The organism is Nonomuraea turcica (genome assembly GCF_030718205.1).
In the GTDB taxonomy this organism is placed as follows: domain Bacteria; phylum Actinomycetota; class Actinomycetes; order Streptosporangiales; family Streptosporangiaceae; genus Nonomuraea.
The window spans coordinates 171235-226029 of the sequence record NZ_JAUZQF010000016.1 but is presented as its reverse complement, the minus strand read 5'-3'; the positions used below and the strand labels follow the sequence as shown (position 1 = coordinate 226029).

Genomic DNA, 54795 nt, shown 5'->3' with positions numbered 1-54795 from the left:
CCATCGCCGGGGGCGGCAGTCTGGTGCGCCAGGTTCTCAAAGCCGGACTGCTGGACGAGCTGGAACTCCATATCGTCCCGGTCGTGCTGGGCACCGGGATGCGGCTGCTCGACGCCGATCTCGACCTCGCCGACAAGGAGGCCATCGAACTGACGACGACCCGGGTCGTGCACGCCCCGAACGTCACGCACGTGCGTTATACGGTCAACGGTCGCGCGGCGCTCGTGCTCGACGACCGGGGAAGCGGCACAGGTGAGCCGTCACCTGGGGGTCGGGACGCCGTGTAACCGCGTTGCGGTCCGGCGGGATGGCGAGGCGATCCAGGAGCAGTCTCGGCGGCAACGGCGCGCCCAACAGCCCTGCCCCTCTTGACTGCGCGTGTAAGGTTCTCAAAGTGCCTGATCAGCATTCGCGACAGAGGTGATTCGCATGTCCTATCCCTCCCACGATCGCTATGATCGCCGCCCCGGATCGGCCAGGCCGACGGTCAATCCGGCGCGCGTGTGGGGAGGCGGCGTGGCCGCCGCCGTGGTGGCCGCTCTGATCGTGGTGGTCGGAGTCATGATCAGCAAGAGGCTCCTGGGCATCCGGGTTCTCACCCCCGATGGGGCTTCCGCGTACGGCACCGCGGCGACCACGGGATATGCGATCTCGGCCGCGGCTGCCGCGCTCGTCGCCACGCTGCTGCTCTACATCCTCATGCTGTCGACGCCGGAGCCGACCAGGTTCTTCGGCTGGATCGCCGGGCTCTTCACCGTCCTCATCACGATCCTGCCGTTCATGTACTCTGCCGACCTCATCGAGCAGATCGCCACGGCCGTCATCAACGTCGTCATCGGCATCGCCATCGTCTCGCTCCTGGCGTCGATCGGGCGCACGGCCCTCGAGGAAGCACCGGATCCGGAGCCGTATCCGTACGAGCAGCCCCGTGGGTATGACGTTCGGGGATACGAGCCGCCTCGCGGGCACGACGGCCGGGGGTATGAGCGGTCCCGCGAGCATGAGCGGCGGGGGTACGAGCGTCGGGACTTCGACCCGTACGACTGAGCCGGCCGGCCAATGTCCGCTCTGCGGGCGAACCGCGCCGACCGGCGCGGTTCACCAGCGCTCGTGCAGCCAGCGCAGCGAAGCCCGGGCGAGAGCGATCATCATGTCCAGCAGATGGCGATCCGCTGTCGGCCCCGCCGTGACGGCGGTCTTGAACAGGAACCCGGCATGCAGCACCAGCAGATCGTCGATCTGCCCGGGAGCCAGGTGACGGGTGAGCGGATGGGCGTCGGCGAGCGGTTGCGGATCCACACCGCTCAAGCGGGTGCTCGACAGCAGCGTGACCACGTCGCAGTACGGGGCTCCCACCCATGCATGCGGCCAGTCGATCACGACCACGCGGTCGGTGCTCACCAGGACGTTGAACGGATACAGGTCACCGTGGAGCAGGGTCTCCCCGGCAAACGGTGACACCGCGGTCTCCTCCACCGCGACCAGGTCATCGAGACGGTCCACCGCCCATGGCGCCAGCGCCGCCAAGGCGTCGCGTTCGTCGTGAGTCGTCAACGCCTGCCATCCGCCGAGCCGCGGCCGGGCCGGCAACGCCTGATCGATCGGGGACGGCGTGAGCAGCGCTGCCAAGTCGCCGACCGTCTCCAGAACTTGCTGCAGCTCGTCGCCGCGCCATGGCTGGGCGGGGAGGCGGCCGTCGATCTCCTCGAAGGCCAGGGCGATCCAGTCGCCGTCGTCGTACGTGCCCAGGAGGCGCGGCACCGGCGCCTGCGCGGGAAGCTGCGCTGAGATCGCCGCCTCCCGGCGGTGAAACCCTGCCACCGCGGGCGCACGCGCGGCCTTGACGAAGGCGCCCCCGCCGTCGGCCAGCCGTACGCGAGCGGCCAACCCTTCGGAAAAGCCGCCGGGTTGGCTGATCGTGGTGATCACCTTGGTGCCGAGCAGTCGCTCAATGCCCGCACGCGCCTCGGCAGGCAGCTCATCCCACATCAACCGTCGGCCCCCGGTGGCGCGTGGCATGGTCACGCCGGACTGATCGTGATCTTTGCTGGTTGGAGAAGGCACATCTCCGCAGTATCACGACACCGGTCTTGGCCGTGCACGCGTCACCCGGATGGCGCTAACGTCACCCTCAGCGAGTGACCCAGGTGGTGACGTCGACGTCGCGCGGGTTGACGAGTTCGGAGAGCACGACCGAGGACGTGGTCTCGCCCAGGGTGCCCAGCTCCTCCAGCACCGTTTCGAGGTGGCGGGCGTCGCGGACGGCGATCGTGAGCTCGTAGCAGTTTTGGCCGGTCACATGGACGCAGGACAAGACGCACGCCGTTGTCAGCAGGCGTTCGCGGAGCCGATGCACGTCCTGCCTCGAACGGTAGTGGGGGCGCAGCGCGACACGCGCCTGGAGGCCGAGGCCGAGCCGGGCGAGATCAAGATGTGTGGTGTAGCCCTGGATCACGCCGCTCTCCTCGAGCTGGCGCAGCCTCTCGGCCACCGCGGACCGGCTCAGGGACACGCGGCGGCCCAGCTCGGCGAGGCTGGTCCGGGCGTCGAGGGTCAGCTCGCGGATGATGTCCATGTCGATGGAATCGGGGGCCGGCGTTTCGTCGGCGGGCACGGCTCAATGCCTCCAGAACGGTGGTCAAAGGGGCTGAATGGCGTCATTTTTGCATGTCATGCGGGAGGTTGGGAGTAATAGCGTTTCGGTCCATGAAAGCGACTGTTCTGCGGGGCGTGGGTGACATCGAGCTGGTCGAACTGCCTGATCCGGTGCTACGCGAGCCCACTGACGCGCTGGTGCGGGTGCGGCTGGCGGCTGTGTGCGGGTCCGATCTGTGGCCGTACCGGGGCCAGGAGTCCTTCACACCCGGCGATCGTATGGGGCACGAGTGGATCGGGACCGTGGAGGAGACCGGTCCGGAGGTCGTAGGCCTGCGGAAGGGTGATCTGGTGGTCGCGCCGTTCGCGTTCGCGGACGGCAGGTGCCCGGCGTGCCGGGAGGATGTGCCCACCTCCTGCCGGCGGGGCGGGTTCTGGGGCGGCGCCAACGATGGCGGGCAGGCCGAGGCGGTACGGGTGCCGTTCGCCGACGCGACCCTGGTCCCCGTCCGGGCCGACGTCGACGATGACCTGGCGCGGCGGCTGTTGCCGCTGACGGACGTCATGGCGACCGGTCACCACGCCACCGTCCTGGCAGGGGTCGTGCGCGGCGGGACGATCGTCGTGATCGGCGACGGCGCGGTGGGCCTGTGCGCGGTGCTGGCCGCCCGGCGGGCCGGGGCCGAACGGATCATCTCCGTCGGCCGTCATCCCAACCGCGCCTCGCTGGCCCGGCGCTTCGGCGCCACCGACACCTACCACGCCGACGATCCGCAGACCGCCCCGCTGATCGTCGAGCGAACCGCAGGCGGCGCCGCCTCCGTGGCCGAGTGCGTCGGCGCCCAGTCCGCGCTTGACCTCGCGCTGGCCGTGGCCCGTCCCGGCGGCACCATCGGCTCCGTCGGGGTGCCCAACGGCATCACGGGGGTGAACCTCTACCGGTTCTTCCGGGCCAACGTCGGACTGCGCGCGGGGGTCGCCCCGGCACGGGTCTATCTCGACGCGCTCATCGCCGACGTGCTCGCCGATCGTCTCGACCCGTCACCCGTCTTCACCGCGGAGACGACCCTGGCCGACATCGCCGATGCTTACCGGGCCATGGACGCGCGTAAGGCGATCAAGGTCGTGGTCCGCCCGTGAAGACGCGTCAGAAGTGCTCCTTGGCGATGACCCCGTGCACGCCCGTCGTGCGGTCCACGACCTGCGACACCTCGAAGTTGACGGCGGCCGACAGGTAGGCGTAGGCGACGGCGCGGTCCATGCCCTGGTCGTGTTCGAGGAAGTCCAGCGCGTTGACGACCGCCCGCCGCATGGCGATGTCGAGGTCGTTCACCTGCCCGCGCTGAGAGCCGTCGGGGTCGGACAGGCCGATCGGCACCCACGCCTCCGGGGTCTCGGCGAACGGGTAATGGAAGGCGACCGACGGAGCGTCGTTCGAGCCGGGCTTGCACACCGTGAGCCGGAACGTCGCACGCAGCGAGCCCTCCATCGCGGTCAGCGCGGCCTCACCGCCGCCCATCGCATGGTGCGGGTCACCGGTGTAGAAGAGCGCCCCCTCGGCGAACACCGGCAAGTAGAAGGTCGCGCCCACGCCGAGCAGGTTGATGTCGATGTTGCCGCCGCCGAGAGTAGGCGGGATCGAGTTGAGCGCCGGGTCCGTCGGCCGGTCCGCGGAGGCGAAGGCGACGCCCATCATGCCCATGAACGGGCGCAGGGGGAAGGTCACCTCGCCGGAGGTCCCGCGCTTCATGACGCCGCTCGCCACACCTTTCCGTCCGCGGCGGACCGGCGTGAACACCGACACGTTGCCGTAGCGGGTCGGATCACCCGTCGGCCGCCCGTCCGTCGCCACGGGCGGCATGACCTCGTCCACCGTGATCCCGTCCGGCGCCCCGCCGCCCGCCGTACGGGCCAGCGCGCCCTTGCCGTGCCGGCTGGACACGACGCCGTACGGGACGCGGGGCAGGACCGAGAGCATCTCGATCTTGAGTACGTCGCCGCGCTCCGCGCCGTCCACATAGACCGGCCCCGTCACGACGTGCGGCCCGTCGACGTCGAAGTCGCGCGTCGTCCGTGAGTAGTCGCGGGCGATCGCGATCGCGTCCTGGAGCACGTTCGCCTGGGGTACGCCGTGCTTGCCGAAGTAGGCGACGGGGTCGCGGCCCTGGTCCTCGAGGATGCCCTCGTGCGAGACCGAGTCGATGGTGACCGTCTCGCCCGATTTCATCCGGAGGACGGGCTGGCTGCCCACCGACGGCACGTACCCCCATCGGACCTGCTCCACCGCCGACGGCAGGTAGTGCTTGCCGTGGATCGGGCCTTTGCGGGGCTGGAGTATGTCCCGGGGCAGCGTCGCAGGCGGTGTGGCGGAAGCGGCACGCGCGCCGAGCAACGTTCCGCCCGTTCCGGTCACGACCGCGGCGGCACGCAGGAAGTTCCTCCGTCCCAGCCTCGCGATCAGGGCTTCGCGCACGTCGGTCGGGTTCTTCGGCACTCTCATGCCCCAAGGGTGAAGTACGCCTGTTACATCCCCATATGCACCAGGTTTCGGAGGAGGCGGAGACCGACTAGAGGACGTCCGGGGAGAGGCGGAAGACGCGGAGCTCGCGGCCGGAGCGGTCGGTGTAGCCCTGGTAGAGCGGCCAGAAGCGGATGAGGGTCTCCCATGCCTGCTCGCGTTCGGCGTCGGTCAGCAGGGCGGCCGTCACCGGGATCACGCGGCCCTGGAACCGTACTGTGGCCTGCGGGGTCTTGAGGAGGTTGCCGCTCCAGGCGGGGTGATGCTCCCTGCCGAAGTTGCTGCCGACGACGAGGAACGTGCCGCCGTCCTCGGGCAGGCAGGCCAACGGGGTCTCGCGGAGCTGCCCCGACTTGCTGCCGGTGGTGGTGAGCAGAAGGTGGGGGATCATCTGGTCGCCCATGAGGGCGCGGCCGCCGGTCATCCGGTTGACGAGGCGGTCCAGCGGGGGCACGATCTTGGGCGCGATCAGGGCGAAGCCCCTGGTGCCCGCCAGCCACTGGAAGAACGGGCGCAGCGCGGTGCTGACGCGTGCCTTGACCCCGCCGCTGGGCTGCTGCTGCTCGACCACGGTGACCTCACGTCCCGATCCGGTGGGGGCTGGTGACGGGGCAAGGATAGTGCCCAAGCAAGCGATTGGTCTACAGGCTCTTGCCGGTCTCCTGCGCCGTCTGCTCCAGGCGGCTCCAGTACGACTGCCACCACGCCTGATCCGCGGCCGGCAGGTTGCCGTTGTCCGCGCGTAGTCCGGCGGCGCCGTCGATCAGCTCTCTGACGATGTCGGCGTGGCCGGCGTGGCGGTTGGTCTCGGCGATCACATGGATCACGATCCGGTGCAGCGTGACCTCGCGGCGTTCGGCCGGCCACCAGGCGACTCGACCGATCGCGTCCAGAGGCAGCTCATTGATCGTGGCGTCCGCGTGCGCCCAGGCCCGGTGGTACAGGGCGGTGATCTGCTCGCGGGACTCCTCGGCCGTCGCCCACATGTCCGCGTTGGGCTCCGCGTCGTCCTCGTGCCAGGGCAGCGGCTCGCCGGACGGGCGGCCGAAGGTGTCGCTGAAGTAGCCGAACTCGACACTGGCCACGTGTTTGACCAGGCCGAGGAGGTTGGTGCCCGTCGGGGTCATGGGGCGGCGGATGTCGTACTCGGAGAGGCCGTCGAGTTTCCAGAGCAGGGCCTCGCGGGCGGTCTGCAGATAGCGGTGGAGGTCGGCTTTGGGGTCCGATACGGTCATGCCGATCATTGTGTCATTTCGGGGGTTGGGTTTCGTGCGAACGCGACGGGGTGCCCGGGTCGTGCTGCTCGATCGCGATGAGCGGGTCCTGCTGGTTCAGCACAGGAACGACGGCGCCATCGTGGTGCCGGGCTCGCCCGTGCGGGATCTGTTCTGGATCCCGCCGGGTGGGGGTGTGGAGGACGGCGAGGACTTCCTCGACGCCGCGCGGCGGGAGTTGGCGGAGGAAACCGGGTTGACGGAGGTCGAGTGGGGCCCGTGCCTGTGGATTCGCGACGTTCACGCGACGTGGGACGGGCGGCCGGTGCATGCGCGGGAACAGTACTTCCTCGCCCGGTATCGGGGCGGGGAGGATGTCTGCCGCGCTCGTCTGGATCCCAGCGAGCAGGATGTGATCACTGAGCTTCGATGGTGGTCCCCGGGGGAGCTGAACGTCGCCGATGGTGAGACGTTGCGGCCTCCAGGACTGTCCGACCTCCTCGCCGAGGTGCTGGCCGGACGGTTGCCGGACGAGCCTCGTGTGTTGAGTGCTTGAGCGTCGCGTTCCCAGGCGCTATCGGCGGGGCCACATCGCGTTGAGGCGGTCCGCCGTCGCCTGGTACGCATCCTCGACCGCCGGCGTGAGCACGACGTCGGCGCCAGGGCCGGCGGCGGCCAGGCGCTCGCGCAGCACGATGGACTCGGCCGTGTCGGCCAGGTCCAGCAGACCGCTGATGCCGGCCGCGGCGGCGACGATGTCCGTGCTCGAGCCGTTGGCGCCGCCGGCCTCCAGGGCGTCGCGTACTACGCCGGGGCTCGCCACGCCCCTGCCCAGCGCGGCGGCGGCGGCCGACAGCGTCGCGACGTCGATCGGGTCGACGTCCACTAGGCGCAGCGGGACGTGCTCGGTCCGGCCGCCCGGCGCGTACAGCCGGCCCGCCAGCCTGGCGGCCGCTGCGCGCTGTCCCTGTGTGGGTGCGAGCGCTCGCCACAGCCTGCGCAGTGCGGTCAGCGCGGCGCCGTTCGCCAGAGGGCCGGGCAGGGTGGCGCCGTCGTCCTCGGCGGCCTTCAACGTCAGGAGCAGTCGCTCCAACTCCTCGATCGCGCGGGCCAGGTCCTCGCCCAGGTCGGGCACCAGAACCACCCGCGGGCCCAGGCCCGTCATACGTCGCTCCGCGCACGCGGAGGAGGGGCGTCGCCGGGCAACGGCGCGAGGGCAGGCAGGGCGTTGCCGGGTAACGGGGCGAGGGCAGGCGGAGTGTCGTCGGATAGCGGCGCGGGGGCAGGCGGGGCGTTGTCGGGCCGAGATGTGAGGGCAGGGCGGGTGTCGCTGGGCCGGGGTGCGGGGGGCGGCTGGGGGGCGCTGGGCGCGGGTGCGGCGAGTCCGGTGGCTAAGTGCGTGCGAGCCTCGACGGCAGCGCCGACCGGGGCGTGCGCCGGGGACAGCGGGTGCTGAAGGGGGGTCACATTCGCGAGGGTACGCCGCGCTTCGGGAGTTCGCCGGTTTCTGTGATGGTTTGTGCATATTGCTCGCTTTGAGGACCCGAGCGAAGCCGGCCGCGGCCCGGGTCAGGGGCCGTGCGCCTGACCCCGGCCGGAATGCTCGGCGTCGTATGCCGCCACGGCTCGCTTGCCCGCCGTCATCCGCCACGCCTGCTCCAGCAGCGCGCCGATCTCCGCCCAGTCGGGCTCGACCTCGAGCAGCTCGACGCCGACCCACGACTTGACGTAGGCGGGGCGGAAGTAGCGTGCCGGGTCGGCGGCCATCAGCGTCTCCAGCTCGCCCGGCGGCGCCTTCACGGCGAGCGTCAGCCGACCGTCGCCGTGGTGGTCGATGAGCAACCACGCGATCCGCTTGCGCCCCACCATGAACCCGACGTGCCCGAAGGAATCCTCGTCGACAACCCCGGGCAGCCCACCGGCCAGCTTGGCCAGCCGTCCGCGCACCCGCTCGACGTCCGCATCCGTACAACCGCCTGCCATACCAGGCACCCTAGAACCCGGCACCGACAGTTCGCGCCCCGGCGCCCAGCGCGATCGGCCAGACCACGAGCAGGTATGACTCGCCGGGCCGGTTCGACGGCCGCTCGCCCTTGCGAGAACGGCCGTAAACGCGCAGGCCGTAGCGGCCGACGCCCTGGTAGGTCAGGTTAGGCGGCTCCTCGCCGTGGTCGTCCGACATGCCCTCGACCCGCATGATCCCGGTGGTCGTGACGAACTCGATCTCCTCGGTCTGCTCCCAGCTCGAGGGGGGCATGCGAGCCCCGGACTGCTCCCACCGCACGTGCACCCCCACCACTGACCGGTCCCTGAGCGTCCTGATGACGACCGCGTCGGGCGCGGCGGCGACCAGGCCCTCGGGCAACGCCGGCTCGGCGGCAGGAGGCTGGTAGGGGTTGGTGATGCGTAACCTATGCAACGATGCCCTGGCCACCCCTCGTACGGGAGTGGGCGGCAGGGGAGGCTGGATCTCCCGGGCGGGGCGTCCCGGCTGGTGCTCCGGCCGAGCGTGCTCCCTGGCCCAGCGCCGGATCTCGCTGCTCTTGTCCGGCAGGCCCAGCTCTTCGGCGACGCCCACGCCGAGCTTGGCGCAGGCCTCCGGCCCCACCTCGATGGGCCAGACCGTGACCAGGTAGAACTCGAACGGCACGTCCGGCACGGCGGCGGGATGGAGGTCGCGGCTACGGGCGTGCACGCGCATGCCGTAGCGACCCGGCCCCAGCGGGGTGAGGTTGGGGAGCGCCTCAGGCGCCCCCATCATCATGCCGGACACCCGCATCTCGCCGGTGAAGGTGATCAGCTCCACCTCCTCCACCTCGTCCCATCCCTCGGCCGTGACGGCAGGAGGCGCGTCGGTGAGCTGGACGGTGACGTCCACGGCTCCGGTATGGATGCCGGTCAGGATCACGGCAGCACCGGGGGCCGACGCCGTCAGGCCGTTGGGGACGCCGGAGACGCCGGTGGGGTGGTCCGCGCCCGATCCGTCCGTCACGAGCATCTGGTGGTAGCTCACGTGGACGTCCGCCCGGGCGGACGTGGGAGATGGCGTGCTCATTCAGGACCCTTCTCTCGGCGACCACAGGAAATTAGTGCTGGCACTCTTTATCGCCACGACCCTATTCTCCGCATTGTGAAACTCCTGAAGAGTGCGGCGCTGGCGTGCGTCCTGACGGCGTCCATTGCGGTCGCGGCCCCCACCGCGGCGGCCGCGTATCCGGTGAAAGACCCCAAACTCACCAAAAACTCTCTCTATGACATGGGCGCGCTGCCCATGACCACGTGCGAGGAGCCGCCGATCAAGCGCAACAATCGCAAGCTCGCCCGCGCCTATCTGAACGCGGTCATCGCCTGTTTGGAAGACACGTGGGAGCAACACCTGTGGAACGCCGGCATGCGTTACGAGAAGGTCAAGGTCCGGCACATGGATCGGATTCCCAAGAACTACTGCGGCTTCGACGTAGGAAAAGAGGATTCCCAGGCGTGGTACTGCGGCCGTAATGGCACGCTGGTCTTCCAGCTCGGCAAGGGATGGCTCGACGACCCCTACGACTTGTGGCTGTTCGATACGGCGGCCTCCATGTACGGCTACCACGTCCAGAAACAGGTCGGCATCGCCACCGCCATCGACAAATTACGCCACGGCAAGAAGGCGGAATACTACGAGCAGGAGCGCCGCGAGAGCCTGCAGACCGAATGTCTCGGTGGCGCCTTCATAAAGAGCGTGTGGCCGATCGGCAACAGGACGACGGACGACTGGGACGAATTGCTGGACCTCTTCGTGGGTGACGAGCCCGGCGACGAGCGTTGGTACGGCAAGGCGTCCACCATCAAGATGTGGATCAAGCGGGGGTTCGCCACGGGCGATCCTGGCGCCTGCAACACCTGGACCGCCCCGTCGTCCGAGGTGGCCTGACCCTCAGCCGCCTCGCGGGAGGAGCCGACATGCGTGCACTGGTGGTGTGTGCCCTCGCCGTCCTCATGGCGGTCGCGGCCTGCGGCGACGACCCGCCGTCCAATCCCACGTTACGCACCGAGTTGCTGCAGATGTTGAAGGTCGACCAGGAGGTCCGGACCCTGGAGGCGACCGAGGAGGACTGGAACCGGGTGGAGAAGGCCAACACCGACCGCATGCGCCAGATCCTCGACGCGCACGGCTGGCCGGGCCACTCGATGGTGGCAAGGACGGCGCGCACGCCGCCTGGGCGCTGATCCAGCACGCCGACCGCGACCTCGACCTGCAGCGCCGCGGCCTGGAGCTGATGCGCCAGGCCGTGGAGAAGGACGAGGCGGATCCCTCCGACCTGGCCTATCTCGTGGATCGGGTGCGGGTGGCGGAGAAGAAGCCGCAGGTGTACGGCACGCAGTGGGAGACCGATCCGCAGGGAAACTGGCGCCCCCGCACCCCGATCGAGAACGAGGCGGAGGTGGACGAGCGGCGCGCGGACGTCGGGCTGAAGCCCATCAAGGAATACGTGGAGGAGCTCAAGTCGCTCGAGTGACGGCTAATATATAAGCACTGTTACATCGGTGAGAGGAGCCGTCCGCTTGTATCCCCCGATTGAGCCCTACGACCACGGCATGCTCGACGTCGGCGACGGCAACCTCGTCTACTGGGAGGTCTGCGGCAACCCCGAGGGCAAGCCCGCGCTCGTCGTGCACGGCGGGCCGGGCTCGGGCTGCTCGGTCGGCGTGCGGAAGACGTTCGACCCGGAGCGTTATCGGATCGTCCTGTTCGACCAGCGCAACTGCGGCCGCAGCCGGCCGCACGCCAGCGACCCGGCGACCGACCTGAGCGCCAACACCACGCACCACCTGATCGCCGACATGGAGGTGCTGCGCGAGCACCTCGGCATCGGCAAATGGCTGCTGTACGGCGGCTCGTGGGGCTCGACGCTGATCCTGGCCTACGCGCAGGCGCATCCCGAGCGTGTGTCGGAGATCGTCATCCCCGCTGTGACGACCACGCGCCGCTTCGAGATCGACTGGCTCTACCGAGGCGTCGGCAGGTTCTTCCCCGAGGAATGGGAGCGGTTCCGGCAGGGCGTGCCGGAGGCCGACCGCGACGGCGACACCTTCGCGTTGCTGGCGGCGTACTCGCGGCTCCTGGCCGACCCGGACCCCGCCGTCCGTGCGAAGGCCGCCCGCGACTGGGTCACCTGGGAGGACACGGTGATCTCCCTGGAGACCAACGGCAAGCCGAACGCCTACAGCGACCGGCCCGACGAGGCCGTCACGGCCATGACGCGGATCTGCTCGCATTACTTCTCCAACGGCGCCTGGCTGGAGGAGGGCGTGTTGCTGCGCGAGGCCGGGCGGCTGGCCGGGATCCCCGGCGTGCTCATCCACGGCCGCCTGGACCTGGGCGGGCCGGTCGACACGGCGTGGCACCTGGCCCAGGCGTGGCCCGACGCCCGGCTGGTCGTGGTGGACGACTCCGGACACACCGGCAGCGAGACGATGCGGAAAGAGATCTTCGCGGCGCTGGACGCCTTCGCCTCCCGGTGAAAGGCGGAACCCCGCGGCTCGCGATCATCTGAGGCGCCCGGAAGGCCTGTGCCGATCAGTGTCTTGAAAATGTCGCATATTGCGTCTCGAAATTAAGGCCCGGAAAGGTGCCGGTAGAGCGTCGCGCGGGACACGCCGAGCGTGCGGGCGATCTCGGCGGCGGTGTGCCGGCCGGAGGCGTGCATGCGACGCGCCGTCTCGACCGCCTCCGGGCTCAGCGCGCCCGGCCGGCCGCGCCGGCGTCCCACCGGCCGCGGTGCGGCGCGGCTCGGGGCCGGCTCTTCCAGCAGCCGTTCCACCCCTGACAGCACGGCGGGTCGCAGCAGGTCGGCGGGCAGGTCCGCGAACATCACGACGGGGTCGCTGAGCATGGCGAACGCCTGCACCGCCCGGATCCGCGCCACGTGATCCGCGAGCGGCCCGGCGATGAGATGCTCGGCCAGGACCGCGGCGTCTCGAAAACGCTCGAAGACAGGCTCCTCGGAGGCCAGCGCCAGGTCCCTCAGTTGCAGCCTGAGCAGGTAACGGTGGGCCAGCCACACATCCAGCAGGCCCTCGATGACGGCCCACCGCCGCCGGGGCTCGTCGCCGGCCGGCAGGCGGCCGGCCGCGTCCAGCGCCGCCTGCATGTCGGCCAGCATCGGCTCGGCCAGCGCCGCGATGATGGCGCCCTTGCTGGGGAAATGGTAGAGAACCGCGGTCTTGGTCAGCTCCAGGCGCTCGGCGATCTCGCGGATCGAGGTGGCGTGGTAGCCGCGCGCGGCGAACAGGTCGAGCGCCACCTGGAGGATGCGCGAGCGGGTGTCGTCCGTCACGCCGCCGATTCTACGCGTTGCCTGACCCGGGGTCTGGAGCCTAGAGTAGGCCACTGACCGATGGTCAGGGAGGCATGATGAACGGGCGAATTCTGATCGCAGGGGCGAGCATCGCGGGGACGACGCTGGCGCACTGGCTGGCCAGGCACGGGCTGCGGCCCACCCTGGTCGAGCGAGCCCCGGAGCTGCGCATGGGCGGGAACGGCGTCGACCTGCGGGACGAGGCGATGGCGGTGGCCGAGCGGATGGGGATCATGCCACGGGTCCGGGAGGCGGCGGCGGACGTGCGGGGCATCAAGTTCGTCGACGCCGACGACCGGGCCGTGGCCCGCATCGACATGCGACGCCTGCAGAGCGGGGGCGGCGAGGTCGAGATCATGCGCGGCGACCTGGTGAGGCTGCTCCACAAGGCGGGGGGATCGGGTGTCGAGCACCTCTTCGGCACCGCTGTCCAGGGCATCGAGCAGGACGACGACGGGGTGACGGTGTCCTTCGACAGGGGCGTGAGCAGGCGGTTCGACCTGGTGGTAGGCGCGGATGGGCTGCACTCCACGGTGCGGCGGCTGGCCTTCGGGCCCGAGAGCGGGTTCGTCCGGCACATGGGGCACTACTTCGCCTTCGCCAAGACGGACGCGGTGCTGGGGGAGGACCGTCACGTGACGATGTACAACCTGCCGGGGAAGATGGCGGGCATTTACCGATCGGGCAACCACGCGCAGGCCATGGCGTACTTCATGTTCCGGTCGGGGCCGCTGGCCTACGACCACCGCGACGTCGGGGAGCACAAGCGGCTGGTGCGGGAGGCGTTCGGGCACGAGACCTCGTGGCGGGTGCGCGAGCTGCTGGCCACGGCGCTCGACGATCCCGATTTCTACTTCGACGCGTTGAGCCAGGTACGCATGCCGTCGTGGTCGTCGGGACGGGTGGCGCTCGTCGGCGATGCCGCCCACTGCGCGGCGCCGGCCTCGGGGGCGGGAGCGGAGCTGGCGATCGTGGGGGCGTACCGGCTCGCGGAGGCGCTCGCGAACGCGCCCGATCACACGGCGGCATTCCGGCACTACCAGGAAGGGCACAGAGGGCTGGTCAGGAGCAAGCAACGGATCGGGCCCAACGTGCGGATGATGGTGCCGAAAAACCGCCTCGGGATGTGGACCAGAAACGTGCTGGTCCGCTCGCCGCTCGTCGGCGGAAGCACGTGACGGGCCCCGTCAGAGCGGGGCCAGGCGGGCGGCGAGCAGGGCGGCGAAGACGATCAGGGACAGCCCGCAGGCCGCCTCCAGAAGGCGTACCGCCAGGGGCGGCAGCGCTCTGCGGAGCAGGGCGATGAGGCCCGCGGAGACGAAGCACCAGGCCAGAGAGGAGGTCATGAAACCGGTGAAGAAGACGGCGAGGCCGCTCACGCCCGCATCCCGCCCCAGGACGGAGCTGACCGCGCCGGCCGCCCCCGACCAATAGACGACGTTCCAGGGGTTGCCGAGCGACATGGCCGCGCCGACCGAGAGCGCACCCCGTCGTGACGGGGTGCTGGCGGCCGCCTCGGGAGGTGGGAAGGCGGCCTCCCGCAGGGCCGTCACCCCGAGCCAGCCCAGCAGCAGGCACCCGGCCAGCGTCAGCGGGACGCGCAGAGCAGGCACGGCGAACAGCGCGCCCACGCCGGCCAAACCGAGCAGCGCCCACACGGCGTCACCCGCCAGCGATCCGACCTGCACGGCGAACGCCGGACCGAAGCCGCCTCGCACGCCCCGCCGCAGCGACTCGCTGAAGACCGCGCCCGGAGCCGCGTTGAACAACAACCCCACCCAGAAGGCCAGCAGGAAGATCTCGGACATGACGTTCAATCTGGCGGTAACGGCCCCGGGGCGTCTTGTCAGATGTTGACGCGACGGTAGCGGCCGGGGGTGACGGCGTACGCGGCCGTGAAGTGCCGGTGGAAATGTGCCTGGTCGGCGAACCCCAAAGCGTGGGCCACATCGGCGACCGGCTCGCCGCGCCGCAGCCGCCGACGCCCCTCGGCCAGCCGCGCCTGCAGGTGCCACGCGTACGGCGGGCAGCCGGTGGCCCGGGTGAACGAGCGGATGAGGTGTTCGCGGGACATCCCGGCGTCCTCGGCGAGACCGGCCAGGGACGGCGGGTTGGACAGATCGCCGCGGAGCCGGTCGAGCACGGCGGCGATCCTGCCGTCGCCGGTCCCGCCGCCGGTGCGGTCGCTGGTGCCGTCCGGGCCGCGCCGGCGGGTGGCACTCGTTCCGGTGAGGTCCAGCAGGCGCAGCAGGAGCACCGTGAGGCGCTCCTCGATCAGCGCCGGGTCGCCGCCCGGCAGGTCACTGGCCGCCCGCAGCAGCTCAGCACGCAGGGGAGCGGAGCGGACGAGCGGGCGCTCGAAGTCCACCGGCGCGCCGCCGGTCAGGGCGTTGAGCACGGCAGGCGGCACGTACCAGCTCACGCACGCGAACGCCGTCCCGTCCGGTGTCCGCGTCGTGCAGGACTGGACCTGGCCGGGGTTGTAGACGGTCACCTCGTCCAGGTCCACGTCGAACGAGGCACGGTCCAGACGCACGGCCTCGCGGCCACACAGGTTGGTGCTGATGACGTACTCGTCGTGGCTGTGCCGTGGGAACCCGCCAGAGGCCGGCCTGACCACGGCCAGCTGCGTGCCGTTCACGTCCCTGACCTGCTGCATATCGGAAAGATTAGGTCATAGGGGAGAAACCTCCGCCTGGCTGCCCTCGCGCCGCGCCGAGCGCCGAGCGGCGAGCGCGGCGACGCCGCCCAGGAGCAGCGCGGCGATCACCAGCAGCGCGCTGACCCACAGCGGCGACCGGTAGCCGAACCCGGCGCCGATGACGATGCCGCCGAGCCAGGGACCCGCCGTGGCGCCCACGTTGAGCGCGGCCGTGGCGGACGCCCCGCCCAGGGTGGGGGCGCCGGTCGCCGCGTACAGTGCCTGCGAGATCAGCGTGGAGCCGACGGCGAACGACAGCGTTCCCTGGACGAAGACGAGCACGAATGCGACTGCCGGGAACCCGGCGGTCAGCGCGAAAGCGGCCCAGCCGAGCGACAGGGCCGGCCCGCCGATGGCCAGGAGCCGCACGGGCCGCACGTCGGCGATCCGGCCGCTGATGGTGACCCCGGCGAACGAACCCAGCCCGAACAGCGCCAGCATGGCGGGCATCCAGGCCGACTTGAGGCCGGTGACTCCGGTGAGCAATGGTGCGAGGTACGTGAACGTGCAGAAGGTCGCGCCGTTCACCAGGGCGCCGAGGACCAGCATCACCAGCAGCCGTGGCCGGCGCAGCGACCGCAACTCGGCACGCACGCTCGAACGGCGCACGCTCGAGCGGTGGGCCTCCCCAGGCGCTTCCGAAGCTCCGCCCGAATCTCCGCCCGCCTCCGCGCCGGCCGGAGGGCCGCCGGCGGGCACCGATTTCAGCACCGCGACGATGGCCGGGATCAGGGCGAAGGACACCGCCCAGAACGCCGACCGCCACCCCCACACCTCCCCGAGCACCGCACCCGCGGGTACGCCGGCGACGCACGCCATCGTGACCCCGCCGAGCAGGACGGACGTGGCCCGGCCTTTGGCGTTCGGCGCGACCATGCCGAGGGCGGTCGCCATGGCCACGGCCAGAAACCCGGCGTTGGCCAGCGCCGCGACGACCCGCGTGACAAGCAGCACGCCGTAGCTGGTCGTCACCGCGCCGACGACGTGGGCGAGCAGGAACGTGAGGAGGAACGCCAGCAACGCGTTCCGTCGCGGCCAGCGCAGGCCGAGCACCGCCACCAGCGGCGCTCCCACCACCATCCCGGCGGCGAACGCCGAGGTCAGCAGCCCCGCGGCCGGGATGGACACGTGCAGGTCCCGCGCGATCCCGGGCACCAGCCCGGACAACATGAACTCGGACGTCCCTTGGGCGAAGATCGCCAGCCCGAGCAGGTAAACAGCGAATGGCATGAGAAGACTCCGCGACCACATCGTGGATCGACGACAAGGAAGCGGGCAGGCCGGATGGACGTCGCCCTGCCGCGCTGGAAAGAACCCCGGAAAACGGTGATCCGAGTGGCGAAAGCGGTCGCGGACGGCGAGAGGCCCGGCCTCAAGGGCGGGCGCGCCAGCGGGGCGACAACGCGAGATCAGCCACCGGACGACCGGTGGCTAGCGTCTTGACGCCTCGGGGCTGGACATGTGGACACCGTAACACCCGGACCGGCCCGATACGGTCCTCCCATCACGCGGACGCGCTGCCCTCAACGCCGCCGTGGTGTCGTGTTCCCTCCAGGTGACTTGAACTCGCCACCCCTGCGACAGCTCCCGCCAGACCGGCCCGCGGACGGAAAAGCCGCAGCTAGCTGCCCCTTTTAAGGGCTTGCACGAGGAAGTGGCCCCGGCCGCCACGAATGTTAAATCTCGCTTCCCGCCCTTGCGACCGAACACGTGATCCACTCACGATGCTGCCCGGTGGGTTCACAAGATCCCACACCTTCCGAGGGCACTGTTCAAGGAGATCGTGTGTCCATTCCCCGTCCTTGGCGAGCTGTCCTGATCGGGACCACGCTCGCCGTGATGGCCATCCAGACCCCCGCGGTCGCGGCGACCGGCTCGATCATGCGCTACCTTGGAATGGTCGTTCCAAGATAGGAAATGCCGATGCCGGACGTGAAGCACTTCGATCCCGATGCCGTGCTGGAGCAGGTGGAGCGCCTGTTCTGGCAGCGCGGCGCAGCCTCCACGGGGATCGCGGAGGTCGTGGCGGCCACCGGGCTCAGCCGCTCCAGCCTCTACGCGACCTTCGGCGGCAAGCAGCAGCTCTACGTACAGGCGCTACGCCGCTACGTCGAGCGGCGCTCGCAGCCCGTCTTCCAGGCCCTGGCCGGCGACGGGCGCGGCCTGGAGTCCGTCGAGGGCTTCTTCGACCGGCTGATCCAGGACCGGTGCTCCGGCGAGCACGCCCGCTGGGGATGCATGATCTCCAACGCCCACGCGGGCGCGGAAGGCGGCGATCCGGAGGTGCGCGAGGTGCTGGACCAGCACCAGCACCGGCTGCGCACGGCGATGCGCGCGGCGCTGGACAGCGCGAGCCTGCGCCCGGGGCTGGACCTGGACGCCGCCGCCGAGATGCTCGCGCTGCTGGCCTACGGGGTCAATCTGCGCTCGCGGGCCGGCGCGGACGCGGCCGCCCTGCGGCGGGGCGTGTGCGCCGCACTCGACTCGCTGAGAGACCCCAAGGAGCAGAGATGACCAGACCGCAAGCCGTGATCTTCGATGTGAACGAGACGCTCACCGACATGGAGCCGCTGCGCGCCAGGTTCGAGGACGTCGGACTGCCCGGCCACCTGATGGACACGTGGTTCGCGAGCGTGCTGCGCGACGGTTTCGCGCTGGCCGTGGCCGGTGGATACGCCGAGTTCGCCGAGCTCGCCCGCGACGTGCTCAGGGGCATGGGCCTGGAGGACAAGGCCATTGGCCATGTGCTGAGCGGGTTCGCCGAGTTGAGGGTGCACCCCGACGTGCCGGAGGGGATGCGGAGCTTGCGCGAGGCAGGCATTCGGCTGTTCACGATGACCAACGGCGCCGCGGTCATGACCGAGGGCATCCTGCGCCGCGAAGTGCTGCTGGACCTGGTGGAGGCCAGGCTGGACGTGAGCGGGCCCCGGGTGTGGAAGCCCGCCCGCGCCGCCTACGACTACGCCGTCGGCCGCGCGGGCGTGCGCCCCGAGCAGGCGGCCCTGGTCGCGGTGCACCCCTGGGACATCGACGGCGCCCAGCGCGCCGGGCTGGTGGGGGCGTACCTGGAGCGGCGCGGCACGCCGTACCCGAGCGTGATGGGCGCCCCGGCGGTGTCCGCCCCGGATCTGCGGGCACTGGCCGCACTCTGGAGCTGACCTTCACGGCCTGCCGGGGAAGAACTCCGCGCCCTGGACGTACTCCATCGCCTTGGTGAACTCCGGGTCGCTCATGCGGCGCTCCCACTCCTCCGGCGAGACATCCTCGATGTGGGTCTGGATCCACCACAGGTTCCCGAACGGGTCCCCGACCCGGCCCACGAGGTCTCCGAAGGCGAGGTGCGTGACCTCCGTGACGGACGTGCCGCCCGCCTCGACGGCCCGGCGGTGGGCGGCACGGGCGTCGGGGACGTACAGGCGCAGGAAGCCCGGCGTCGGCGGCCAGTCCGGCTTCGCGTCGAACAACATCACGATCGCGTTCCCGATCCGCACCTCGGCGTGCCCGATGCGGCCCTGCTCGTCGGTGAAGCGGCCCAGCTCCACGGCGTCGAAGGCGCTCTTGATCCAGTCGATGAGCCCGGCCGTGTCGTGCGAGATGAGCCATGGCGTCACGGTGGTGTAGCCCTCGGGGATCGGCTTGACAGTCATGATTCCTCCCGGAAAGTGCGATGCCGCCACGCTAATTCCGAAGTAGGCCAGAACCTGTCCTATATGCGGCGGCATTCTGGTTCCATGAGCGAATCCCGCCTCCTCAGCCTCCTGTCGCTGCTCCAGACCCCGCGCGAATGGTCCGGCGGCGAGCTGGCCAAGCGGCTCGGCGTCAGCCGGCGCACGATCCGGCGTGACATCGAGCGCCTGCGCGACCTCGGTTACCCGGTCGAGGCCACCATGGGCGCCGACGGCGGCTACCGGCTGGTCGCGGGCAAGGCCATGCCGCCGCTGCTGCTGGACGACGAGGAGGCGGTGGCCATCGCCGTCGGCCTGGCCACCGCGGCCAGGCACCCGGTGCAGGGCATCGAGGAGGCGTCGGTACGGGCACTGGCCAAGCTGGAACAGGTGTTGCCGTCCCGGCTGCGCTATCGGGTGAGATCCCTGGGCGGCGCCACCGTCCCGCTGCCTGCCGTCGAGACACCCGAGGTCGATCCCCAGCAGCTGACCGCGCTGGCGACGGCCGTGGCCAACCGGGAGCGGGTGCGGTTCGAATACCGGGCCAATGACGGCGTCACCCGTTCACGACTGGTCGATCCGCACCGGCTGGTCGTGGCCGGGCGGCGCTGGTATCTGCTCGGGCACGACCACGAGCGCGACGACTGGCGGATCTACCGCATCGACCGCATCGCGGACCTGCGCGCGACCGGCGCCAGGATCGTGCCGCGCGAGCCGCCTGCCGAGGACGCCGCCGCGTACGTGCGGGACAAGCTCTACTCGACGGCCCCCACCTACGAGGCCGTCGTCACGCTGCACACGCCCCTCACGGAGGTGATCAGAGGCATGGGCGAGGTCACCCCGGTCGGCGAGCGGACCTGCCGGCTACGCATGCCCGGCGACACCCTGGACTGGCTGGCGTTCCGGCTGCTGGCGTTGGGTTGCGAGTTCGAGGTGCACGAGCCGCCCGAGCTCGTCCCGCACCTGCGCGCGCTGTCCGCGCGGCTCAGCCGAGCGGCCGGTCGGCCAGGAACTCCAGCGCCATAGGGCTCGCGACCGCGCGGAACTCCTCGAAGTACGCGTGCCGCGCCCCCTCGATCCACCGCAGCCCCGCCCCGGGGATGCGCCCGGCCAGCAGCGGAGCGTTGGCCGCCGGGTTGAACACGTCGTCGGTCCCGTGCACCACCAGCGTGGGAGCGGTGATGGACGGCAGCACGTCCCAGCTGTCGTGCCCCGCGCTGGCGGCCAGGTGGTGGCGGCGGGCGTAGGCGGGCATGCCGGGATCGCCGGTCGTGTGGTGCGGGCCGGGGTGTCGGCCAGCCACTGGGCCACCCGCCCGCCCATCGACGTCCCGTAGACGTGCGCCTGCCGCACCCCCAGCTCGTCCAGCACGGCCAGCACGTCGGCGCGAAGCCCCGGGTCGTGTACGGCTCGTCGGGTTTGTCACTGCCACCCGTGCCGCGGTAGTCGAAGGTGATCGTGCGGTAGGCGGCGGCGAAATCCTCGCGGATCGGGTCCCACCAGTGATGGTTGTTCGCCTGGCCCTGCAGCAGCACGAGCGGCGGCCCCTCGCCGCGGACCTGATAGGACAGCTTGACGCCGTCCACCGTGGTTGCGTATGACACGCCTACGATCCTGCCAGGGACGAAAAAAGTTCCCGCCGAGAGGTCCGGTCCGCCGTCCCGGCTCCGACGTCCCCCGTGAAAGACACCGAAGAGAGGACACCAGCCATGAAGTACATGATCCTTTCCTACGCTTCGCAGCGGGACTACGACTCCATGTCGGGCAAGGACGCCGACGGCCTGCCCGCCTGGACCGAGGAAGACCTGACGGCCATGGACGAGTTCATGACGACCGTCAACAAGGAGCTGGAGGAGTCGGGCGAACTGGTCGAGACCCGCGGTCTGGCCGCGCCGGTCCACACGCGCAGGGTCGGCGCGCGGGACGGTCAGCCGTTCGTCACTGACGGGCCGTACGCCGAGACGCAGGAGGTGCTGGCCGGCTACTGGGTCGTGGAGTGCGAGAGCATCGACCGGGCCACTGAGATCGCCGCCCGCCTGGGGCAGTGCCCCTACCCGGGCGACGTCTACGACAACGCCTACGCCGACATCCGGCCCATCATGGAGTCGGCCGACGACATGGGGTTCTGATCGACGACACGCGGACCGAGGACCTGCTGCGCGAGCTGGCGCCGCAGGTCCTCGGCGCGCTCGTCAGGCGTTACGGGCACTTTCCCACCGCCGAGGACGCCGTGCAGGAGGCGCTGCTCGCCGCCGCCGCCCAGTGGCCGGAGGAGGGCAGGCCGGACGACCCGCGTGCCTGGCTGATCACGGTGGCCTCGCGCAGGCTGACCGACCTGCTGCGCAGCGAGCAGGCGCGCCGGCGGCGCGAGGACGCCGTGGCGGCGTGGACGTTGCCCGGCGACTGGCTCGCCCCCGCCGCCGACCAGCCGGTCGATGCGACCGACGACACGCTCGTGCTGCTGTTCATGTGCTGCCACCCGTCGCTGACGCCGTCCTCCCAGATCGCGCTCACGCTTCGCGCGGTCGGCGGCCTCACGACCGCGGAGATCGCCCGGGCGTTCCTGGTGCCCGAGGGGACGATGACGCGCCGCATCACGCGGGCCAAGCAGCGCGTCAAGGACAGCGGCGTGCGCTTCCGCCTGCCCGGCGCGGCCGAGCGCGCCGAACGGCTCGCCGCGGTGCTGCACGTGCTCTATCTGATCTTCAACGAGGGGTACGCCAGCACGTCCGGTCCCGACCTCCAACGCGCCGAACTGGCCGCTGAGGCGATCCGGCTGGCCCGCATCGTCCACCGGTTGCTGCCCGAGGACGCCGAGGTGGCCGGGCTGCTCGCGCTCATGTTGCTCACCGACGCCCGCCGTCCCGCCCGCACCGGCCCTGATGGCGCACTGATCCCGATGACCGAGCAGGATCGCCGCCTGTGGAACGCCGCCCAGATCGAGGAGGGCGTCGCGCTCGTCACCGGGGCACTGACTCAGGGGCCGCCGGGACCGTACCAGCTGCAGGCGGCCATCGCGGCCGTGCACGACGAGGCGCCGAGCGCGGAGGAGACCGACTGGCCGCAGATCACGGCTCTCTACGAGCTGCTGATGCGGCTGTCCGGCAACCCCATGGTGGCGCTCAACCACGCCGTCGCCGTGGCCATGTCCCAGGGTCCGGCCGCCGGGCTCGCCCGGCTCGAACGGCTCGCCTCCGACGAGCGCATCGCCGGTGACCATCGCATGTACGCGGTCTGGGCGCATCTGCTGGAGATGAGCGGGGACCACGCGGCGGCGCGGGAGGCGTACGAAGAGGCGGCCGGGCGCGCCATGAGCCTGCCGCAGCAGCGCTACCTTCACGCCAGGGCCGCCCGGCTGAAGGACTCAGGATGACCGCGCCGCGAACGCCGTCAGGCTCTTCAGCTCGTGCCGCTTCACCTCGTCGAACACCTCCGACAGCCCTTCCTGGATCCGTGCCAGCTTGTCCTCGGGCAGGCGCAGACTGCGGGCGATTCTGGACGGGTCCCGGCCGCCGTGCCAGGCGACGACCACCCGGCCGCCGGGACGGGTGACGCGGCGCAGCTCCCGCAGGCCGTGCATCAGGTCCGGCCAGAGCGCCACGGTGTTGACCGTGACCACGCGGTCGAAGCTCTCGTCCGGGAAGCCGGTGTCGGACGCGGTGCCCAGCCGCAGGTCGGCGCCGCCCGCCCGGTGAGCCGCCTGCTCACGCATCTCGGGCGAGGGGTCGACGCCGCAGACCCGCCCGGCGCCGGTGCGGGCGAGCAGCCTGATGAGCGCGCCGGGGCCGTATCCCACCTCCAGAACGTGCTCACCCGGCCGCACGTCCAGCAGGGACACGACCTCCTCCTGCCGGTTGGTATAGAGCATGAACCACCCCGCCAGCCGGCCGAGCAGACCGGAGGGCGAGGCGAAGGGCGAGTTGACGGGTCCGCCCGTGACCCACGATCTGGTAGCCATACCTCCACCAAAGCGGTTCAAGTCGGCTTGAGGTCAAATGGTGACATGGACCTCATTCCCATTGGGGAGGCTGCCCGCCTCGTCGGGATGAATGCCTCCGCGCTGCGTTACTACGAGGAACGTGGCCTGGTCACCCCCGTCACCCGCACCGGGGGCCGCCGTATGTACGGCAGGCAAGAGCTGCGGTTTCTGGCCTTTCTGCGGACGATGCAGCAGCTCGGCATCTCGCTGGACACCGCCGGGGCCGTGCTGCACGCGCCGGGGGAGGAGTGGCGGACGGCCGCGGCCGAGCAGATCGACGTGCTGGAGGAGCTCATCCACCGGGCCAAGGCGGCGCAGTGGGTGTTGCGGCACTCCATCGAGTGCCCGGCCGAGCACCCTGCCCGGGAGTGCCAAACCTGGATCGGCATGGTGGACCAGCTGCTCGAGGGCTACACGCTCGACCAGCTCGCGGCAGACCACGTGACGGAGTGAGCCGCCGGAAAATTGTGCGGCGGGGCGGGGAATGTTCCGCCGCGGGGTGTGGTTACATAGATCGTGGCCGGTGTGTCCAGTGTCCCCGGGCCTCACCTATTGCCTTCGCGGACTACCGTTCGGCTGGAGCCGCGTTGTGCCTTTCGCCGAGAGGCGACCTGCACACCGGTACGCACTCGTTGAGCGCCCGCCCTCCTCGGAGGGCGGGCGCTCTCGTGTGTTCACGCCTTGGCGTGGTGCGGGTCCGTCACGCCTCCGGGGCAGGCCAACGCCTCCACGTCGAGGCCGGTCAGCCGGGCCCCCGCCTGGTAGGCGCTGTCCAGGAACTCCAGCACGCCGGTGACCGGATTCGCCATGGCTCGGACGTCGTCGTACCGCAGCACCGCCAGGTGGCTGCCGCGCGAGGCGATCCACTCGGCCTGCTCCGGCCGCAGCGGTTCCCGTTCCAGACCCTCGGGTTCCGGCGCGGTGTAGGAGTAGAACGCCGGCCACGGCCGCTCCCTGTCCCCGAACCAGAACCCCGAGCTGATCACCTCACAGCTGTACGCCTCCCGGGTCACCGGATCGACCTCCGGCGACACCCCCACGGCACGTCCGGTGAACCGCGTCACCGCGATGTCGAACGTGTGCCAGAAGTGGTGCACGGGACTGGTCTTGCCGGAGAAGTCCGCGGCGAATCGGTCGAGCAGCTGCGCCACCTGCGACAGGATCCGCCAATACCGGTTGATCAGTACCGGGTCGTAGCGCGCGTGCACCGTGTCCTCGGGGAACGGCATGTCGTCCCCCAGGTCGAACGGCACCGCCCGGATGTCCGGCCGGATCCCCAGCCCCGCCAAGGTGTCGAACAACCGCTGGTAGAACGACGCCACCGACTGCCCGATCAGGCTGAACTCCGCGCTGCGGCCGTCGAGCACGTCCACCACCAGGCGGTGCCGTACGAGGTCGAAGTCGATGCTGAACAGCGGCTGCTCGCCCAGCCCGCCCATCGGCCGCGTCGTCAGCCCGCGCCCCGTCGGATGGAACGGCACCTGCCACCAGTGGTTACGTCGATTGCTCGACGCCAGCCGGATCTTGCCGACGATCTGCGCGAACCGGTGAAAGGTGTCCTTGACCTCGGCCCACTCCGCGAGCGGCATGGCGGGGAAGAGTTCCATGACGGCATGGTAACTACTCCTGGTAATCGGACAGCTCCCAGGGGTCGTGTGCGCAGAAGACGGCGACCCCGTGGTCGTGGGCGAGCGCGCGCAGTCGTTCCTGGCTGGACATCCGGCGCTCGGCGTCGACCTGCGAGTCGAGCTGCACGATGTCCATCAGCGGATGGGACTGCGGATCTTTGGAGATTTCGCCGTGGTGGAAGTACGCGTCGCCGGCGTGCAGCAGCCACCGGTCACCGTCGTGGACCGCGACCCCGGCGTGCCCCTCCGTGTGCCCGTCGAGCGGCACGAGCAGGATCTCCTCCGGCAGGCCGGTGAGCGGCATGACTCCCTCCACGCCCAGCCAGCGGGTGCCCGTACCGGGATAGGTGACCCAGCGCGGCCCGTGCGCCCAGTGGCCGGGCCGGTAGCGACGGCTCGGCGCCTGCGTGAGCGCGGCCTTCAGCTCCACCTCCATGACGTGCACCTGGGCGCCGGGGAAGTCCGGCAGGCCGCCGCTGTGGTCCACGTCCAGGTGGGTGAGCACGATGTGGCGCACGTCGGCGGGGTCGTGGCCGAGCTCGGCGACCTGCCGCACGGCGGTCTCGGCAGGCGACAGGATCGGCTCGACGAGCTCCGTCCATTCGTGTTCAAGCAGCTCACCCGGACGGGTCACGTCGTCGGTGCCGAGCCCGGCCTCCACCAACACCAGCCCGGAGGCCGGGGTCTCGATGAGCAGGGCGTGGCATACGGCCCGCGCGGCCGGGCCGCCGTCGAGCGCGTGGATCTCGCGCATGGAGCCGAGATTCAAATGGTGAATTCGCATGTGGCTAGACTGCGACTTGAAGCGCGGTTCAAGTCAAGGAGCCAGATGGACACGTTGCTCGACATCGGCGAGGTGGCCAGGCGCAGCGGGCTGGCCGCCTCCGCGTTGCGGTTCTACGAGCGCAAGGGCCTCATCGAAGCCGACGGACGCAATGGGCTGCGGCGCGCTTACCGGCCGGAGACGCTGGAGCGCCTGGCGCTGATCACGTGCGCCCGCGACGCCGGGTTCACTCTCTCCGAGATCGCCGCGTTCCTGCAGGCCAGGCCGTCGGACACGCGGCTGCGCGAGCACCTGGCGGCCAAGGAACGTGAGGTGGACGCGCGGGTCGCGCAGCTGACCCGGCTGCGCGACAGCCTGCGCCACGCGGCGGTCTGCGAGCACGACCCGCTGGTCGAATGCCCCGAATTCAAGCGGGCGATCCGAAGGGTTCCAGAAGGTCGATCACCCAGAGCTGGTGCGCCGGCCCGAGCTGACGGTGCCGTCGGCGAGCACCATGAGCGCGGCCTCCCTACCGCTGAGGGTCGGCGAAGAAGGCCTGGAGGTGGCGGTTGACCGGCTCCAGGCAGTCCAGTTGCGGGGCGTGGCCGCAGCCGTCCAGGATCACGAGCTGCTCGTTGGGGAGCAGTTCGGCGAAGCGGTGGGCGCGTTCGACGGGCTGGATGGTGTCCTGGCTGCCCCACAGCACCAGGGTCGGGGTCTTGGTGGCGGGCAGGGCGCGTTCGGTCTGTGCCCAGTCCAGGCGGCGTTCCAGCAGGTAGGTGGCGCGGATGTTGTCGTGGAAGGTCATCGGCGCCCACCACTCGTCCAGCAGTTGCTCGGTCAGGCGCTGTTTGTTGACCATCATGCCCTCGGCCAGGCTGCGGACGGTGGATTTGCCGGTGGACAGCTTGACGGCGAGCTCGCCGATGACGGGGATCTTCAGGGATTCCCACATCATGGTGCCCGGCAGGTCCAGTCCGGTGGCGTCCAGCAGGGCGAGTTTGGTGACGCGGTCGGGGTGGCGCTGGGCGAAGGCCAGGGCCCAGCCGCCGCTCCAGGAGTTGCCCGCCAGGGCGGCCTGCCGTATGCCGAGGTCGTCCAGGAACGCGCCGACGGCGGAGACCATGGCGTCCAGGTCGAAGGCGAAGCCGGGGTCTTTCAGCTGGGTGTAGCCCTGGCCGGGAAGGTCGACCACGTACACGGTGTGGTCGCGGGCCAGCACGTTGAGCTGGTCCTTCCAGCCGATGACCGAGGTGCCGCCGGGGGAGAGCAGGATCACCGGGGTGCCGGATCCGGCCTGGATGTAGTGGAAGCGGGCGATAGGGGTGTCGGCGTAGCGCGAGCCGACCTGGGCCAGGTACGGCGAGCGGAAAGCGCGGCCGTCCTCGGCCGGCTGCCAGCCGTACGCGCCGAACAGCATCCCGGCCACCAGCAGCGCCATCGCAGCCGCCAACCAGCGAGGCCAGCGTCGCCTGCGCACCGATAGGGCTGCGTTGTCACGTCGAACCATGGTGATCCCTTGCCTTGGTCGGGAGGATGTTCACGAGCTCAGGACGGGACAGCGCGGGCCAGCGTGACAGGCGTGGTCAGTGATCCGGATTACATTCCGCGGGTGGCTGTCGTCCGCCCGCCTCTGCCCGGACATGCTGATCATGCCTAACAGCCGTAGACTTACCAAGCGGTAAGCATCATCGCCGCAGATTTGACCCGTGGTAAGTACGATGTCCGCGGCGAACCAGGTCCACAGGAGTTCCATGAGCGCCCCAGACGCCGCCGAGACCACCCCGCGGCGGATCCTCGCAGCCGCCCGCGCGCTGTTCGCCGCCCGTGGCTACCGCGCGACGTCCATGCAGGCCATCGCCGAGCGGGTGGGCATCACCAAGGCCGCTCTCTACTACCACTTCGCCGCCAAGGACGAGATCCTGCACCGCCTCACCCTGCCCCTGCTCGACGAACTCGAGGAGGTGCTCGGCGAGGCGGAGTCGCACGGCGACCCCGAAACAGTGCGGTGGCGGGCGATCGAGGGCTACGTCGATGTGCACCTGCGTCACCGCGAGACGTTGAGCATGCTGGTCAGGGACATGTCGCTGCTGGTCGAGGCGCCGCTGGAGGGGCGGTTCCGCGCCGCGATCGCGCTGGCCAACGACCTCGTCTCCGGGCCGGGCGGCGACCTCGGGCAGCGCGTGCGCGCCTCGCAGGTGGTCGCGGGCCTGGCCGACCCCGTCGTGCTCTTCCACGACGTGCCCGCCGACCGGCTCAGGCACCTCATCCTCGACGGCGCCAGGGCACTGCTCGGCGACCCTCCTGCACAGGATGCGGACGGACGGGTGGCCGGCCCGCCCACACGTGGGCGCCCGCGCGGACGGGGCGGCGGGCGCCCTGCCGCGCTGAGCGAGGAGCAGACCGCCCAGGCGCGCCGCCTGTACGACTCCGGGCAGGCCGTCGAGGAGATCGCCGCCGCCTTCGGGGTCTCCAGAGCGACGATCTACCGCAGTCTCAGAACCTGAGTTATGAGACGTTGATTTCGAAACAGCCAGTTCCAGAAGGGTGATCGTGATTGATCAGCCAGAGCTCGTGCGCCGCCCCGAGCTGACGTACTTGCGCGGGCGCAGGGCATGGGCGCGCAGGGCCGCCAGGGCGGCCAGTTGCCCCGGCCGGTCCATCCGCACCACCAGCTCGTCGCTGAACGCCAGCCCCAGCGCGGTCAGCTGAGAGACCAGATCCGCCACCGGCGTGGCGACGTCCCGCAGCCCTCTGGCCGGATGCCAGCCCTCGCCGCCGACCACCTCCGCGACCCGCTCGTGCAGCTTGGCCGGCGACATCAGCGTGCCGTCGGCGAGCAACATGAGCGCGGCCTCCCTGGCCGACACCTCGAACTCGTGCTCGCCCTTGGCCAGCAGCAGCTTGGTGACCGCCGACCACATGGCCTCAGGCGAGGTGAGCAGCCGCTGGCCATAGTCGGTGATGACCAGCCTCGTGCCGTCCCGGCTGATGGCGCCCAGCTCCCGCTCGGCCAGCTCGCGCAGCCTGAGCGCCTCCGGGGACGGCGCCAGCCGCAGCGGCAGCGTGCCCTCCCTGGCCGCCAGGGACAGCAGGCCGTGCAGGGCAGGCAAGGGCTGGGGGCTCACGGGCGCGTGCAGGCGCACCTCGAACGGCTGAGCCAGCTCCCGCCTGGCCGGGCCGCGGCCCAGCACCCAGCGGTTGAGGCGCTCGCCGTGCACCCGGTTGAGCCAGCTGTCCCCGCCCAGCTCGGTGCGCGGCTCGGTGAGCCAGCGGCGGGTCAGCGCGGACCGGTCCACCGTCTCGCCGGAGACGATGGCCAGCTCCAGGGCCGCGGCGCAGGCGACGTGCGCGCCCAGCTCCTCCGGCCCCATGATCATGCTCCACTGGAGCTCCGGCACGTCGGGCGGCAGTACGCCCGTGGCCTCGAGCGCCTGCTGGTAGGCGCTCGTGCCCGCGTCCTCGCCCTCGCGGGCGTAGGTGCGCAGGATCTGCAGGGTCGTCGGGGACACGCACAAGGCCGCGTAACGCTCCATCCCACCCAGCTGGAGCAGCCGCCCGAGCGAGCGTGCCAATCGCTCGTGGTCGCCGCCCACCTTCAGCGGCAACGTGTACCAGAGGAACTCGCAGACATCGAGCTGGGTCACCGTCTCCAGCGGCTCCCCACCCGTCAGCCAGCCGACGGCGGTCCTGGCGTCTTCGGCCAGCTCCGGGTGAGAGCGCTCCAACTCGGCGAGAAGGGCGGTGACATCCGGTGCACTCATGCCTGGAAGTTTGCCGTATCGACCCCTGGCCTGACGATGACCGAATCCGGTCCGTATTGGGTCTTGCACAGTGACTACCCTAAGAAAGCACTATACGACAGGCGGTAACCGGATCAGATCCATCGTTTTTCGAACAACATGCGGGCCTTCCACTCGGCGTACGGGATCAGCTCAGCAGTCAGGATCGGGTGCAGCCACCAGAAGTTGATCAAGGCTAGCAGGGCGTAGGCGCCCACGATGGCCGCCCCCCACGTACGCCGCGCCGTCACGACACCTTCGGCCGTCCGCGTGGACGGTCCTATCAGCAGCCCGGCGCACAACGTGATGGCCAGCACCATGAACGGCACCATCGGGATGGCGTAGAACAGGAACATCGTGCGGTTGTCGGCGAGGGCGAAGTAGAACCACGGCAGCCAGCCCATGGCGTAGGCCAGCAACACGGCCCCGGCCCGCCAGTCCCGCGAGGAGACGTACCAGGCGATCAACGCCACCAGTGCCGCCACCGCGCCGAACCAGATCACCGGCGTGCCGACGCCCAGCACCGCCTCCGAGCAGTCCTTGACGCCGCAGGCGTTCTGCTTGCCCTCGTAGTAGAAGGCGACCGGGCGCAGCAGCAGCGGCCACTGCCACGGCTCGGACATGTACGGATGCGTGGTCTCCAGGTCGCTGTGGAAGGAGAAGACCTGCCACTGGTATTGGATCCACGACCGCATCGAGTCGAAGAGGAAGAACAAGGGATTGTCCGCCGTGGTGGCCCGCTCCCAGTTACGCCCATAGCCGGTGTCCGTCGCGAACCAGCCGGTCCAGGTGGCCATGTACGCCACGAACGGCACGATCCCGAACGCCAGGACCCCCTGCGGCACGTCCTTGTTGAACGCGCCCGCGTACGGACGCCGCAACCCCACGGCCCGCCGTGCCCCGAAGTCCCACAGCAGCGACATGATCGTGAACGCCACCGCGAACGCCAGCCCCGACCACTTGACCGACATCGCGAAGGCCAGGCACACACCGGCGGCCAGGCGCCACGGCCTGGCCCCCAGCCACGGCCCCTGCGGCGAGACAGGCGAGTTCTCATACCAGGTGACCAGCCGCTCCCGCGCCTGGTCACGGTCCACCACGAGGCACGCGAACGCGGCCAGCACCCAGAACATCAGGAAGATGTCCAGCAGCGCCGTCCGCGACAACACGAAGTGCAGGCCGTCCAGCGCCAGCAGCAGCCCGGCGAAGCAGCCCAGCAGCGTCGAGCGGGTCATCCTGCGCGCCACCCTGGCCAGGATGAGGATGGACAGCGTGCCGATCACCGCCGCGCTGACCCGCCAGCCGATCGGGTTGAGCCCGAACAACCACTCGCCGACGCCGATCATCCACTTGCCGAGCGGCGGGTGCACCACGTAGGAGGCGCACTTGTCGAGTGTCTCCTGGGTGCACGACTGCCAGATGTTCGTGTTGCCGGCCAGGATCGCCTTGTCCGCGTCCTTGATCGAGACCCGCTCCACACCCCACGTGATCAGCGAGAACGCGTCTTTCATGTAGTACGTCTCGTCGAACACCACGGCCTTCGGATGGCCGAGGTTCATGAAACGCAGGATCCCGCCGAAGGCGGTGACCAGTAGCGGCCCGATCCACCCCCACAGCACGCTGCCGCGCATCGGAGGTATGACCCGATCGCGCACGGAGCGAGTCGGTGGCAGGCTCTCGCCGGCCTCCGATGTCTCGTAGGCCTGGTACGGGGAATCGGTCACCGCCATTCGGACATCGTACGGGGCTCAAGACGATAGGTAAGTCGAAACACGGTCTAATGGGGATGCCCTGCCACAATGGGCAGGTGGCAGGAGACGGCAGGTTGGTGCTGGCAGGGGCCCCCATAGGCCAGGCGGGTGACGTCTCTCCGCGGTTGCGCGAGGTGCTCGGGAGCGCCGACGTCGTGGCCGCCGAGGACACCAGGCGGCTACGCAGGCTCGCGGCCGAGCTGGGCGTCGAGATCGAGGGCCGGGTGGTGTCCTATTACGACCAGAACGAGGCCGCCCGGGCCCAGGAGCTCCTGGAGGTGCTCGAGCAGGGCCGCACGGTTGTGATCATCACGGACGCGGGCATGCCGGGCGTCTCGGACCCCGGCTACCGGCTGACCCGCCTCGCGGTCGAGGCGGGCATCACGGTCACCGCGCTGCCGGGGCCGAGCGCCGTCACCACTGCACTGGCCGTGTCAGGGCTGGCCAGCGACCGGTTCTGCTTCGAGGGGTTCCCGCCGCGCAAGTCCGGCGACCGGGCCCGCCGCCTGGCCGCGCTGGCCGGCGAGGAGCGGACGATGGTCTTCTTCGAGGCCCCGCACCGGCTGGCGGACTCGCTGGCGGCCATGGCCGAGGCGTTCGGGGCGGACCGCGAGGCCGCCGTGTGCCGCGAGCTGACCAAGACGTACGAGGAGGTGCGCCGGGGCGGGCTCGGCGAGCTGGCCGAGTGGGCGGCCGGGGGCGTCAAGGGCGAGATCACGGTCGTGGTGGCCGGCCACGTGCCCGTGGCGGGCGAGCCGGACCCGGAGGCGCTGGTCGCGGAGGTGGACCGCAGGGTGGCCGAGGGTGCGCACCGCAAGCTGGCCATCGCCGACGTGGCCAAAGAGGCCGGGATCCCCAAGCGAGAGCTGTATGACCTGGTTCACAAACGCCTATAGTGCGCATCGTGAGGAACAGGGGGGTTTCGCCACAGCGGCTTGTCCCGCCCTTTCCGGGGTCCGCGTTGCTGGGCTGGGTGGGGCCGCTCGTGGTCGCGTTGTTCGGCGGGATCCTGCGCTTCGTCAGGCTCGGCGAGCCCAAGGCCGTGGTCTTCGACGAGACCTACTACATCAAGGACGCGTACTCGCTGCTCAGGTACGGCGTCGAGCGGGCCACCCTGGGTGACGCCAAGGATCCCATCGCCGACCGGCGCCTGATCGCCGGCAACCTGGACATCTTCAAGCAGTGCCCAGAGCCGGCCGACTGTGCCTCGTTCGTGGCGCACCCGCCGCTGGGCAAGTGGATGATCGGCGTCGGCGAGTGGTTGTTCGGCATGAACCCGTTCGGCTGGCGCTTCGCCGCGGCCCTCGTGGGCACGCTGTCCATCCTCGTCCTGGCCAGGGTGGCGCGCAGGATGACCCGCTCGACGCTGCTGGGCTGCCTGGCCGGGCTGCTGCTGGCGCTGGACGGCCTGCACTTCGTGTTGTCGCGGACGGCGCTGCTGGACATCTTCCTGATGTTCTGGGTGCTGGCCGGGTTCGCGTGCCTGGTGGCCGACCGGGACTGGGCGCGGCGGCGGCTGGTGGACTGGTACGAGAGCGCGCCCATCACCGAGCTCGGCCCGCGCCTCGGGGTTCGGCCGTGGCGGCTGGCCGCAGGGGCATGCCTGGGCGCGGCCTGTGCGGTCAAATGGTCGGGGATCTTCTTCCTCATCGCGTTCGCGGCGCTCAGCCTCATGTGGGACATGGGGGCCAGGCGGGCACTGGGACTGCGGCGGCCGCACCGGGGGGCGCTGACGTACGACGCGCCCGGCGGGCTGGCCGCGATGGCTCTGCTGCCGGCGGCGGTGTTCCTGGCGAGCTGGACGGGCTGGTTCGCCACCGCCGACGGCTGGGGCCGCAACTGGGAGCCGGCCACCTCGGCGCGAAATCCGATCTTCTTCGTCATCGACTCGATGCGGTCATGGTTGAACTACCAGAGCCAGGTGCTCGGCTTCCACAGCGGCCTGGACGACTACCACTCCTACATGTCGGAGCCGTGGTCGTGGCCGCTGTTGTTGCGGCCTGTCTCGTTCCACTACCCGTCGAACCTGCCGCCGTCGGCCTGCGGCGCCGACAAGTGCTCCCAGGCCGTGCTCGGCGTCGGCACCCCCGCCCTCTGGTACGGCGCTCTGCTCGCCCTGCTCGGCCTCATCGCCTGGTACGTGTCCTCACGCGACTGGCGGGCCGGGGCCGTGCTGCTGGCGTTCGGGGCTGGCTGGCTGCCGTGGTTCTACTACGCCATCGCCGACAACCGCACGATGTACCTCTTCTACATGATCCCCGTGGTGCCGTTCATGGTGCTGGCGATCGTGCTGGTGGCGGGGCTGATCCTGGGCAAGGAGAGCGCGCCCCCGGCCCGGCGGGCGGCGGGGGCCGCGGTGGTCGGCGCGTTCGCGCTCATCGTGCTGATCAACTTCTGGTGGCTCTACCCGGTGTTGACCGCCGAGACCATCACACAGGCAGAGTGGTGGGCTCGGATGCTGATGCGCTCTTGGGTGACCGCCGCCCCCAAGTGACCCCCTTGCGCAGCGTGATCGCCGCCGCGATGCAGGCCAGGGGGACGGCCGGAAGCACGTAGCGGTAGTCGAACTCGGCCGTCGCCGCCGGGGCCAGCAGCAGTCCGACCGAGCCCAGCCACGGCAGCACCACAGGGCCGCCGAACTTCCGCCACCGCACGACCACGCCGTACAGGCCGATCATCAGGATGCCGCCGAGCATGATGCCGCGCAGGTAGAACACCTTCTGGTAGCCGCTCATGATGTCGGCCCACGGGTGCACGATCCGGGTCTCCGGCGGGCCCTGCTCGTAGCTGAAAGCGTCGGTGTCGGTGAACCCGCCCCCGTAGGAGGACCACTTCGGCAGCCGCTTGGGCCAGCCGTTCTCGTCGAGCGCCACGTACGGCTTGAACTCGTACATGTTGTACGTGTTCTCGTCCGGGAAGCGCGGCCGGGACCAGTGGAACGAGCGGAAGAAGTCACGCGCGACCACCTTCAGGTAGTCGCCGGGCTGCGACAGGATCGCCCGGGTGGCGAACTCGCTCGCCGCGTCGTTGGTGATCTCGCTCCACTTCTTGTTGACGCCCCACCGGTGCAGCACCTCGCCGGTGGCCTCGCCGTTGTGGCTGCCCTGGCCCCAGAGGTACCACTGCGCGTATTCCTTGCGCTGGTTGACCGGCTCGTTGATGCACAGCAGCAGCAGCTGGACCTCTTTGTACTTGTCGATGTTCATCTTGCCGCAGTCGGCGAAGATCGCCGTGCGCATGTAGAGGATGAGGCCGTCGCTGTTGGTCATCGCGAACTTGCCGTACGCCGTGGCGAACCAGCCCATGTAGGCCATCACCGGGATCGCGCAGGCCGTGATCAGCGCGGTGACCGGCCGCCAGCCCGTGCGCTTGACCAGCAGGTAGAGCACCACCAGGGCGAGCACGGGCAGGCCGATCGAGCGCGTCAGCCAGGTGAGCGCCAGCAGGAACCCGACGACCGCGCCCGACTTCCACGTCAGCCGCCGCTTCCACAGCACGAGCGTGATCACGCCGACGACGAGCAGCATGAACAGGGTGTCCGACATCACCAGCTGCTCCAGCTGGATCTGGTAGGCGTCGAACAGCACCGGGGCCGCCGCCAGCGTGGCGCCCCACTTGGGCAGCCGGAACTTGATCCGCAGCAGCGCGTAGATCAGGCAGGCCGTGGCCAGGCCCATCAGGTGCTGCGTGAACGTCACCAGCGCGAAGCTGTGGAACGGCTTCAACATCATCAGCCAGAAGCTGTAGCCGTCCGGCCTGATCGGGTGCGGCCGCGGATGCAGCGCCACCGAGACGTACTCGTAGGAGTCGTTGAACCACATGGCCGGGCCGTATCCGAGCATGGTGATGAGCCGCAGCACGGCGCCCACGCCGAAGGCCGCGGCGAACACCCGATGCCGGCGCAGGAAGGACAGCCAACGGGCTGCCCGGCCAGGAGCGGAGTGGTCCACAGGGGTAATCTCCGCGACGCTCACCATGATGTAAAGAATGCCAGTCGTTTTTGGGTCTTGACCCGAGCGGGTTCGGGCACAGGGCATGATGGTGCACTGGAACAGCCTTAACTGAAGGGTAGACACGTGGAACTGACGGTGGTCATGCCCTGCCTCAATGAGGCGGAGACCGTGGAAGTCTGTGTGCGCAAGGCACTGGCGTGCATGGAGGAGCACGGCATCGAGGGCGAGGTCCTGATCGCCGACAACGGCAGCACGGACGGCTCTCAACAGCTCGCCCGCGACGCCGGCGCCCGCGTGGTCCACGTCGAGGAGAAGGGCTACGGCAACGCCCTCATGGGCGGCATCAGAGCGGCGCGCGGCAAATTCGTCATCATGGGCGACGCCGACGACTCCTACGATTTCACTTCGCTGCTGCCGTTCGTCGAGCAGCTGCGGGACGGCGCCGACCTGGTCATGGGCAACCGGTTCAAGGGCGGCATCGCGCCCGGGGCCATGCCCCCGCTACACCGCTACCTGGGCAACCCGGTGTTGTCGTTCATCGGCCGGCTGTTCTTCCCGTCGGCGATCGGCGACTTCCACTGCGGCCTGCGCGGCTTCCGGCGCGACTCGATTCTGAAGCTGCAGCTGCAGACCGGCGGCATGGAGTTCGCCTCCGAGATGGTGGTCCGCTCCACGCTGTCCGGGCTCGACGTGCGCGAGGTGCCCACGACCCTCTCGCCCGACGGCCGCTCCCGCCCGCCGCACCTGCGCTCCTGGCGCGACGGCTGGCGCCACCTGCGTTTCCTGCTGCTCTACAGCCCGAAGTGGCTGTTCTTCTACCCCGGCGTGCTGATGATGATCATCGGCCTGGTGGCGGGGACCGCGCTGACCTTCGGCCCGGTGGAGATCGGCGAGCTCGCCTTCGACGTCGACACCCTGGTCGGGACGTCGGCGCTGGTGGTGATCGGCTTCCAGGCGGCGTTGTTCGCGCTGTTCACGAAGGTCTATGCGGCCGAGGAAGGGTTCCTGCCGGAGTCGCCACGGATCCGCAAAATCATCGACATCGTTACCTTGGAAAAGGGTCTCGTGGTCGGCGGGCTGCTGGCGCTGGCCGGCCTGGTCGGACTGGTGATGTCGCTGGTGCACTGGCAGGTGCGCAGCTTCGGCGAGCTGGACCCGCGTTTGTCGCTGCGTCTGGTGGTGCCGTCGGCGACGGCGCTGATCATGAGCTTCCAGACGATCTTCGCCACGCTCTTCGTCAGCATCCTCGGGATCCGGCGGTCCCGCGAAACCCCTATCGACCGCGCCGCGGCCGCCGCTGAGGAGGCTGCGGAGGCACTTACACGAGCAAAATCAAAAGCATAAGGATCTTTTACGCGTTGCCGTGGTCGGCCAGTCGCCGCCGCCGGCTCGCGCCTGTCCAGGGAAACGGCCTCTGACCGGTCAGTGGCGCACCACCGCAACGACGCGCTCTGTGGACCGAGTTCCGTGGCTTGCCACGCCGCTCCGGCAGCCGAAGTGCGGCGAGTGGCAGGCCACGGCACCGCGTACACAACGGCACCGCGTAAACAATCGTGAAGTTAGAGTCCCTTAGGCTAAGACCATGTCGCAGCACATTTTGACCGCCGTAGCTTGGCCGTATGCGAACGGCCCTCGTCACATCGGGCACGTGTCAGGTTTCGGCGTGCCGTCTGACGTTTTCAGCCGCTACCAGCGGATGGCGGGCAACAAGGTGCTGATGGTCTCCGGCACCGACGAGCACGGCACGCCCATCCAGGTGCAGGCCGACAAGGAAGGCGTCAGCGCCAGGGAGCTGGCCGACCGCTACAACCGCGTCATCGCCGAGGACCTCACCGGCCTGGGGCTGTCCTACGACCTGTTCACCAGGACCACCACGAACAACCACTACGCCGTCACGCAGCAGATCTTCAAGGGTCTCTACGACAACGGCTACATCTTCCCGAAGACCACGATGGGCGCGATCTCGCCCTCGACCGGCCGCACGCTGCCCGACCGCTACATCGAGGGCACCTGCCCCATCTGCGGCTACGACGGCGCGCGCGGCGACCAGTGCGACAACTGCGGCAACCAGCTGGACCCGATCCAGCTGATCAACCCCAAGAGCCGCATCAACGGCGAGACCCCGATCTTCGTCGAGACCGAGCACTTCATGCTCGACCTGCCCGCCTTCGCCGAGGTGCTCGGCTCCTACCTGCAGTCCAAGCAGGGCGAGTGGCGGCCCAACGTGCTGAAGTTCGCCCTCAACCTGCTCGGCGACCTGCAGCCGCGGGCGATCAGCCGCGACCTCGACTGGGGCGTGCCGATCCCGCTCGACGGCTGGCGTGACCAGCCCAACAAGCGGCTCTACGTGTGGTTCGACGCGGTCATTGGCTACCTGTCGGCCTCCATCGAGTGGGCCAGGCGCTCCGGCGACCCCGACGCCTGGCGCCAGTGGTGGCAAAACCCCGACGCCCGCGGCTACTACTTCATGGGCAAGGACAACATCGTCTTCCACGCCGAGATCTGGCCGGCGATGTTGTTCGGCTACAGCGGCCAGGGCGCCCGCGGCGGCTCGCCGGGCTCGCTCGGTGCGCTCAACCTGCCGTCCGAGGTGGTCTCCAGCGAGTTCCTGACGATGGAGGGCAAGAAGTTCTCCTCCTCCCGCCAGGTCGTCATCTACGTCCGCGACTTCCTCGCGCGCTACGACGCCGACGCGCTGCGCTACTACATCGCGGTCGCCGGGCCGGAAAACCAGGACACCGACTTCACCTGGCAGGAGTTCGTCAACCGCAACAACGGCGAGCTCGTCGCGGCCTGGGGCAACCTGGTCAACCGGTCGATCTCGATGGCGGCGAAAAACTTCGGCGCCGTCCCCGAGGCGGGCGACCTGACCGACGCCGACCGGGCGCTGCTGGAGCGCTCGCGCAACGCGTTCGGCCCGGTGGGCGCGGAGCTCAACAGGTCCAGGTTCAAGAACGCGATCACCGAGGCGTTCGACGTGGTCCGCGAGGCCAACAAATACCTGGCCGAGCAGGAGCCGTGGAAGCTCAAGGAAGACCCGGCGCGGCAGAAGTCGATCCTGCACGTCGCGCTCCAGGTGGTCGACGACGCCAAGACGATGCTCACGCCGTTCCTGCCCAGCTCCTCCAACAAGGTCTTCGCCATGCTCGGTGGCGAGGGCGTCTGGTCGGGCATGCCGGAGATCCACGAGGTCGACGAGGACGGCGGCAAGCCATACCCGGTGATCACCGGTGACTACGACGGCGCGGCCCGCTGGGAGCACCGGCCGATCAAGCCGGGCACGCAGCTCGCGCCGCCGGTGCCGCTGTTCAAGAAGCTCGACCCGAAGGTCGTGGACGAGGAGCTGGCCCGGCTGGCCGAGTGACCTCCGTGAGCAAGATTCCCACCGCGCCGGAGCCGCTTTCCGCGCCCGTGTTCGACAGCCACTGCCACCTCGACATCATGGTGGGCAACCGGCAGGCGTCCTCCGGTGACCCGGTGGCGCAGGCGGCTCAGTCGTCCGCGGCCACCGTACGGAGCATTCTGGAGGACGCCAGGGCGGTCGGCGTGGCCAGGCTCGTGACGATCGGCTACGACCTGAAGTCCTCCCGGTGGAACGCGGAGACGGCGGCGGCGCAGGAAGGCGTGTACGCCGGGGTCGCGATCCATCCGAACGAGGCGCACGAGGCGACTGCTGAGGTGCTGGCCGAGATCGAGGCACTGGCGGGGAGGCCGGAGGTGCGGGCGGTGGGGGAGACCGGGCTCGACTACTACCGCGACTGGGCGAGCAAGGATGACCAGCACGCCAGTTTCCGCGCGCACATCGAGATCGCCAAGCGCACCGGCATGGCCCTGGTCATCCATGACCGGGACGCGCACGACGACGTGCTGAAGGTGCTGGCCGCGGAGGGGGCGCCGGACAAGGTGGTGTTCCACAGCTTCTCGGGCGACGCCGAAATGGCGAAAAAGTGCGTTGAAGCTGGATATTTCATGTCGTTCTCCGGGCCGGTCACCTACAAGAACGCCGCCTACCTCCGCGAGGCCGCCGCCGTGGCGCCCCTCGAGCTCATGCTGGTCGAGACCGACGCCCCCTACCTGCCGCCGGTCCCGCACCGCGGCAAGCCCAACGCCCCCTACCTCATCCCGCTCACCCTCCGCTGCCTCGCCGAGGTCAAAGGGATCCATCCTGACCGGTTGTGCGAGGCGATCAGCGGCAATGGAGTCACGGTCTTCGGCGAGTGGTGACCATCTTTTGGTGAACAGGTGGCCGCCGGCCGCCTGCCAGTCGGCCGGCGACCCGCACGCGCGCAACGCCGACGGGCCCTACTACGGCGGCCGTGGCCGAGCTGCGGCGCCCACCTGTTCGAGGAGGCCTATCCCGACACCGACACCCCGAAGTCGGCCCCCTTGGGCGGCTGAAGCGGCTGCAGGCTCTCGGCGTTCCGCCCGGCCACCGCGACCTTCCCGTACGGCTGCGCGTCCGGCTGCCCCACGAACAGCTTGTTGCCGCTGAAGGCCACCGACCAGCCGAACAGCCCGTCGCCGGTCGGCAGCTTCCTGTCCTCGGAGGCGCTCTTCCACGACACGACGCGCACGCCGCCGCCGTAGGGGGCACCGATGGCCAACCGGCCGTCCGCCGAGGCGGCCATCGAGAACCCGAACGCCTGCCTGCCGCCCTGCGTCACCGTCCTGATGGGCTTTCTGGCGGGGTTGAGCAACTGCACCGAGCCGGGTCCGGGGGAGCTGATCGCGTAACCGGATCCCTCCGAGTACGCCACCGCGTAGCCGTACCTGTCGCCGGAGGCCTTGGTCGGCGAGTCCAGCTTCAGGCTCGTGATCTGGGCCGCGAACACGTCGTCGATGAACACGGCCGAGCCCGAGTCGATCTTTCCTGCCTCGATCTGGCGGCCCGCGCCGTCGTCGTTCTCGTACGGGACGCCGACGAGCAGCGCGTTCCCCGGCCCGAACACCATCGACCAGCCGAACTGGTCGCCCACCTCGCTGTTGCCGCGCACGTCGACGCTCTCCTGGCTGATCCTGCGGAGCTCACCCGTGCCCTTGCGCACGTAGATCGCGCCCACGTCGAGGAGCTGTCCCTCGTCCTCGTACGGCGCCCCGATGGACACCAGGTCGCCCCGGGCCGCCAGCGACCAGCCGAAGTGGGCGAAGCGCTGCGGCTGCGCGGCCGTCAGGCGCTGCGGAGGCTTGGCGCCGCCGCCGTAGACCACGTACGCGGCCCCGGCATCCTCGACGCCGTCCACATCCGCGTACGGGACGCCGACCACCACGTCGGCGCAGGCGTCGCCGTCGACCTTCGCCAGGCGCGCCACCCATCCGAAGGCGTCACCCCTGACCAGGCCCGGCACCGAGACGGGGACGACCTTGGCGCCGGACAGCACGTGCACGGCGCCCTTCTGATCGTCCGCGAACGGGTCGCCCACCACGACGTCGTCCACGCCGTCACCGTCGAAGTCGGCTGCTCCCGCGCAGGCCGCGGCGGTTGCGGCCGGCGCCACCGCGGTCGTGCCGGTCGCGGCCGGCGCCACCGCGGCCGAAGCGGCGGTGGACGGCGCCACCGTCATGCCGGCCGCGGACAGCAGCGCGATGAGCGCCTCTCGGATCCTCACAGCGCCACCTCGATCTGCTTGCCGTTCTCGAGCATGGTCGCCGTCAACTTCACCGGCTTGCGGTAGTTGGCCAGGTCGAACACGAAGGCGCTGTCCACGCGGGCGCCCGGCAGGATGGCCGGGGGCAGCGTGACGGGGGCGGGGTCGTGCTCGCCGCCGCGGTCGTCGACCATGGTGACCACGGGCTGGATCAGCACTTTGCGCTCGCCGCCCGGGTTGAGCATCGTCCAGCGGATCACGCAGAGCTGACCCTGGGTCGCGGTCTTGCCCTCGTACTCCTTCAGCCCGCACTCCGGGGCGGCCGCCACGATGGCGACGGGGTCGTCGAAGTTGGCGCCCAGCGGGAACCTGCGGCCCACATCGTTCGGGCCGGCCGTGGGGGCGGCCTGGGACTGGTTGCCGGGGTTGGCGGGCACCGTGTTCCGGCCGGACGTGACGATCAGGACGGCCACCGTGACGACGATGGCCAGCACGGCCGCCGCGGCGGCGATGAGCCACCGGGTGCCCGGGGTCCTGGTGCCGCCTAAGGTATCGGGCTCGCTCGGGAGCAGCTCCGGGGTGATCCGGATCGCCTGATCGCCCGGGTGCGTGTCGGCGGCCGTTTGCCGCGGTTGCGCCTCGGGCGTCACAGGAGACGCTTGCCGCATTTGCTGTTGCGCCTGGGCGTCCGGCGCTCCAGGAGTCGCTTGCCGCATTTGCTGTTGCGCTCGGGTGTCCGGCGCTCCAGGAGCGGCTTGAGGCGCCTGCCGCTCCTTCTGCCGATCGCCTCGCCGGAACAGCCCGCCGGGCCGAGCCTGCTCCTGACCAGGCGCTCCACCCTGGGCCGCAGCGGGCCAGCGGGCCAGCTCCTCCTTGGCCGCTTGCTCCTCCCTGCGCGCCAGCTCTTCGAACGACGCCGGATTCGGCCGTGCCGCACCGGGTCCGCCCGGCCCCGCCGCACCGGGTCCGCCCGGCGCCGCCGCACCGGGTCCGCCCGGCGCCGCCGCACCGGGTCGGGCCGGCGGCGCCGTACCAGAGCCGCCAGGCAGACCGGGTTCGCCCGGCGCCGGCGCACCGGACCCGCCAGGCACCCCAGGGGAGGCGCTGGGCGCCCGGCCCATGGTGTCGCTTGGCGGCGGAGTTGTGAACGTCGCCGTGATGTCGGGTTTGTCCACCACGTTCTGCGGCGGCTGCCAGTCAGTGAGCATCTCGGTCGCGACCAAGGTCGGCGGATTGACCGACGGCGGCGGCGTATTGCCTCCCACCAGCGCGATCAGCAGGTCCTGCGCCGTCGGACGCGACGCGGGATCCATCGAGGTGGCCTGCCGCGCCAGCTCATTCAGCGGCGCGGGCAGCGCACCCAGCTCCGGTGGGGCGTTCAGCACGCGGTGGGCCATCGTGATGGGGTCGCCGCGGCCGAACGGATGCCGCCCGTTGCCCGCGTACGCCACCAGGCAGCCCCAGGCGAAGATGTCGGCCGCCGGGCTGACCATCTCACCACGTACCTGCTCGGGCGCCCACCACCCCGGGCTGCCCAGCAACTCGCCGGAAAGCGTGAACCCGGTCTCCCTGTCGAGCGCCCTGGCGATCCCGAAGTCGATCACCCGTGGCCCGGACAGCGACAAGATCACGTTGGCGGGCTTGAGATCCCTGTGCACCAGCCCCGCCACATGGATCGCGGCCAACGCCGCCGCCACCCCCAGCGCGACGCCATGGAGCGGTCCCGGATCCAGAGCCCCATATTTTGCGATCTGATCGGACAGCGGGGTGCCCGCGATGTACTCGGTCACCATGTACGGCCGCCCGTCACCGGTGTTGCCGTTGTCCAGCACCTGAGCCGTGCAGAACGACGCAACCCGGCGAGCGTTGTCGACCTCCGCATGGAACCTGGCCGCGAACCCCTCCTGGTTGGCGAACTCCGCCTTCACCACCTTGAGCGCGACAAAACGCCCCGTCGGCGCACGTGCGAGGAAGACGGTCCCCATCCCGCCTTCGCCGAGCCTGCCCAGCAGGCGATATGGCCCGATCTCCCGCAAGTCCGTCGGGCGGAGCGGCGCGGCGCCCGTTGGCTCCATGAGGGACGTCCCTTCCTGTTCCACGCCATCCTCTCCTTTGGTCTCCCCATATGCCATTGCACGTTCTTCGATACGAGAGACTGGTTGGATGATGAGGCTGTTGGGCCCTGCAGAAATACGTATTTTGGCGGATAAGCTAGATCTTCGTCCCACAAAAAAGCTGGGCCAGAACTTCGTGATCGATGCCGGAACGGTCCGGCGCATCGTCCGCGTGGCCGACTTGTCGCCGGACGACGTGGTCATCGAGGTGGGACCGGGCCTCGGTTCGCTCACCCTGGCCCTGCTGCCGGCGGCCGCGCACGTGGTTGCCGTCGAGATCGACCCGGTCCTCGCCACCCAACTCCCCATCACGGTCGCCGACCGCGGTCCGTCCGACAAGCTCACGGTCGTCAACGCCGACGCCATGAAGATCACGCCTGACGACCTGGCAGGTCACGTTCCCACGGCGCTGGTCGCCAACCTCCCGTACAACGTGGCCGTCCCGGTGGTGCTCCACCTCCTGCAGGTGCTCCCGTCCCTGCGCAAGGGCCTGGTGATGGTGCAGTCCGAGGTGGCCGACCGCCTCGCCGCCGGACCGGGTTCGAAGGTGTACGGTGTGCCGTCGGTCAAGGCCGCCTGGTACGCGGACGTACGCCGGGCCGGCCCTGTCGGCCGTACCGTCTTCTGGCCCGTCCCCAACGTCGACTCCGGCCTCGTCTCCCTCACCCGCCGCGAACCACCCGCCACGACCGCCTCCCGCGAGGAGGTCTTCGCCGTGATCGACGCCGCGTTCGCCCAGCGCCGCAAGACTCTGCGCGCGGCTTTGGCGTCATGGGCGGGCAGCCCGGCCGAGGCGGAGCACGTCCTCAGGGCGGCCGGCGTGGACCCGTCGGCCCGCGGCGAACAACTCGACATCACTGCCTTCACGCGCATCGCCGAGGTCCGCCACTGAGGTTGTCCACAGCGCCCATAGCCCCCACCCTCCCATCCACAGAACCACGTTCGGCCTCTCGGCACTCAGCCTCCCCGCACGATGCTGGCCTTCCTCATCCACCCACCACGGACGGACCCCGGAAGGCCTCCCATGACGCACCCCTTCGCCCTCCTCTCGCTCACGTTCACGAGCGGCTTCTTCGCCACCTTCACGCCCCTCCCCGGCACAACGGCCCCCACCGCCGGCCCCGACACGGCAACCCAGATCTCGCTCCCGCAGCAGCAGGAACCGAAGCAGAAAAAACAGAAGAAACCGAAGAGGGAAAGGAAGGACAAGACCACCCTTGGCGCCATCGCGGCCTCCGCTGCCCTCGACCAACTAGGCGTCTCCTTCTCCTGGGGAGGAGGGTCAGCGAAAGGGCCCACCCTCGGCATAGGCCGGGGAGCGAACACCAGAGGCTTCGACTGCAGCGGCCTGACCCTCTACGCCTGGTCCAGAGCGGGGGTGACCCTGACCCACTACACGGGCGCCCAGTTCCGCCAGGGCCGCAGGATCACACCCGGCGCCCGCCGGGTTGGTGACCTGCTCTTCTTCGGCGGTGGCACAGGTGACCCCACCCACGTCGCCCTCTACCTGGGCGGAGGACGAATGATCCACGCCCCCAAGACCGGCGACGTGGTCAAGAAGACCGACTTCCTCAGATCGCCCTACTACCGCGCCACCTACCGAGGCGCCGTACGCCCAGGCTGAGTCCGCCGACCGGCACAGGCATTCACCAACCCGCCCACGAGTCCGGACAGCAACTCCCGATCTTCATGCCGTGCGGGCTCATACTCCATGAGTCCAAGCCCAACCACCTCGAACCGCCGGGCAATGGCGTTCACCAAGGACAGGAGCCGCTCAGGATGCAATCCTCCTGGCGCAGGACTCCCCACACTCCGGAAGACCTCCGGATCGAGCACGTCGAAGTCGACATGCACATAGACGACGGCGTCACCGGGACCGGCGGAAGGGGACGCGACAGCACCTTCTATCGCCTCCACGAGCGCGACGGCTGCGGCATCGCCTCCCGCCTCCGCATCCACCAGGGGAATGCCCATGGCAGCAACGAAGTCCACCTCCGCAGGATCGAGATCCCGCACGCCCGCCAGCACGATCCGCCCCGAATCCAGGGGCGTGTCCGGCACCAACCCCTCAGGCCCCTCCCCGGTCAACGCCCGCAGAACCATCCCGTGATAAGCGCCAGAAGGTGAGGACTTCGGCGTGTTCAAATCCGCATGCGCATCAAACCAGACCACGACCAGCCGATCCCCATACCGCTTCCTGGCCGCCGCCACTGGCTCGAGCTCAACCCCACAGTCCCCACCGACAGTGACCACCAGCCCGCGCTCATCCGCAATCGCCGCTCGAACCCGGGAAGCCGTCACCACAAGGCTGTCATCGTCAACCTCGACCCGCACCCGCCGATCGGCCTCCACCATGTCGGCGACCAGCCGCGCCCCTTCCCGAAGTCGTTCCCTCGTCCGCGATCCGGACCCTGACGACTGAGCCACCTCGACAACCGTGACCTCGGACAATGCGCCCCCCAAGTACCAAACCCATCCATGTCACGCCCAAGCTTGCCGTACCGCACCTAACGGAACGAAGAACCCCCAGAAGCCCGGACGCAACCAAAGGCGGAGAGGTTACTCTTCGTCACCAGACCGTCATGGGGCAAACACCCATCTACTGACTCTGCGTGTCGGCGAATGGGCCGTTCCCTGGGGCATATTGCGAGAACCGCATGTCAGGGCAGCGTGTCCCGATAGCATCTAGTGTCCTTGACCCCGGCAAGTGATGAGAGTGGCGCAAGATCGATGAGTTCGGTGACCGTGCGTGTGCCAGCCAAGGTCAACGTGCAGCTTTCTGTCGGCCCGCTCCGGGACGACGGCTACCACGACCTGGTCAACGTCTTCCACGCAGTGTCGATCTTCGATGAGGTGGTGGCGAAGGAGTCCGAGTCCATCTCGGTGTCGGTTACCGGGAAATGGTCCGATCAGGTGCCGGTCGACGACAGCAACCTGGCGATCCGGGCCGCCCGCGCGCTCGCCAAGCACGCGGGACGCACCTACGGAGCCGACCTGATCATCCACAAGTCCATCCCCGTCGCGGGCGGGATGGCCGGCGGCAGCGCGGACGCCGCCGGCGCTCTCGTCGCCTGCAACGAGCTCTGGGGGCTTGGCCTGCCCTTCGACGACCTCATGGAGATTGCCGGAGATCTTGGCAGCGACGTGCCGTTCTCCCTGCTCGGCGGCACCGCGGTCGGCACCGGCCGGGGCGAGCAGCTGAGCGAGCTCCCCACCGGCGGCACGTTCCACTGGGTGTTCGCCCTGGCCGACGGCGGCTTGTCCACGCCCAGTGTTTACGCCGAATGCGACCGGCTCCGTGCCGCCGAGGCGGCCGAAGTGCCCTGGCCCCAACTGAACGACTCGCTCCTGGAAGCCCTGGGCACCGGCGACGCCTACGCTCTGGGCGCTCACCTGAGCAACGACCTCCAGCCCGCCGCACTCAACCTCCGCCCGGAGCTGGCGCCGACCTTGGACGCAGGCCGCCAGCACGGAGCCCTGGGCGCGATCGTCTCCGGCTCCGGCCCCACCTGCGCTTTCCTGGCCATCGACGCCCTCCACGCCCGGGACCTGGCCCTCAGCCTGACAACCACGGGCGCCACCCACACCGCCGTCTCCGCCCACGGCCCCGTCCGCGGCGCCACCCTCATCTAACCGGTGCTCCTCCAACCGCCCGGAAGAACGCACGAGCCCCACCGCACCACATCAACGCAGGAGTCGCCCCACCACCGCGATCCGGTGGGCCCCGCCGGCCCCGCTGGCCCGCCGGCTCCGCTGGCCCGCCGGCTCCGCCATCCCAGGCGACGGATCAGCTCCTGAGGCGAGCAATCCGCCGCGGTTCGTGCGCACGTTGGCCCCGTCTCCTTGTTGGGGGTGGCCTGCCGCGTGATACCCGTGTTGGGGGATGCCTGCTGCGCGAGACCCGTGTTGGGGGTGCCTGCTGCCGCGAGACCCGTGTAGGGGGATGCCTGCTGGGACAGAGCGATTCAGCGACCCTTGCCCGCCATGCGGTGCCTCGGGGCTGTGTTGGGCCGCATCGAGGGCGGACGGGGTGCCGCCGGGGAGCCTATACCCTGGACAAGTCATGAATCTGGTCAATCTTGAGTCGGTTTCCCATGCCTACGGGCCCAAGCCGCTCCTCAGCGACGTGTCCCTCGGCGTTGAGGCCGGGGAGCGGATCGGCGTCGTCGGGCGCAACGGGGGCGGCAAGACGACCCTGATGTCCGTCATCGCGGGAGATGTGCGCCCCGACAGCGGTCGTGTCACACACACCCGTGGACTGCGGGTCGGTTTCCTCTCCCAGCAGGACACCCTCGATCCGGCCGCCACCATACGAGAGACCGTCATGGGCGGGATGGCCGAGCACGAGTGGGCCGGGGATCAGCGAGTTCGGGAGATCCTGGCCAACCTCATCGGAGACCTCGACCTCGACGCCAAGACCGGCGACCTGTCGGGTGGCGAGCGCAGGCGTACGGCGCTGGCGAAGCTGCTCATCGACGAGCACGACCTGATCATGCTGGACGAGCCCACCAACCACCTCGACATCGAGGCCATCGCGTGGCTGGCCGGGCATGTTGCGGCCATGAAGAGCGCGCTGCTCGTGGTGACGCACGACCGATGGTTCCTCGACGCCGTCTCCACCCGCACGTGGGAGGTCGTGGACGGGCGCGTCGAGCGCTACGAAGGAGGCTACGCCGCCTACGTGCTCGCCAAGGCCGAGCGGGCGCGCATCGCTCAGGCCGCCGAGGACCGCCGCCAAAACCTCATGCGCAAGGAGATCGCCTGGCTGCGCCGCGGCCCGCCCGCCCGCACATCCAAGCCGAAGTTCCGCATCGAGGCAGCCCAGGCGCTGATCGCGAACGAGCCGCCGCCGCGAGAGGCCGTCGAGCTGATGCGGTTCGCCGCGGCACGGCTGGGCAAGACCGTGTACGACCTCGAGGACATCACCCTGCACGCGGGCGGGCCGGCCACCGGGCCGCTGGTGCTCGACCGCTGCACGTGGCAGTTCGGGCCGGGCGACCGCATCGGGCTGATCGGGGTCAACGGGTCAGGTAAGTCGTCGGTGTTGCGGCTGCTCGCCGACACGATCAAGCCCGACTCCGGCCGCGTGGTCAGGGGCAAGACCGTACGTCTCGCGCACCTGTCCCAGGAGCTGGCCGAGCTCGATCCGATGCGGCGGGTGCTGGAGTCGGTCGAGGAAGTGCGCAAATACCTCCAGCTCGGCAAGAGGGAATGGACCGCCTCCCAGCTCCTCGAACGCCTGGGCTTCCGCGGCGACGCGCAGTGGAAGGTCATCGGCGACCTGTCCGGTGGCGAACGCCGCCGGCTCCAGCTGCTCAGACTGCTCATGGACGACCCCAACGTCCTGCTGCTCGACGAGCCGACCAACGACCTCGACATCGAGACGCTCAACGAGTTGGAAGACCTGCTGGACGGCTGGCCCGGCACGCTGATCCTGGTGAGCCACGACCGCTACTTCCTGGAGCGGGTGACCGATCGCTCCGTCGCGCTGCTGGGCGACGGCAAGCTGTCGCTGCTGCCCGGCGGGGTGGACGAATACCTGGAACGACGCGCGGCGGGCACCGCCATGACCGCCCGCCTGGCCTCCGCGACCGCGACGGGCGGCGTGTCCGGTTCTGCCGATGTTAGTGGCGGGCCAGGGCCGAGTCCGACCGCAGGGCCGGCGTCCGGCCAGCTGCCGTCCGGGCTGTCGGCCAAGGAGGAGCGGGAGCTCCGCAAGGAGCTCAACCGCCTGGAACGTCAGCTCGACAGGCTGACCGACCAGGAGGCCCGCCTCCACACCGCCATGGCCGAGGCGGCCAGCGACTACGCCAAGCTGGGCACCCTGGACGCCGAACTACGCGAGATCACGGCCCAGAAGGACACCGTCGAATCGGAGTGGCTCGACCTGGCCGACCGCCTCGGCGACTGACCGCGCCCGCCCCTTCTGACGCGATCTCCCCCCAGGGTCGCCCATCTCTTCCTGTTGACGGTCGCTTCCCCATCGGCCGTGCGGTCGCGTCCCGTGCATCCGTGCGGTTCCTGCGTCTGTGCGATGGCGTCCCCTACGTCTGTGCGGCCACGTCCCCTGCGTCCGTGCGCCCCTGCGCCCGTGAGCCGTGCGTCGCCCGTCAGCCGTCAGCCGTCAGCCGTGAGCCGTGAGCCGTGCGCCCTGCGTCGGGGCGTCGTCTGTGCGTCGTGCTCCCGTACGGTCGCGCCAACGCGGCCCGCCCGCGCCGACGCTGGTTTCCGTCTGGCGTGGCCAGTCGTGAAGGCTCACGGAGTCCTCGCCGTTGCGAGCGCATCGTTGGCCGGGATAACGGCGCAGATCAGCGGGGAGAGTCGAAGGGAGCGAGGAGCGTGCGGAGGAGAGAGGCGAGGGCGCGCTGATCGCCCAGCTCCAGCCCGGACAGCAGATCATGTTCCCGCCGCAGCAGGTCGGCGAAAGCGGCGTCGACGCGGGCCAGCCCCGTGTCCGTCAGGGACACCAGCACGCCGCGCCGATCCTCGGGATCGGGTCGCCGGCGGACGAGCCCCGCCTGGGCGAGGCGGTCGATACGGTTGGTCATGGTCCCCGAGGTGACCAACGTGGCACGGAGCAGCGCCCCGGGGCTGAGCTCGTACGGCTTTCCGGCGCGCCGCAGCGCCGTCAGCACGTCGAACTCCCAGGGCTCCAGATCGTGCTCGGCGAACGCGGCACGGCGGGCCCGGTCGAGATGCTTGGCGAGTCGTGACACTCTAGAGAGCACCTGGAGCGGCTCGACATCGAGGTCGGGGCGTTCCGCTCGCCAAGCCGCCACGAGGCGGTCGACCTCGTCTCTCGCATCCTCGGTCATGACACAGAAGTGTACTGTCTTGACATCGAGATATATCTCTCGATATCAATTATCTTCATGTCAAGAGATATCTGGGACCCGGTAACCTACGCGGTCTACGCTGACGAGCGGTCGCGGCCGTTCATCGAGCTGATCTCCAGAGTGGGGGCGGTCGAGCCCGACTATGTCGTGGACGCTGGTTGCGGCAGCGGGGAGCTCACCGTCGAGCTGGGCAATCGCTGGCCCAACGCGACGATTGAGGGCTTCGACTCCTCGCCCGCGATGATCACCAAGGCGCGTCAGCTCGAGACCTCCGCCAGGTTCGCCGTCGCCGACGTGGCCACCTGGCGGCCGGACCGGCCGATGGACGTGATCGTCTCCAACGCCGTCCTGCAATGGGTGCCCGCCCATCGCGACGTGCTGGAGCACTGGATGGAGGAGCTGGCCCCGGGCGGCTGGCTGGCCTTCCAGGTGCCGGGCAACTTCGACGCGCCGAGCCACGTCGCCATCCGCGAGCTGTGTGCCTCGCGGACCTGGTCCGACAAGCTCAGCGACGTCATCAGAGGCAACCCGGTCGACGACCCCGCCGAATACCTCGACCTGCTCAACCAGGGCGGCACCCAGGTGGACGTCTGGGAGACGACGTACGTGCACGTGCTCCAGGGTGAGAACCCGGTGCTGGACTGGGTCTCCGGCACCGCCCTGCGCCCGCTGCTCGACCGGCTGGACCCGGACGAGCAGCGGCGGTTCAAGGCCGATCTGGCGGGGCCACTCGCGCAGGCGTATCCGGCCAGGCGCTACGGCACGCCCTTCCCCTTTAGGAGGATCTTCGTGGTGGCCCAGAAATGATCAGAGCGCTGCATCACGTCCAGCTCGCCGCGCCCAAAGGCAGCGAGCCACTCCTCAGAGATTTCTACGTGGGTGTGCTCGGCCTGCGCGAGGTGTCAAAGCCGCCGAAACTTGCCGGACGCGGCGGCGCCTGGTTTAGGGGCGACGGCGTGGAGATCCACCTCGGCATCGAGGACGACTTCAGGCCCGCACGCAAGGCCCATCCGGCCTTCCTGGTGGACGACCTCGACGCGCACGTCGCCAAGCTTCCTGACGCGGTCCCCGATGACCTTTTCCCAGGTTATCGGCGGATCTATGTCTCCGATCCGGTCGGGAACAGAATCGAGCTCCTGCAATTAGTGTGATGTTTACCTAGTGGTGGCATCATTGTCCGAAATCGGACACTTGTGAGGCGTAGTGGGCATCGAGATCGAGGACAAGTTCGACGTTCCGCAGGATTATGTGATTCCGGACCTGAGCGGCCTGGCCGATGTCGTAGGCCCGAAGAGTTACCAGCTCGTGGCCCTTTACTATGACACGCCCGACCTGCGGCTGGCCGCCCGAGGCGTCACGCTCAGGCGGCGACGAGGTGGCAACGACGCCGGCTGGCACCTGAAGCTGCCCAAGGCGAAGGGCGTGCGGCAGGAGATCACTCATCCGCTCACGCGCAGCACTAAGATCGTGCCTCCCGAGCTCGCCGAACTCGTCCGTGCCTACACCCGGGGCGCCGATCTCCAGGTGGTCGCCGAGCTGGACACCCGCAGAAGCGTCACGGTCCTGCATGACGGTGGGACCATGCTGGTCGAGATCGCGGACGACCGCGTCAAGGGCACCATCTACGCGCGCGAACCGGCCGAAGACAAACCCGCCAACACCGAACCAGCCGAGGATGGAGCAGCGGGAGACGAAGACGCCGGTGTCAAGGTCGTGCGGTGGCGCGAGGTCGAGGCGGAGCTGCTCGACGACACCAGGCAGGCGCTGCTGGCCAAGGTCGGCAAACGGCTCAGGAAGGCCGGCGCCACCCCCTCTGATGCCACGAGCAAACTCGCCAAGCTGCTCGAACCCGCCCCACCCGCCAGAGCCCGCACCGTACCCGGGTCGGCCGGCGAGACCGTCGTCGACTACCTGGCGAGCCAGGTGTCCGCCCTCCTCTCGCAGGATCCCCGGGTACGCCGGGCCGAGGACGACGCCGTGCACCAGATGCGCGTGGCGTGCCGCCGGCTGCGGAGCGCGCTGAAGGCGTTCAAGTCCGTGGTCGTCGACACCGGACAGCTCCAGGAGGAGCTGCAGTGGCTCGGCAACGTTCTCGGCGAGGCCCGCGACCTGGAGGTGACCAGGGCCAGGTTCGCCAAGCTGCTCGCCCGCGTGGCCCCCGAGCTGATCATCGGCCCGGTCCACACCAGGCTCGGCTCGGACCTCCTCAAACGCGAGGAGGAGTCGTACGTGCGGATCAAGGACGCGCTCAGCGGCGAGCGCTACTACGCGCTCCTCAACGCGCTCGACGAGCTCATCGCCGAGCCGAACCTGGGCAAGGCGGCGGCCAAGCCGGCACAGGAGCGGCTCAGCGCCATCGCCGCGGACGGCTGGAACAGGGTGACCAGAGCGTACGACTTCGCCCAGGCCATCGAGGACCCCGAACGCCGCGAGATCGCCATGCATGACGTGCGCAAAGCGGCCAAACGCGCCCGTTACACCGCCGAAGCGCTGCAACCCACCCTCGGCAGGAATATGGCCAAACTGGCTAAGCTGTCCGAGGACATCCAGGAAGTACTGGGGACGCACCAGGACGGCGTGGTCGCACAGGAAACGTTGGCGAAGGAGGCGGAAAGCGCCCGTCAGGCAGGTGAGGACACCTTCACATACGGGCTGCTGGTCGGGATAGAACGCAACATCGCAGACCGGGCACACGCCGACTTCCCCAGGGTATGGGCGGAAACTGTCAAAGCAGTGGGGATGCTTCTATGAGCGATCTTCCGGTCATTCCCTTCGAACGCAGCAACCTCCTCGAGGTGCCCCCGGCCTACCGGGAGCTTCGGGTCAAGGAGGGCATCGCCAAAGTACGCACCCGCATGGGGGACGAGGTCTGGCTCGTCAGCGGCTACGAGGACGCCCGCAAGCTGTTCAACGACAGCAGGCTGGGACGCTCGCATCCGGAGCCGGACAAGGCCGCGCGGCTGTCGGCCTCGGCCCTGCTGGGCGGGCCGCAGGGCGACATCGCCACGGAGAAGGCCGAGCACGACCGCATGCGCAAGCTCTTCATGCCGTCGTTCTCGGCCCGCCGCATGAAGGCGCTCACCGAGCACGTGGGCGCACTGGTCGACGAGCGGCTCGACCACATCGCCAAGCTGACGCCGCCGGTGGACCTGCACGCCGAGCTGTCCTTCCCGCTGCCGGTGCTGGTGATCTGCCAGCTGCTCGGCGTGCCGTACGAGGACAGGGACTACTTCGGCGGCGTGTCGAGCCGTATGGGCGACATGCTGGACCCGGAGAAGAGCCAGGCCGCCCGCGAGGAGCTGGGCGCGTACATGGCGGGCCTGATCGAGCGCAAGCGGCATGAGCCGGGCGAGGACGTGCTGTCCGACCTGGCGGGCGAGCTGGACGACGACGGCAAGATCGCCGAGCTGGCCGGCGGGCTGCTGTTCGCCGGGCACGAGACGACGGTCAACCGCATCGACTTCGGCGTGCTGCTCCTGCTGTCCAACCCTGATCAGCTCGAGCTCCTCAAGGCCGATCCCGGGCTGGCGCCGGGGGCGGTCGAGGAGATCCTGCGCATGGTCGTGACGAGTCTGCACGGCCTGCCCAGGTACGCCCACGAGGAGGTCGAGGTCGACGGCCGGACCATCCGCAGGGGCGAGGCGGTGGTGATCCTTCCAGGCGTGGCCAACCGGGACGAGCGGGTCTATCCGGATCCTGACGTGTTCGACATCAGACGTCCGCAATCGGACCCGCATCTGAGCTTCGGCTACGGGCCGCGCTTCTGCATCGGCGCCAGCCTGGCCAGGGTCGAGCTGATCGCCGTGTTCAGCAGGCTGTTCGAGCGCTTCCCTGAGCTGCGGCTGGCCGTCCCCGCCGAGGAGCTGCCGCGCACGGTGGGGAGGATCGCCGACGGGTTCGCGAAACTGCCCGTCACCTGGTGACTACTTGCCCCAGAGCTTTCGGTACGCCTCACGGTAGCCCTTCGGATCCCAGGAGGAGCCGGCGTCGCTGTTGGCGGCCGTGGTGATGTGGACAGGTGCGACGATGCCGCTGGCGGGCTCGCCGGAGAAGGCCCGGTTGAACTCGTCGATGATCTGCCAGCCCTGCGCGGCCAGCGGTTCCGGCACCGTGGCGGCCTGGAACGCCTTGCTGTTGATGCGTTGGAAGGCGGACGGGTCGCCGTCGCCCGCGCCGATGTTGAACGGAGCGTCCCCGCCCTGCTTGCCCGCAGCACGCAGGGCGGGGGCGGCATCGGCGAAATAGAGGTCGTTGATGGCCACGGAGTGTGTCCACTTGTCGCCAAAGCGGGACAGCAGGGAGGAGACCTCCTGCGGGGTGCGGGTGCTGGCGTCGGGGATGGGAATGTTCGACTCCGAGAGGAGCTCGACGCCGGAGCAGGTCGCGAGCTCTTTCTTGATCAGGTCCGACTTTCCCTTGGCGAAGGGGATGGAGGCGTCGGTGAAGACGACCACGCCTGCCCGGCCGTTCGATTGACTGATGATCCAGTCCGCGCTGATCTTCGCGACGTCCTCGACCTTCGTGGTGATGTTGGTGAAGAGCTTGGGGTCCTTGCTCGGGCCGGGCATGGCGACGGCGTGCCAGCCGATGAGGGGGATGCCCGCGGCTTCGGCCTGCGCCACCTGCTGGGCGGTCGACTTGGGGTCGAACCCGGACAGGACGATGCCGGCCGGTTTGACGGCGACGGCCTGGCTGAGCGCCGCCTGGATACCCGCAGGGGTGCCCTGCCCGTCGATGATCCGCACCTGCCAGCCGATGGCCTGCGCGGCTTCCTTGACGCCTTCGGCCGTGCCGGCGACGCCAGGGTTGGTCATGCTTTGGGCGACATAGACGATGTTCTTGCCCGCAACCGCTTTCGGGCCGCCGTCCGGGCCAACCCAGGGGGCGTTCACGTCTTCGGCCTGCTCGACCGCCGTCTTCGCGGCCGCGAGGACGGTGGGGCAGCCGGCTTGCGAGGACGTGGCGGCGGCGGTGGCGGCGGCGGTCTCCGACCCGCGGGTGCAGCCGGTGACGGACGTGGTGACCACGGCCAGGGCGGCCAGGGCTCGCAGGGTTTCCTTACGAGTGAGGTGCGGCATGGGGAACTCCTTGACGGCATGCGGAACAGGGGGCCTGGGGTGAGGGCGCGGGCTACGTGAGGCTCTGCGTCGATCCAGCGGCCGATGACGGCGCACCCGCGGGGTCGTCCGCCCTGTCGGGCGCCGGCCGGCGGGTGGCGGTGGCGCCTGCGCGGAGCCTGCGGCGGGCGGAGAGCCCGGCCAGGCCGACCGCCAGCAGCAGGGTGCTGCCGTTGAACAGTGGTGTCGCCCAGAAAGCGGCGCCGAACTGTCCGATGCCCGCCAGACCGATGGCCAGGATGGTGACGGCGAC

The 54795-nt window shown here is 69.8% G+C and carries 57 protein-coding genes (2 of these 57 cut by a window edge); 30 read left to right on the top strand and 27 right to left on the bottom strand.

Annotated features, from left to right (window positions below; all coding sequences use genetic code 11):
- On the top strand, window positions 1-287 hold the end of the coding sequence (locus tag Q9G87_RS36545) for a dihydrofolate reductase family protein (RefSeq protein WP_305921135.1). The gene continues 433 nt to the left of window position 1, outside the view; only the last 287 of its 720 coding nucleotides appear in the window; its start codon lies off the left edge, out of view; it ends in the stop codon at window positions 285-287.
- Window positions 288-429: 142 nt separating this feature from the next.
- Complete coding sequence (locus Q9G87_RS36540) at window positions 430-1047, top strand: DUF6069 family protein (protein ID WP_305921134.1); 618 nt, start codon at window positions 430-432, stop codon at window positions 1045-1047.
- 51 nt (window positions 1048-1098) lie between these two features.
- On the opposite strand, the gene Q9G87_RS36535 is transcribed toward Q9G87_RS36540, so the two are convergent.
- Window positions 1099-2019, bottom strand: coding sequence for a phosphotransferase family protein (locus Q9G87_RS36535; protein WP_305921237.1), 921 nt, complete (start codon window positions 2017-2019; stop codon window positions 1099-1101).
- Window positions 2020-2131: 112 nt separating this feature from the next.
- Window positions 2132-2614 carry an Lrp/AsnC family transcriptional regulator gene (locus tag Q9G87_RS36530; RefSeq protein ID WP_305921133.1) on the bottom strand — a complete coding sequence of 161 codons (483 nt, stop codon included), beginning with the start codon at window positions 2612-2614 and terminating at the stop codon, window positions 2132-2134.
- A 92-nt stretch (window positions 2615-2706) separates the two neighbouring features.
- Between Q9G87_RS36530 and Q9G87_RS36525 the strand changes: the two genes are divergently transcribed.
- A complete protein-coding gene (locus Q9G87_RS36525) occupies window positions 2707-3735 on the top strand; it encodes an alcohol dehydrogenase catalytic domain-containing protein (protein ID WP_305921132.1) in 1029 nt (342 codons plus the stop codon).
- Between the two features lie 7 nt (window positions 3736-3742).
- Here Q9G87_RS36525 and Q9G87_RS36520 read toward each other — a convergent pair whose 3' ends face one another.
- The 3 genes from Q9G87_RS36520 to Q9G87_RS36510 all read right to left on the bottom strand — a co-directional run bounded on the left by Q9G87_RS36520 (window position 3743) and on the right by Q9G87_RS36510 (window position 6348).
- On the bottom strand, window positions 3743-5095 hold the full coding sequence (locus tag Q9G87_RS36520) for an acetamidase/formamidase family protein (protein WP_305921131.1): 1353 nt from the start codon (window positions 5093-5095) through the stop codon (window positions 3743-3745).
- Between the two features lie 67 nt (window positions 5096-5162).
- Window positions 5163-5741 (bottom strand): nitroreductase family deazaflavin-dependent oxidoreductase, encoded by a 579-nt coding sequence (locus Q9G87_RS36515; RefSeq protein WP_305921130.1) that lies wholly within the window; start codon window positions 5739-5741, stop codon window positions 5163-5165.
- Between the two features lie 13 nt (window positions 5742-5754).
- Window positions 5755-6348, bottom strand: a complete 594-nt coding sequence (locus tag Q9G87_RS36510) for a DinB family protein (RefSeq protein WP_305921129.1) — start codon at window positions 6346-6348, stop codon at window positions 5755-5757.
- Between the two features lie 34 nt (window positions 6349-6382).
- On the opposite strand from Q9G87_RS36510, the gene Q9G87_RS36505 reads away from it, so the two are divergent.
- Complete coding sequence (locus Q9G87_RS36505) at window positions 6383-6883, top strand: NUDIX hydrolase (RefSeq protein ID WP_305921128.1); 501 nt, start codon at window positions 6383-6385, stop codon at window positions 6881-6883.
- A gap of 18 nt (window positions 6884-6901) precedes the next feature.
- On the opposite strand, the gene Q9G87_RS36500 is transcribed toward Q9G87_RS36505, so the two are convergent.
- The 3 genes from Q9G87_RS36500 to Q9G87_RS36490 form a co-directional block, all read right to left on the bottom strand.
- Entirely contained in the window at window positions 6902-7492 is a 591-nt protein-coding gene (locus tag Q9G87_RS36500; protein ID WP_305921127.1) for a hypothetical protein, read from the bottom strand.
- Window positions 7493-7896: 404 nt separating this feature from the next.
- Window positions 7897-8310, bottom strand: a complete 414-nt coding sequence (locus tag Q9G87_RS36495) for an MmcQ/YjbR family DNA-binding protein (protein ID WP_305921126.1) — start codon at window positions 8308-8310, stop codon at window positions 7897-7899.
- A gap of 10 nt (window positions 8311-8320) precedes the next feature.
- Window positions 8321-9382, bottom strand: coding sequence for a hypothetical protein (locus Q9G87_RS36490; protein WP_305921125.1), 1062 nt, complete (start codon window positions 9380-9382; stop codon window positions 8321-8323).
- Between the two features lie 75 nt (window positions 9383-9457).
- Between Q9G87_RS36490 and Q9G87_RS36485 the strand changes: the two genes are divergently transcribed.
- The 4 genes from Q9G87_RS36485 to pip are packed head-to-tail and all read left to right on the top strand — an operon-like array spanning window position 9458 to window position 11832.
- Window positions 9458-10240, top strand: a complete 783-nt coding sequence (locus Q9G87_RS36485) for a neutral zinc metallopeptidase (protein ID WP_305921124.1) — start codon at window positions 9458-9460, stop codon at window positions 10238-10240.
- A 29-nt stretch (window positions 10241-10269) separates the two neighbouring features.
- Complete coding sequence (locus tag Q9G87_RS36480; RefSeq protein ID WP_305921123.1) at window positions 10270-10536, top strand: hypothetical protein; 267 nt, start codon at window positions 10270-10272, stop codon at window positions 10534-10536.
- Entirely contained in the window at window positions 10422-10826 is a 405-nt protein-coding gene (locus Q9G87_RS60885) for a DUF6624 domain-containing protein (RefSeq protein WP_371825879.1), read from the top strand. The genes Q9G87_RS36480 and Q9G87_RS60885 overlap by 115 nt, the downstream gene beginning before the upstream one ends.
- 46 nt (window positions 10827-10872) lie before the next feature.
- Window positions 10873-11832 carry a prolyl aminopeptidase gene (gene pip, locus Q9G87_RS36470; RefSeq protein ID WP_305921121.1) on the top strand — a complete coding sequence of 320 codons (960 nt, stop codon included), beginning with the start codon at window positions 10873-10875 and terminating at the stop codon, window positions 11830-11832.
- 92 nt (window positions 11833-11924) lie between these two features.
- On the opposite strand, the gene Q9G87_RS36465 is transcribed toward pip, so the two are convergent.
- The gene (locus Q9G87_RS36465) at window positions 11925-12647 is read right to left on the bottom strand and encodes a TetR family transcriptional regulator (protein ID WP_305921120.1); all 723 of its coding nucleotides are present in this window, start codon (window positions 12645-12647) and stop codon (window positions 11925-11927) included.
- A gap of 77 nt (window positions 12648-12724) precedes the next feature.
- Between Q9G87_RS36465 and Q9G87_RS36460 the strand changes: the two genes are divergently transcribed.
- Window positions 12725-13846: an FAD-dependent monooxygenase gene (locus tag Q9G87_RS36460; protein WP_305921119.1), complete on the top strand. Its 1122-nt coding sequence runs from the start codon at window positions 12725-12727 to the stop codon at window positions 13844-13846.
- A gap of 9 nt (window positions 13847-13855) precedes the next feature.
- On the opposite strand, the gene Q9G87_RS36455 is transcribed toward Q9G87_RS36460, so the two are convergent.
- Genes Q9G87_RS36455 through Q9G87_RS36445 form a run of 3 tightly spaced genes read right to left on the bottom strand, consistent with a single transcriptional unit; the run spans window position 13856 to window position 16599 of the window.
- The gene (locus Q9G87_RS36455) at window positions 13856-14476 is read right to left on the bottom strand and encodes a LysE family transporter (RefSeq protein WP_305921118.1); all 621 of its coding nucleotides are present in this window, start codon (window positions 14474-14476) and stop codon (window positions 13856-13858) included.
- 38 nt (window positions 14477-14514) lie between these two features.
- Entirely contained in the window at window positions 14515-15327 is an 813-nt protein-coding gene (locus tag Q9G87_RS36450; RefSeq protein ID WP_305921117.1) for an AraC family transcriptional regulator, read from the bottom strand.
- 15 nt (window positions 15328-15342) lie between these two features.
- Window positions 15343-16599: a Cmx/CmrA family chloramphenicol efflux MFS transporter gene (locus Q9G87_RS36445; RefSeq protein WP_305921116.1), complete on the bottom strand. Its 1257-nt coding sequence runs from the start codon at window positions 16597-16599 to the stop codon at window positions 15343-15345.
- Between the two features lie 693 nt (window positions 16600-17292).
- On the opposite strand from Q9G87_RS36445, the gene Q9G87_RS36440 reads away from it, so the two are divergent.
- Both Q9G87_RS36440 and Q9G87_RS36435 read left to right on the top strand, forming a co-directional pair.
- On the top strand, window positions 17293-17883 hold the full coding sequence (locus Q9G87_RS36440) for a TetR/AcrR family transcriptional regulator (protein ID WP_305921115.1): 591 nt from the start codon (window positions 17293-17295) through the stop codon (window positions 17881-17883).
- Window positions 17880-18527 carry a haloacid dehalogenase type II gene (locus tag Q9G87_RS36435; protein ID WP_305921114.1) on the top strand — a complete coding sequence of 216 codons (648 nt, stop codon included), beginning with the start codon at window positions 17880-17882 and terminating at the stop codon, window positions 18525-18527. The genes Q9G87_RS36440 and Q9G87_RS36435 overlap by 4 nt, the downstream gene beginning before the upstream one ends.
- Before the next feature lie 3 nt (window positions 18528-18530).
- Here the strand turns inward: Q9G87_RS36435 and Q9G87_RS36430 are convergent, their stop codons facing one another.
- Window positions 18531-19016, bottom strand: coding sequence for a VOC family protein (locus tag Q9G87_RS36430; protein WP_305921113.1), 486 nt, complete (start codon window positions 19014-19016; stop codon window positions 18531-18533).
- 84 nt (window positions 19017-19100) lie between these two features.
- On the opposite strand from Q9G87_RS36430, the gene Q9G87_RS36425 reads away from it, so the two are divergent.
- Window positions 19101-20060: a helix-turn-helix transcriptional regulator gene (locus tag Q9G87_RS36425; RefSeq protein ID WP_305921112.1), complete on the top strand. Its 960-nt coding sequence runs from the start codon at window positions 19101-19103 to the stop codon at window positions 20058-20060.
- On the opposite strand, the gene Q9G87_RS36420 is transcribed toward Q9G87_RS36425, so the two are convergent.
- Entirely contained in the window at window positions 20020-20337 is a 318-nt protein-coding gene (locus tag Q9G87_RS36420; RefSeq protein ID WP_305921111.1) for an alpha/beta fold hydrolase, read from the bottom strand. The genes Q9G87_RS36425 and Q9G87_RS36420 overlap by 41 nt on opposite strands.
- Window positions 20338-20743: 406 nt before the next feature.
- Between Q9G87_RS36420 and Q9G87_RS36415 the strand changes: the two genes are divergently transcribed.
- Together Q9G87_RS36415 and Q9G87_RS36410 are read left to right on the top strand one after the other, a co-directional pair.
- Entirely contained in the window at window positions 20744-21163 is a 420-nt protein-coding gene (locus Q9G87_RS36415) for a YciI family protein (protein ID WP_305921110.1), read from the top strand.
- Window positions 21079-22407, top strand: a complete 1329-nt coding sequence (locus Q9G87_RS36410) for an RNA polymerase sigma factor (protein ID WP_452450956.1) — start codon at window positions 21079-21081, stop codon at window positions 22405-22407. Before Q9G87_RS36415 ends, Q9G87_RS36410 begins: the two co-directional genes overlap by 85 nt.
- Here the strand turns inward: Q9G87_RS36410 and Q9G87_RS36405 are convergent.
- A complete protein-coding gene (locus tag Q9G87_RS36405; RefSeq protein WP_305921109.1) occupies window positions 22399-22992 on the bottom strand; it encodes a class I SAM-dependent methyltransferase in 594 nt (197 codons plus the stop codon). The two genes, Q9G87_RS36410 and Q9G87_RS36405, sit on opposite strands and share 9 nt — an antisense overlap.
- A gap of 45 nt (window positions 22993-23037) precedes the next feature.
- Between Q9G87_RS36405 and Q9G87_RS36400 the strand changes: the two genes are divergently transcribed.
- Window positions 23038-23466, top strand: a complete 429-nt coding sequence (locus tag Q9G87_RS36400) for a MerR family transcriptional regulator (RefSeq protein WP_305921108.1) — start codon at window positions 23038-23040, stop codon at window positions 23464-23466.
- Window positions 23467-23687: 221 nt separating this feature from the next.
- Here Q9G87_RS36400 and Q9G87_RS36395 read toward each other — a convergent pair whose 3' ends face one another.
- Window positions 23688-24620, bottom strand: a complete 933-nt coding sequence (locus tag Q9G87_RS36395) for a DUF5996 family protein (protein ID WP_305921107.1) — start codon at window positions 24618-24620, stop codon at window positions 23688-23690.
- A gap of 13 nt (window positions 24621-24633) precedes the next feature.
- Entirely contained in the window at window positions 24634-25425 is a 792-nt protein-coding gene (locus tag Q9G87_RS36390) for an MBL fold metallo-hydrolase (protein ID WP_305921106.1), read from the bottom strand.
- 45 nt (window positions 25426-25470) lie between these two features.
- On the opposite strand from Q9G87_RS36390, the gene Q9G87_RS36385 reads away from it, so the two are divergent.
- Entirely contained in the window at window positions 25471-25977 is a 507-nt protein-coding gene (locus Q9G87_RS36385; RefSeq protein ID WP_305921105.1) for a MerR family transcriptional regulator, read from the top strand.
- Here Q9G87_RS36385 and Q9G87_RS36380 read toward each other — a convergent pair.
- Complete coding sequence (locus Q9G87_RS36380; RefSeq protein ID WP_305921104.1) at window positions 25934-26857, bottom strand: alpha/beta fold hydrolase; 924 nt, start codon at window positions 26855-26857, stop codon at window positions 25934-25936. The genes Q9G87_RS36385 and Q9G87_RS36380 overlap by 44 nt on opposite strands.
- Window positions 26858-27158: 301 nt before the next feature.
- Between Q9G87_RS36380 and Q9G87_RS36375 the strand changes: the two genes are divergently transcribed.
- Complete coding sequence (locus Q9G87_RS36375) at window positions 27159-27911, top strand: TetR family transcriptional regulator (protein WP_305921103.1); 753 nt, start codon at window positions 27159-27161, stop codon at window positions 27909-27911.
- Between the two features lie 54 nt (window positions 27912-27965).
- Here the strand turns inward: Q9G87_RS36375 and Q9G87_RS36370 are convergent, their stop codons facing one another.
- On the bottom strand, window positions 27966-29168 hold the full coding sequence (locus tag Q9G87_RS36370; RefSeq protein ID WP_305921102.1) for a hypothetical protein: 1203 nt from the start codon (window positions 29166-29168) through the stop codon (window positions 27966-27968).
- 113 nt (window positions 29169-29281) lie between these two features.
- On the bottom strand, window positions 29282-30916 hold the full coding sequence (locus Q9G87_RS36365) for a dolichyl-phosphate-mannose--protein mannosyltransferase (RefSeq protein WP_305921101.1): 1635 nt from the start codon (window positions 30914-30916) through the stop codon (window positions 29282-29284).
- A 77-nt stretch (window positions 30917-30993) separates the two neighbouring features.
- Between Q9G87_RS36365 and rsmI the strand changes: the two genes are divergently transcribed.
- Both rsmI and Q9G87_RS36355 read left to right on the top strand, forming a co-directional pair.
- The gene (gene rsmI / locus Q9G87_RS36360; protein ID WP_371825875.1) at window positions 30994-31833 is read left to right on the top strand and encodes a 16S rRNA (cytidine(1402)-2'-O)-methyltransferase; all 840 of its coding nucleotides are present in this window, start codon (window positions 30994-30996) and stop codon (window positions 31831-31833) included.
- Window positions 31834-31841: 8 nt separating this feature from the next.
- The gene (locus Q9G87_RS36355) at window positions 31842-33431 is read left to right on the top strand and encodes a dolichyl-phosphate-mannose--protein mannosyltransferase (protein WP_305921099.1); all 1590 of its coding nucleotides are present in this window, start codon (window positions 31842-31844) and stop codon (window positions 33429-33431) included.
- Here the strand turns inward: Q9G87_RS36355 and Q9G87_RS36350 are convergent.
- Complete coding sequence (locus tag Q9G87_RS36350; protein WP_305921098.1) at window positions 33367-34914, bottom strand: hypothetical protein; 1548 nt, start codon at window positions 34912-34914, stop codon at window positions 33367-33369. The two genes, Q9G87_RS36355 and Q9G87_RS36350, sit on opposite strands and share 65 nt — an antisense overlap.
- A gap of 99 nt (window positions 34915-35013) precedes the next feature.
- Between Q9G87_RS36350 and Q9G87_RS36345 the strand changes: the two genes are divergently transcribed.
- The 3 genes from Q9G87_RS36345 (at window position 35014) to Q9G87_RS36335 (ending at window position 39114) form a co-directional block, all read left to right on the top strand.
- Complete coding sequence (locus tag Q9G87_RS36345) at window positions 35014-36234, top strand: glycosyltransferase family 2 protein (protein WP_305921097.1); 1221 nt, start codon at window positions 35014-35016, stop codon at window positions 36232-36234.
- A gap of 238 nt (window positions 36235-36472) precedes the next feature.
- A complete protein-coding gene (gene metG / locus Q9G87_RS36340) occupies window positions 36473-38254 on the top strand; it encodes a methionine--tRNA ligase (protein WP_305921096.1) in 1782 nt (593 codons plus the stop codon).
- 5 nt (window positions 38255-38259) lie between these two features.
- Window positions 38260-39114: a TatD family hydrolase gene (locus tag Q9G87_RS36335; protein ID WP_305921095.1), complete on the top strand. Its 855-nt coding sequence runs from the start codon at window positions 38260-38262 to the stop codon at window positions 39112-39114.
- 128 nt (window positions 39115-39242) lie between these two features.
- Here the strand turns inward: Q9G87_RS36335 and Q9G87_RS36330 are convergent, their stop codons facing one another.
- Both Q9G87_RS36330 and Q9G87_RS36325 read right to left on the bottom strand, forming a co-directional pair.
- On the bottom strand, window positions 39243-40496 hold the full coding sequence (locus Q9G87_RS36330) for a hypothetical protein (RefSeq protein WP_305921094.1): 1254 nt from the start codon (window positions 40494-40496) through the stop codon (window positions 39243-39245).
- Window positions 40493-42574 (bottom strand): serine/threonine protein kinase, encoded by a 2082-nt coding sequence (locus Q9G87_RS36325; protein ID WP_371825874.1) that lies wholly within the window; start codon window positions 42572-42574, stop codon window positions 40493-40495. Before Q9G87_RS36325 ends, Q9G87_RS36330 begins: the two co-directional genes overlap by 4 nt.
- A gap of 67 nt (window positions 42575-42641) precedes the next feature.
- Here Q9G87_RS36325 and rsmA point away from each other — a divergent pair, with 67 nt between their 5' ends.
- Both rsmA and Q9G87_RS36315 read left to right on the top strand, forming a co-directional pair.
- Window positions 42642-43481 carry a 16S rRNA (adenine(1518)-N(6)/adenine(1519)-N(6))-dimethyltransferase RsmA gene (gene rsmA / locus Q9G87_RS36320; RefSeq protein WP_305921234.1) on the top strand — a complete coding sequence of 280 codons (840 nt, stop codon included), beginning with the start codon at window positions 42642-42644 and terminating at the stop codon, window positions 43479-43481.
- Window positions 43482-43613: 132 nt separating this feature from the next.
- The gene (locus Q9G87_RS36315) at window positions 43614-44213 is read left to right on the top strand and encodes an NlpC/P60 family protein (protein WP_305921093.1); all 600 of its coding nucleotides are present in this window, start codon (window positions 43614-43616) and stop codon (window positions 44211-44213) included.
- Here the strand turns inward: Q9G87_RS36315 and Q9G87_RS36310 are convergent.
- Window positions 44186-44944 (bottom strand): arginase family protein, encoded by a 759-nt coding sequence (locus Q9G87_RS36310; RefSeq protein WP_305921092.1) that lies wholly within the window; start codon window positions 44942-44944, stop codon window positions 44186-44188. The genes Q9G87_RS36315 and Q9G87_RS36310 overlap by 28 nt on opposite strands.
- A gap of 375 nt (window positions 44945-45319) precedes the next feature.
- On the opposite strand from Q9G87_RS36310, the gene Q9G87_RS36305 reads away from it, so the two are divergent.
- Window positions 45320-46222, top strand: coding sequence for a 4-(cytidine 5'-diphospho)-2-C-methyl-D-erythritol kinase (locus tag Q9G87_RS36305; RefSeq protein ID WP_305921091.1), 903 nt, complete (start codon window positions 45320-45322; stop codon window positions 46220-46222).
- A 430-nt stretch (window positions 46223-46652) separates the two neighbouring features.
- Window positions 46653-48500, top strand: a complete 1848-nt coding sequence (locus Q9G87_RS36300; protein WP_305921090.1) for an ABC-F family ATP-binding cassette domain-containing protein — start codon at window positions 46653-46655, stop codon at window positions 48498-48500.
- Between the two features lie 397 nt (window positions 48501-48897).
- Here the strand turns inward: Q9G87_RS36300 and Q9G87_RS36295 are convergent, their stop codons facing one another.
- Window positions 48898-49404: a MarR family winged helix-turn-helix transcriptional regulator gene (locus tag Q9G87_RS36295; protein WP_305921089.1), complete on the bottom strand. Its 507-nt coding sequence runs from the start codon at window positions 49402-49404 to the stop codon at window positions 48898-48900.
- A gap of 57 nt (window positions 49405-49461) precedes the next feature.
- Between Q9G87_RS36295 and Q9G87_RS36290 the strand changes: the two genes are divergently transcribed.
- From Q9G87_RS36290 to Q9G87_RS36275, 4 genes are read left to right on the top strand one after another with little or no spacing between them, the layout of a single operon-like run.
- On the top strand, window positions 49462-50232 hold the full coding sequence (locus tag Q9G87_RS36290) for a trans-aconitate 2-methyltransferase (protein ID WP_305921088.1): 771 nt from the start codon (window positions 49462-49464) through the stop codon (window positions 50230-50232).
- Window positions 50229-50576, top strand: coding sequence for a VOC family protein (locus Q9G87_RS36285; RefSeq protein WP_305921087.1), 348 nt, complete (start codon window positions 50229-50231; stop codon window positions 50574-50576). The genes Q9G87_RS36290 and Q9G87_RS36285 overlap by 4 nt, the downstream gene beginning before the upstream one ends.
- Window positions 50577-50628: 52 nt before the next feature.
- Window positions 50629-52176, top strand: a complete 1548-nt coding sequence (locus tag Q9G87_RS36280) for a CYTH and CHAD domain-containing protein (RefSeq protein ID WP_305921086.1) — start codon at window positions 50629-50631, stop codon at window positions 52174-52176.
- Window positions 52173-53348: a cytochrome P450 gene (locus Q9G87_RS36275; RefSeq protein WP_305921085.1), complete on the top strand. Its 1176-nt coding sequence runs from the start codon at window positions 52173-52175 to the stop codon at window positions 53346-53348. Before Q9G87_RS36280 ends, Q9G87_RS36275 begins: the two co-directional genes overlap by 4 nt.
- Here Q9G87_RS36275 and Q9G87_RS36270 read toward each other — a convergent pair whose 3' ends face one another.
- Together Q9G87_RS36270 and Q9G87_RS36265 are read right to left on the bottom strand one after the other, a co-directional pair.
- Window positions 53349-54503 (bottom strand): substrate-binding domain-containing protein, encoded by a 1155-nt coding sequence (locus tag Q9G87_RS36270; RefSeq protein WP_305921084.1) that lies wholly within the window; start codon window positions 54501-54503, stop codon window positions 53349-53351. It abuts the gene before it with no gap.
- Between the two features lie 52 nt (window positions 54504-54555).
- On the bottom strand, window positions 54556-54795 hold the final stretch of the coding sequence (locus tag Q9G87_RS36265) for an ABC transporter permease (RefSeq protein WP_305921083.1). Its footprint extends 846 nt past the window's final position; the window shows 240 of its 1086 coding nt (coding positions 847-1086); its start codon lies off the right edge, out of view; its stop codon occupies window positions 54556-54558.

Excerpts from the sequence above, each read along its gene's own strand:
- Q9G87_RS36295 (WP_305921089.1), bottom strand. The coding sequence starts at position 49,404 with ATGACCGAGGATGCGAGAGACGAGGTCGACCGCCTCGTGGCGGCTTGG.
- Q9G87_RS36310 (WP_305921092.1), bottom strand. The coding sequence starts at position 44,944 with ATGGTGGAGGCCGATCGGCGGGTGCGGGTCGAGGTTGACGATGACAGC.
- Q9G87_RS36375 (WP_305921103.1), top strand. The coding sequence starts at position 27,159 with ATGAGCGCCCCAGACGCCGCCGAGACCACCCCGCGGCGGATCCTCGCA.
- Q9G87_RS36385 (WP_305921105.1), top strand. The coding sequence starts at position 25,471 with ATGGACACGTTGCTCGACATCGGCGAGGTGGCCAGGCGCAGCGGGCTG.
- Q9G87_RS36305 (WP_305921091.1), top strand. The coding sequence starts at position 45,320 with ATGAGTTCGGTGACCGTGCGTGTGCCAGCCAAGGTCAACGTGCAGCTT.
- Q9G87_RS36435 (WP_305921114.1), top strand. The coding sequence starts at position 17,880 with ATGACCAGACCGCAAGCCGTGATCTTCGATGTGAACGAGACGCTCACC.
- Q9G87_RS36535 (WP_305921237.1), bottom strand. The coding sequence starts at position 2,019 with ATGCCACGCGCCACCGGGGGCCGACGGTTGATGTGGGATGAGCTGCCT.
- Q9G87_RS36455 (WP_305921118.1), bottom strand. The coding sequence starts at position 14,476 with ATGTCCGAGATCTTCCTGCTGGCCTTCTGGGTGGGGTTGTTGTTCAAC.
- Q9G87_RS36450 (WP_305921117.1), bottom strand. The coding sequence starts at position 15,327 with ATGCAGCAGGTCAGGGACGTGAACGGCACGCAGCTGGCCGTGGTCAGG.
- Q9G87_RS36460 (WP_305921119.1), top strand. The coding sequence starts at position 12,725 with ATGAACGGGCGAATTCTGATCGCAGGGGCGAGCATCGCGGGGACGACG.
- Q9G87_RS36540 (WP_305921134.1), top strand. The coding sequence starts at position 430 with ATGTCCTATCCCTCCCACGATCGCTATGATCGCCGCCCCGGATCGGCC.
- Q9G87_RS36445 (WP_305921116.1), bottom strand. The coding sequence starts at position 16,599 with ATGCCATTCGCTGTTTACCTGCTCGGGCTGGCGATCTTCGCCCAAGGG.
- Q9G87_RS36300 (WP_305921090.1), top strand. The coding sequence starts at position 46,653 with ATGAATCTGGTCAATCTTGAGTCGGTTTCCCATGCCTACGGGCCCAAG.
- Q9G87_RS36425 (WP_305921112.1), top strand. The coding sequence starts at position 19,101 with ATGAGCGAATCCCGCCTCCTCAGCCTCCTGTCGCTGCTCCAGACCCCG.
- Q9G87_RS36290 (WP_305921088.1), top strand. The coding sequence starts at position 49,462 with ATGTCAAGAGATATCTGGGACCCGGTAACCTACGCGGTCTACGCTGAC.
- Q9G87_RS36490 (WP_305921125.1), bottom strand. The coding sequence starts at position 9,382 with ATGAGCACGCCATCTCCCACGTCCGCCCGGGCGGACGTCCACGTGAGC.
- Q9G87_RS36285 (WP_305921087.1), top strand. The coding sequence starts at position 50,229 with ATGATCAGAGCGCTGCATCACGTCCAGCTCGCCGCGCCCAAAGGCAGC.
- Q9G87_RS36525 (WP_305921132.1), top strand. The coding sequence starts at position 2,707 with ATGAAAGCGACTGTTCTGCGGGGCGTGGGTGACATCGAGCTGGTCGAA.
- Q9G87_RS36270 (WP_305921084.1), bottom strand. The coding sequence starts at position 54,503 with ATGCCGCACCTCACTCGTAAGGAAACCCTGCGAGCCCTGGCCGCCCTG.
- Q9G87_RS36520 (WP_305921131.1), bottom strand. The coding sequence starts at position 5,095 with ATGAGAGTGCCGAAGAACCCGACCGACGTGCGCGAAGCCCTGATCGCG.
- Q9G87_RS36415 (WP_305921110.1), top strand. The coding sequence starts at position 20,744 with ATGAAGTACATGATCCTTTCCTACGCTTCGCAGCGGGACTACGACTCC.
- Q9G87_RS36440 (WP_305921115.1), top strand. The coding sequence starts at position 17,293 with ATGCCGGACGTGAAGCACTTCGATCCCGATGCCGTGCTGGAGCAGGTG.
- Q9G87_RS36365 (WP_305921101.1), bottom strand. The coding sequence starts at position 30,916 with ATGGCGGTGACCGATTCCCCGTACCAGGCCTACGAGACATCGGAGGCC.
- rsmA (WP_305921234.1), top strand. The coding sequence starts at position 42,642 with ATGAGGCTGTTGGGCCCTGCAGAAATACGTATTTTGGCGGATAAGCTA.
- Q9G87_RS36390 (WP_305921106.1), bottom strand. The coding sequence starts at position 25,425 with ATGCGAATTCACCATTTGAATCTCGGCTCCATGCGCGAGATCCACGCG.
- Q9G87_RS36495 (WP_305921126.1), bottom strand. The coding sequence starts at position 8,310 with ATGGCAGGCGGTTGTACGGATGCGGACGTCGAGCGGGTGCGCGGACGG.
- Q9G87_RS36480 (WP_305921123.1), top strand. The coding sequence starts at position 10,270 with ATGCGTGCACTGGTGGTGTGTGCCCTCGCCGTCCTCATGGCGGTCGCG.
- Q9G87_RS36405 (WP_305921109.1), bottom strand. The coding sequence starts at position 22,992 with ATGGCTACCAGATCGTGGGTCACGGGCGGACCCGTCAACTCGCCCTTC.
- Q9G87_RS36350 (WP_305921098.1), bottom strand. The coding sequence starts at position 34,914 with ATGGTGAGCGTCGCGGAGATTACCCCTGTGGACCACTCCGCTCCTGGC.
- Q9G87_RS36400 (WP_305921108.1), top strand. The coding sequence starts at position 23,038 with ATGGACCTCATTCCCATTGGGGAGGCTGCCCGCCTCGTCGGGATGAAT.
- Q9G87_RS36500 (WP_305921127.1), bottom strand. The coding sequence starts at position 7,492 with ATGACGGGCCTGGGCCCGCGGGTGGTTCTGGTGCCCGACCTGGGCGAG.
- Q9G87_RS36430 (WP_305921113.1), bottom strand. The coding sequence starts at position 19,016 with ATGACTGTCAAGCCGATCCCCGAGGGCTACACCACCGTGACGCCATGG.
- Q9G87_RS36275 (WP_305921085.1), top strand. The coding sequence starts at position 52,173 with ATGAGCGATCTTCCGGTCATTCCCTTCGAACGCAGCAACCTCCTCGAG.
- Q9G87_RS36370 (WP_305921102.1), bottom strand. The coding sequence starts at position 29,168 with ATGAGTGCACCGGATGTCACCGCCCTTCTCGCCGAGTTGGAGCGCTCT.
- Q9G87_RS36510 (WP_305921129.1), bottom strand. The coding sequence starts at position 6,348 with ATGACCGTATCGGACCCCAAAGCCGACCTCCACCGCTATCTGCAGACC.
- Q9G87_RS36395 (WP_305921107.1), bottom strand. The coding sequence starts at position 24,620 with ATGGAACTCTTCCCCGCCATGCCGCTCGCGGAGTGGGCCGAGGTCAAG.
- metG (WP_305921096.1), top strand. The coding sequence starts at position 36,473 with ATGTCGCAGCACATTTTGACCGCCGTAGCTTGGCCGTATGCGAACGGC.
- Q9G87_RS36315 (WP_305921093.1), top strand. The coding sequence starts at position 43,614 with ATGACGCACCCCTTCGCCCTCCTCTCGCTCACGTTCACGAGCGGCTTC.